At 73.7% G+C, this 56,599-nt stretch carries 51 protein-coding genes and 1 pseudogene (1 of these 52 running past the window's edge); 23 read left to right on the forward strand and 29 right to left on the reverse strand.

All coding sequences use genetic code 11. The features are described from left to right. The 11 genes and pseudogenes from AB0G16_RS01985 to AB0G16_RS02035 all read left to right on the forward strand — a co-directional run. On the forward strand, positions 1-645 hold a 645-nt coding region (locus AB0G16_RS01985), incomplete at its 5' end, for a hypothetical protein (RefSeq protein WP_362797347.1). Between the two features lie 7 nt (positions 646-652). Next, positions 653-1,855: a hypothetical protein gene (locus tag AB0G16_RS01990; RefSeq protein ID WP_362797349.1), complete on the forward strand. Its 1,203-nt coding sequence runs from the start codon at positions 653-655 to the stop codon at positions 1,853-1,855. A gap of 4 nt (positions 1,856-1,859) precedes the next feature. After that, entirely contained in the window at positions 1,860-4,403 is a 2,544-nt protein-coding gene (locus AB0G16_RS01995; RefSeq protein ID WP_362797351.1) for a GTPase-associated protein 1-related protein, read from the forward strand. Positions 4,404-4,532: 129 nt separating this feature from the next. Next, a complete protein-coding gene (locus AB0G16_RS02000) occupies positions 4,533-6,050 on the forward strand; it encodes a hypothetical protein (protein ID WP_362797353.1) in 1,518 nt (505 codons plus the stop codon). Positions 6,051-6,073: 23 nt separating this feature from the next. Beyond that, positions 6,074-6,202, forward strand: coding sequence for a hypothetical protein (locus AB0G16_RS02005; RefSeq protein ID WP_362797355.1), 129 nt, complete (start codon positions 6,074-6,076; stop codon positions 6,200-6,202). Further along, a complete protein-coding gene (locus AB0G16_RS02010) occupies positions 6,199-10,695 on the forward strand; it encodes a CHAT domain-containing protein (RefSeq protein ID WP_362797357.1) in 4,497 nt (1,498 codons plus the stop codon). Before AB0G16_RS02005 ends, AB0G16_RS02010 begins: the two co-directional genes overlap by 4 nt. 11 nt (positions 10,696-10,706) lie before the next feature. Beyond that, entirely contained in the window at positions 10,707-12,305 is a 1,599-nt protein-coding gene (locus tag AB0G16_RS02015) for an Hsp70 family protein (protein WP_362797359.1), read from the forward strand. Between the two features lie 45 nt (positions 12,306-12,350). Continuing rightward, a complete protein-coding gene (locus AB0G16_RS02020) occupies positions 12,351-12,995 on the forward strand; it encodes a hypothetical protein (RefSeq protein ID WP_362797361.1) in 645 nt (214 codons plus the stop codon). Between the two features lie 3 nt (positions 12,996-12,998). Next, the gene (locus tag AB0G16_RS02025) at positions 12,999-13,661 is read left to right on the forward strand and encodes an RES family NAD+ phosphorylase (RefSeq protein ID WP_362797363.1); all 663 of its coding nucleotides are present in this window, start codon (positions 12,999-13,001) and stop codon (positions 13,659-13,661) included. Positions 13,662-13,881: 220 nt separating this feature from the next. Beyond that, positions 13,882-14,552, forward strand: a pseudogene (locus AB0G16_RS02030) (sulfite exporter TauE/SafE family protein). Between the two features lie 366 nt (positions 14,553-14,918). Continuing rightward, on the forward strand, positions 14,919-15,632 hold the full coding sequence (locus AB0G16_RS02035) for a hypothetical protein (RefSeq protein WP_362797365.1): 714 nt from the start codon (positions 14,919-14,921) through the stop codon (positions 15,630-15,632). A 236-nt stretch (positions 15,633-15,868) separates the two neighbouring features. Here AB0G16_RS02035 and AB0G16_RS02040 read toward each other — a convergent pair whose 3' ends face one another. From AB0G16_RS02040 to sigJ, 4 genes are all read right to left on the reverse strand, one after another. Next, positions 15,869-16,630 (reverse strand): SDR family oxidoreductase, encoded by a 762-nt coding sequence (locus tag AB0G16_RS02040; protein WP_362797367.1) that lies wholly within the window; start codon positions 16,628-16,630, stop codon positions 15,869-15,871. 62 nt (positions 16,631-16,692) lie between these two features. After that, positions 16,693-17,703, reverse strand: a complete 1,011-nt coding sequence (locus AB0G16_RS02045; protein WP_362797369.1) for a sigma-70 family RNA polymerase sigma factor — start codon at positions 17,701-17,703, stop codon at positions 16,693-16,695. A 96-nt stretch (positions 17,704-17,799) separates the two neighbouring features. Next, a complete protein-coding gene (locus AB0G16_RS02050; RefSeq protein ID WP_362797371.1) occupies positions 17,800-18,897 on the reverse strand; it encodes a phosphotransferase in 1,098 nt (365 codons plus the stop codon). 107 nt (positions 18,898-19,004) lie between these two features. Beyond that, the gene (gene sigJ, locus AB0G16_RS02055; RefSeq protein ID WP_362797373.1) at positions 19,005-19,958 is read right to left on the reverse strand and encodes an RNA polymerase sigma factor SigJ; all 954 of its coding nucleotides are present in this window, start codon (positions 19,956-19,958) and stop codon (positions 19,005-19,007) included. A 267-nt stretch (positions 19,959-20,225) separates the two neighbouring features. On the opposite strand from sigJ, the gene AB0G16_RS02060 reads away from it, so the two are divergent. Next, positions 20,226-20,732 (forward strand): carboxymuconolactone decarboxylase family protein, encoded by a 507-nt coding sequence (locus AB0G16_RS02060; RefSeq protein ID WP_362797375.1) that lies wholly within the window; start codon positions 20,226-20,228, stop codon positions 20,730-20,732. Positions 20,733-21,076: 344 nt separating this feature from the next. Here the strand turns inward: AB0G16_RS02060 and AB0G16_RS02065 are convergent, their stop codons facing one another. Continuing rightward, positions 21,077-22,114 carry an AraC family transcriptional regulator gene (locus AB0G16_RS02065; RefSeq protein ID WP_362797377.1) on the reverse strand — a complete coding sequence of 346 codons (1,038 nt, stop codon included), beginning with the start codon at positions 22,112-22,114 and terminating at the stop codon, positions 21,077-21,079. A gap of 129 nt (positions 22,115-22,243) precedes the next feature. Here AB0G16_RS02065 and AB0G16_RS02070 point away from each other — a divergent pair, with 129 nt between their 5' ends. After that, positions 22,244-23,113 (forward strand): NAD(P)H-binding protein, encoded by an 870-nt coding sequence (locus AB0G16_RS02070; protein ID WP_362797379.1) that lies wholly within the window; start codon positions 22,244-22,246, stop codon positions 23,111-23,113. Here the strand turns inward: AB0G16_RS02070 and AB0G16_RS02075 are convergent. Next, positions 23,100-23,462, reverse strand: coding sequence for a DoxX family protein (locus AB0G16_RS02075; RefSeq protein ID WP_362797381.1), 363 nt, complete (start codon positions 23,460-23,462; stop codon positions 23,100-23,102). The two genes, AB0G16_RS02070 and AB0G16_RS02075, sit on opposite strands and share 14 nt — an antisense overlap. A gap of 234 nt (positions 23,463-23,696) precedes the next feature. On the opposite strand from AB0G16_RS02075, the gene AB0G16_RS02080 reads away from it, so the two are divergent. Together AB0G16_RS02080 and AB0G16_RS02085 are read left to right on the forward strand one after the other, a co-directional pair. Next, entirely contained in the window at positions 23,697-24,638 is a 942-nt protein-coding gene (locus tag AB0G16_RS02080; RefSeq protein WP_362797383.1) for a LysR family transcriptional regulator, read from the forward strand. Continuing rightward, positions 24,635-25,180: a GNAT family N-acetyltransferase gene (locus AB0G16_RS02085; protein ID WP_362797385.1), complete on the forward strand. Its 546-nt coding sequence runs from the start codon at positions 24,635-24,637 to the stop codon at positions 25,178-25,180. The genes AB0G16_RS02080 and AB0G16_RS02085 overlap by 4 nt, the downstream gene beginning before the upstream one ends. A 60-nt stretch (positions 25,181-25,240) precedes the next feature. Here the strand turns inward: AB0G16_RS02085 and AB0G16_RS02090 are convergent, their stop codons facing one another. From AB0G16_RS02090 to AB0G16_RS02100, 3 genes are read right to left on the reverse strand one after another with little or no spacing between them, the layout of a single operon-like run. Then, complete coding sequence (locus AB0G16_RS02090) at positions 25,241-27,703, reverse strand: DUF4132 domain-containing protein (RefSeq protein ID WP_362797387.1); 2,463 nt, start codon at positions 27,701-27,703, stop codon at positions 25,241-25,243. Between the two features lie 2 nt (positions 27,704-27,705). Beyond that, entirely contained in the window at positions 27,706-28,098 is a 393-nt protein-coding gene (locus AB0G16_RS02095; RefSeq protein WP_362797389.1) for a hypothetical protein, read from the reverse strand. Positions 28,099-28,110: 12 nt separating this feature from the next. Next, positions 28,111-28,614, reverse strand: a complete 504-nt coding sequence (locus AB0G16_RS02100) for an NAD(P)H-dependent oxidoreductase (RefSeq protein ID WP_362797391.1) — start codon at positions 28,612-28,614, stop codon at positions 28,111-28,113. A gap of 86 nt (positions 28,615-28,700) precedes the next feature. Between AB0G16_RS02100 and AB0G16_RS02105 the strand changes: the two genes are divergently transcribed. Beyond that, positions 28,701-29,261 carry a helix-turn-helix domain-containing protein gene (locus tag AB0G16_RS02105; RefSeq protein WP_362797393.1) on the forward strand — a complete coding sequence of 187 codons (561 nt, stop codon included), beginning with the start codon at positions 28,701-28,703 and terminating at the stop codon, positions 29,259-29,261. Positions 29,262-29,388: 127 nt separating this feature from the next. Here the strand turns inward: AB0G16_RS02105 and AB0G16_RS02110 are convergent, their stop codons facing one another. Continuing rightward, positions 29,389-29,955 (reverse strand): NADAR family protein, encoded by a 567-nt coding sequence (locus AB0G16_RS02110; protein ID WP_362797395.1) that lies wholly within the window; start codon positions 29,953-29,955, stop codon positions 29,389-29,391. Positions 29,956-30,128: 173 nt separating this feature from the next. On the opposite strand from AB0G16_RS02110, the gene AB0G16_RS02115 reads away from it, so the two are divergent. Further along, positions 30,129-31,016, forward strand: coding sequence for an NAD(P)-dependent oxidoreductase (locus AB0G16_RS02115; RefSeq protein ID WP_362797397.1), 888 nt, complete (start codon positions 30,129-30,131; stop codon positions 31,014-31,016). Positions 31,017-31,083: 67 nt separating this feature from the next. Here AB0G16_RS02115 and AB0G16_RS02120 read toward each other — a convergent pair whose 3' ends face one another. The 10 genes from AB0G16_RS02120 to AB0G16_RS02165 form a co-directional block, all read right to left on the reverse strand. Further along, positions 31,084-31,911 carry an AraC family transcriptional regulator gene (locus AB0G16_RS02120; RefSeq protein WP_362797399.1) on the reverse strand — a complete coding sequence of 276 codons (828 nt, stop codon included), beginning with the start codon at positions 31,909-31,911 and terminating at the stop codon, positions 31,084-31,086. 158 nt (positions 31,912-32,069) lie between these two features. Next, a complete protein-coding gene (locus AB0G16_RS02125; RefSeq protein WP_362797401.1) occupies positions 32,070-32,999 on the reverse strand; it encodes a TauD/TfdA family dioxygenase in 930 nt (309 codons plus the stop codon). Positions 33,000-33,027: 28 nt separating this feature from the next. Then, entirely contained in the window at positions 33,028-33,855 is an 828-nt protein-coding gene (locus AB0G16_RS02130; protein ID WP_362797403.1) for an ABC transporter ATP-binding protein, read from the reverse strand. Next, entirely contained in the window at positions 33,839-34,900 is a 1,062-nt protein-coding gene (locus AB0G16_RS02135) for an ABC transporter substrate-binding protein (protein ID WP_362797405.1), read from the reverse strand. The genes AB0G16_RS02130 and AB0G16_RS02135 overlap by 17 nt, the downstream gene beginning before the upstream one ends. A gap of 80 nt (positions 34,901-34,980) precedes the next feature. Continuing rightward, positions 34,981-35,739, reverse strand: a complete 759-nt coding sequence (locus AB0G16_RS02140; RefSeq protein WP_362797407.1) for an ABC transporter permease — start codon at positions 35,737-35,739, stop codon at positions 34,981-34,983. Between the two features lie 267 nt (positions 35,740-36,006). Then, complete coding sequence (locus tag AB0G16_RS02145) at positions 36,007-36,084, reverse strand: putative leader peptide (protein ID WP_362797720.1); 78 nt, start codon at positions 36,082-36,084, stop codon at positions 36,007-36,009. Between the two features lie 64 nt (positions 36,085-36,148). Continuing rightward, a complete protein-coding gene (locus AB0G16_RS02150; protein ID WP_362797409.1) occupies positions 36,149-36,817 on the reverse strand; it encodes a response regulator transcription factor in 669 nt (222 codons plus the stop codon). Positions 36,818-36,878: 61 nt separating this feature from the next. Further along, positions 36,879-38,072: a sensor histidine kinase gene (locus tag AB0G16_RS02155; RefSeq protein WP_362797411.1), complete on the reverse strand. Its 1,194-nt coding sequence runs from the start codon at positions 38,070-38,072 to the stop codon at positions 36,879-36,881. Between the two features lie 96 nt (positions 38,073-38,168). Then, positions 38,169-39,542 carry a lipase gene (locus tag AB0G16_RS02160; RefSeq protein ID WP_362797413.1) on the reverse strand — a complete coding sequence of 458 codons (1,374 nt, stop codon included), beginning with the start codon at positions 39,540-39,542 and terminating at the stop codon, positions 38,169-38,171. Positions 39,543-39,716: 174 nt separating this feature from the next. Further along, positions 39,717-40,508, reverse strand: a complete 792-nt coding sequence (locus AB0G16_RS02165; RefSeq protein WP_362797415.1) for a siderophore-interacting protein — start codon at positions 40,506-40,508, stop codon at positions 39,717-39,719. A gap of 183 nt (positions 40,509-40,691) precedes the next feature. Here AB0G16_RS02165 and AB0G16_RS02170 point away from each other — a divergent pair, with 183 nt between their 5' ends. After that, entirely contained in the window at positions 40,692-41,423 is a 732-nt protein-coding gene (locus tag AB0G16_RS02170; RefSeq protein WP_362797417.1) for a TetR/AcrR family transcriptional regulator, read from the forward strand. 82 nt (positions 41,424-41,505) lie between these two features. Further along, positions 41,506-42,780, forward strand: coding sequence for a YhjD/YihY/BrkB family envelope integrity protein (locus AB0G16_RS02175; RefSeq protein ID WP_362797419.1), 1,275 nt, complete (start codon positions 41,506-41,508; stop codon positions 42,778-42,780). 108 nt (positions 42,781-42,888) lie between these two features. Here the strand turns inward: AB0G16_RS02175 and AB0G16_RS02180 are convergent, their stop codons facing one another. From AB0G16_RS02180 to AB0G16_RS02190, 3 genes are all read right to left on the reverse strand, one after another. Beyond that, a complete protein-coding gene (locus tag AB0G16_RS02180; protein WP_362797421.1) occupies positions 42,889-44,778 on the reverse strand; it encodes an RICIN domain-containing protein in 1,890 nt (629 codons plus the stop codon). Between the two features lie 564 nt (positions 44,779-45,342). Further along, entirely contained in the window at positions 45,343-47,592 is a 2,250-nt protein-coding gene (locus tag AB0G16_RS02185) for a family 2 encapsulin nanocompartment cargo protein terpene cyclase (protein WP_362797423.1), read from the reverse strand. Between the two features lie 216 nt (positions 47,593-47,808). Then, the gene (locus AB0G16_RS02190; protein WP_362797425.1) at positions 47,809-48,450 is read right to left on the reverse strand and encodes a TetR/AcrR family transcriptional regulator; all 642 of its coding nucleotides are present in this window, start codon (positions 48,448-48,450) and stop codon (positions 47,809-47,811) included. Positions 48,451-48,583: 133 nt separating this feature from the next. Between AB0G16_RS02190 and AB0G16_RS02195 the strand changes: the two genes are divergently transcribed. Further along, positions 48,584-49,795, forward strand: coding sequence for an NAD(P)/FAD-dependent oxidoreductase (locus tag AB0G16_RS02195; RefSeq protein ID WP_362797427.1), 1,212 nt, complete (start codon positions 48,584-48,586; stop codon positions 49,793-49,795). On the opposite strand, the gene AB0G16_RS02200 is transcribed toward AB0G16_RS02195, so the two are convergent. The 5 genes from AB0G16_RS02200 to AB0G16_RS02220 form a co-directional block, all read right to left on the reverse strand. Continuing rightward, positions 49,732-50,988, reverse strand: a complete 1,257-nt coding sequence (locus AB0G16_RS02200) for an SMI1/KNR4 family protein (RefSeq protein ID WP_362797430.1) — start codon at positions 50,986-50,988, stop codon at positions 49,732-49,734. The genes AB0G16_RS02195 and AB0G16_RS02200 overlap by 64 nt on opposite strands. Positions 50,989-51,116: 128 nt before the next feature. Continuing rightward, a complete protein-coding gene (locus AB0G16_RS02205) occupies positions 51,117-51,341 on the reverse strand; it encodes a hypothetical protein (RefSeq protein WP_362797432.1) in 225 nt (74 codons plus the stop codon). Positions 51,342-51,555: 214 nt separating this feature from the next. Then, positions 51,556-52,014, reverse strand: a complete 459-nt coding sequence (locus AB0G16_RS02210; protein WP_362797434.1) for a hypothetical protein — start codon at positions 52,012-52,014, stop codon at positions 51,556-51,558. Positions 52,015-52,106: 92 nt separating this feature from the next. Then, complete coding sequence (locus tag AB0G16_RS02215; RefSeq protein ID WP_362797436.1) at positions 52,107-53,084, reverse strand: helix-turn-helix transcriptional regulator; 978 nt, start codon at positions 53,082-53,084, stop codon at positions 52,107-52,109. A 161-nt stretch (positions 53,085-53,245) separates the two neighbouring features. Beyond that, positions 53,246-54,013, reverse strand: a complete 768-nt coding sequence (locus AB0G16_RS02220; protein ID WP_362797438.1) for a hypothetical protein — start codon at positions 54,011-54,013, stop codon at positions 53,246-53,248. A gap of 299 nt (positions 54,014-54,312) precedes the next feature. Here AB0G16_RS02220 and AB0G16_RS02225 point away from each other — a divergent pair, with 299 nt between their 5' ends. The 3 genes from AB0G16_RS02225 to AB0G16_RS02235 all read left to right on the forward strand — a co-directional run bounded on the left by AB0G16_RS02225 (position 54,313) and on the right by AB0G16_RS02235 (position 55,863). Next, on the forward strand, positions 54,313-54,825 hold the full coding sequence (locus AB0G16_RS02225; RefSeq protein WP_362797440.1) for a PepSY domain-containing protein: 513 nt from the start codon (positions 54,313-54,315) through the stop codon (positions 54,823-54,825). A 419-nt stretch (positions 54,826-55,244) separates the two neighbouring features. Further along, positions 55,245-55,457 carry a hypothetical protein gene (locus AB0G16_RS02230; protein ID WP_362797442.1) on the forward strand — a complete coding sequence of 71 codons (213 nt, stop codon included), beginning with the start codon at positions 55,245-55,247 and terminating at the stop codon, positions 55,455-55,457. Between the two features lie 121 nt (positions 55,458-55,578). Next, entirely contained in the window at positions 55,579-55,863 is a 285-nt protein-coding gene (locus AB0G16_RS02235) for a hypothetical protein (RefSeq protein WP_362797444.1), read from the forward strand. 153 nt (positions 55,864-56,016) lie between these two features. Here AB0G16_RS02235 and AB0G16_RS02240 read toward each other — a convergent pair whose 3' ends face one another. Beyond that, positions 56,017-56,599, reverse strand: partial view of a uridine kinase gene (locus AB0G16_RS02240; RefSeq protein WP_362797445.1) — the 3' portion only. 50 nt of this gene lie beyond the right edge of the window; 583 of the gene's 633 nt are visible here — the last part of the coding sequence; the start codon falls outside the window, past its right edge; it ends in the stop codon at positions 56,017-56,019.

A 56,599-nucleotide genomic window follows, 5' to 3' on the forward strand; every position in this document is an offset into this window, starting at 1 on the left:
GGCACGGGCGGCACGGCGAGCACCGGGGGCACGGACGGCACGGGCGGCACGGGCGGCACGGCGAGCACCGGGGGCACGGACGGCACGGGCGGCACGGGCGGGGTCCGCGGAGACGACGGGACCCTCGGAACCGGCGGGGACGGCGCCGCCGGCGGGAGCGACGGGACCGATCCCGGCCGGCGGCCCGGCGCGGCCGTCGTGGAGTGCCGGCGGCGCGGCTACGAGGACAACGGGTTCCGCCTGAGGGTCGGGCCTGGCGCGGTGGTGGCGAGCGTGCGCACCGTGGCCGGCCGGCTGCGTTCCCGCCCGGTGACGGCGGCGATCCCCGCGATCGGCCCGGAGGTGCGCTACGAGTTCCGCAAGCCCCGGCTGTCGCGCCGTTCGGCCGTCCTGGTGCTGAGCGCGGACCGGCGCTGCCGGGTGCCGCCGCTGCTCGTGGTGCACCGCGCGGGCGGTGTGATCCCGCTGCACCCCGAGCAGGGCACGGTGCTCTGCGAGGTGCCGGCGCACGACCTCGACCCGGACCACCCGTTCACGCTGCGGATCGACGTCCCCTCGCCGCCCGGCTCGTCCCGGCTGGCCTGCTTCCCCGCGCCCGGCGCCACGGACGACGTGACCCTCGTACGACTTCCCGGAATCTGGTGACACGACGATGACGTCCCCCATGTCCACCCTGGTCTGCCCGTACTGCTACCAGCGCTTCCAGCAGCGGAAGATCATGTTTCGCTGCACCTCGCTGCTCGGGCCGAAGGGGACGCGGTGCGTCCCCGCCCGCGACGCGGCGTTGTCGGAGCGGTTCGGGATGAACGAGGCCCTGCCCCCGGTGTTCGCCGGAAGCCCCCTGGTCAGCGGGTGGCGCGGCGGCGCCCGCTGCCCCGACTGCGGGGGCGAGTCGACCCAGCGGATCTGCCCGCACTGCCACAGCCAGTTGCCGGTGCACTTCGGCAAGGTCACCAGCCGCCTGATCGCGCTGATCGGAGCCAAGAACACCGGCAAGACCGTCTACATGACGGTCCTGCTGCACGAGCTGATGCACTCGGTCGGGCGGCGCTTCGACGCCGCCGTGGTCGGCTCCGACGACCACACGCGCAGCGAGTTCTCCAGGAAGTACGAGGACCTGCTCTACCGGCGGAACACGCTGCCGGGGACCACCAGGCCGGGCCAGGCGGAGCTGCGGCGCCCGCTGGTGTTCAAGGTCACCCTGGACCGGCCCGGGCTGTTCGGCGCGCGGAACCGGCACACGATCACCTCGTTCTTCGACACGGCGGGCGAGGACCTGATCAGCAAGCGGAGCGTGGACCTGAACGTGCGCTACCTGCGCGGCGCGGACGGGATCATCCTCCTCCTCGACCCGCTGCAGATGCGCGGCGCGCGGGCGGCCGCCCGGCCCGGCGTCCGGCTGCCCGACATCGACGACGGGACCGACAGCCCGGTCAACGTGCTGACCCGGGTGACCGAGGTGCTCTACGAGGCGCACGGCCGCGACGCCAGGCGGCGGCTCGACATCCCGGTCGCGGTCGCCCTGTCCAAGATCGACGCGCTGCGGCACGGATTCGCGCCCGGCAGCCCCCTGCTGCGCGAGCCGCCCACGACCGAACCGGTCTTCGACGAGGGCGACAGCCTGGCCGTGCACGACCACGTACGGGCGCTGCTGCACGAGTGGGACGGCGAGCAGATCGACCAGGTCATGCGCAAGAACTACACGTCCTACCGCTACTTCGGCCTGTCGTCGCTGGGTGACAGCCCCACGGCCGACAACCGGGTGGACCCCCGGGGAATCCACCCCTACCGGGCGGCCGACCCGTTCCTGTGGCTGCTGAGCCGGCTGGACGTCCTGCCGTCGACGAAGGGGTGATGACATGGATTTCCATCAGCTCTACTACACGTCGTGCCGGACGGGGCTGTCGGGCTACGCCGGCTACCAGTTCAACGCGGTCACGCCGGGGGTGCCGGCGGAGGTCATGGGCGAGGTGGAGGCGCTCAGCTCCTACGAGCCGCCCGGCACGCTCGGCCACTCGCCGACGCCCGAGCAGGTCGCGCGCTGCCCGGTCAACCTGTGCTTCGTGCCGGGCCCCCGGCCGATCGTGACCAACGTGACCTTCACCGGGACGGACTACTCCGGCAGGTTCGGCAACTACTTCGCGCACGCGCTCGTGCCCGTCCCGGACGGGCCGTGGGGCGGGCCCGCGCCCATCGAGCTGTGGCGGGCGCCCCTGTGGACGCGGGAGCCGGTGGCCGGCACCGTGCTGCCGCCGATGCGCGGGCCGCTGCCCCGCGGGCCGCTGCGGCGGGACGTGATCGACGACTTCCTGGACCGGGGCGCGGGGCGGTCGCTGCTGCCCGCCCTGCTGGCCGCCGTGGAGCGGGCCGTGCTCGACCAGGACCGGTCCGTGGTGATCTTCGCCGCGGACTCCGACGAGGTGGCGCGGTGGATCGCCGCGGTGTCCTTCCTGCTGCCGCCGGGGCTGGTCGCCCGGATGTCGTTCGCCACGTACCGGTTCCGGCCGTCCTACAGCCGCCACCACGTGACAGGCGCGTCGCCCGGTGCCGAGATCGCCGCCGACGAGCGGTCGTTCCAGGCGTTCTACCTGTTCGACTTCACGACGGGGGCCGCCTCCGAGATCGAGGTGGGGCCGCTGCCGCACCTGCTCGCGGCGGCCGGGACGGTGGCCGCCGAGTCGCTGTGGCGGCGGGCGTCCGCGCTGGGCGGGGGCGGCGAGACGCGGCTGGAGGACTGGTACGCCCCCGCCGTGGCGGCGGCGCTGCTGGGGCGGGGCGTGGGGCTCGGGCCGGCGGATCTCGACGTGGCCTGTGCCTGGCTGAAGGAGCACGCGGCGCGCCTGGGCCAGGACACGGTCGGCCGGATCGGCGCCGCCCTGCTCGACCACGACGCGGTCTCCCCCGCCCACCTGGCCGGGCTCGCCGACGGAGCCGCGGCCGTCGGGACCGGCGAGCTGCTCGCCCTGGTGGAGGAACGCCTGGTCGCCGCCCAGCTCGCCCGGCTCACCCGGCCCGCCCTGCCCGCCCGGTCTCCCGGGGGGCCCGGGGGGCCCGGGGGGCCCGGGGCGAACGCGGTGGACGCGGTGGACGCGGCGAACGCGGTGGACGCGGTGGATGCGGTCCGCCCGTTGCGGTCGCCGCGGGCACGCGAGCACGCGCGGCGGGAGTACGCGCGGCTGCTGGCGGCAGCCGACGCCGGCGCCGTCGTGCGGGTGCTGGGCACGGCGGTCGCGCACGACGTCTCCCCCGACGCGGAGACGCTGCGCGAGTGCGGCCTGCGGGCCATCGGTCCCGAGCTGCTGCGGCCCCCGCCCCCCGCCGGGGTGTACGAGGCCGTGCGGCGGTGGCCGGACCTGCGGGCGGGCGCGCTGGCCCACCTCGACCGGTCGGCGGCGGCCGGGGAGTCGCTGCGCGCCGCGTTCGAGGGGGAGCTCGCGGCCGCCGTCACCGACACGGAACTGACCGCGCTGCCCGCCCTGCGCGAGGCCGTGCTGGTCGCCCGCGCCCGCGACCGTCCGGAGCGGCGCGTGGACACCGCGCTGGCCCTGCTGTCCGGCCGGACCCCGGCGGCCGGAGGGGTCGACGGCACCCTGCTGGACGCGCTGTGGCCGGACGGCTGGCCGCTGGACGACGCGCGCGCCGTGCTGACGCGCCTGCCCCGGGAGGTCCTCGGCGACCGGGTGCTCGCCGACCGGGTGGCACCGCTGCTGGAGAGGCCGTCGCCGGACGGCGACCTTCTCCGCGCGGAGGCCTACGGTGCCCTCTGCGACCTGCTGGAATCGCTGCCGCTGGCCGGCGCCCTCCCGGAGGGGCCCCGGGAACTGCTGGCGGTCATGGCGCGCGTCCGGCAGACCGAGCGGCGCCTGACCGGGGGCGGCGGTGCCATCGGCGGCCGGCGGCCGGCGGCCGGGGACGGGCGGGAACGCCTCTCGGCCGGACAGGAGCGGGAACGGCTCGAGGCCGGGGAGTCGCTGGCGGCCGTCTACAACCGGACCCGCGTACCGGCGATCAGGAGCTACCTGCGCCTGCGGCTGCCGGTCCTGCTGGCGTCACTGCCGTGCGAGACGCTGGCCGAACTGCTCTCCCGGGTTCCCGGCACGGTCCGGGACCTGTACCTGGCCGAGGTGGAGCGCGGACTCGGCGAGGAGCGGGCGGTGGCCGTCGCCGCCGCCGCGTTCGCCACGTTCCGCGCCGCCCTGCGCCACGAGCGGACCGCCCAGGTCGCCGAGGACGTCGAGGACGTGCTGCTGCGCGCCCTGCCGGAGTGGCGCAGGCGCGATCTCAACGCGGTCGAGGGGGAGGTGCGTCGCGGATCGAACCGGGCGGGCGACGAGTTCAAGCGCTGGCGTGCGCAGGTCCGGCCACGCCGGGGCTGGCTCCCGGGACGGCTCTTCCATGGCTGAGGGGCACCGCGCGAGAGGGGCCGGATGATGTCAGGGAATTACGGCTACGGCGGGTATCCTCCCCCGCGGTACCGGCGCGCCCCCGTCCGGCCCGCCGGTGGCGGGGCCGGTACCGCCGGGTGTCTTTTCATGCTGTGCGCGTGGCCGCTGCTGTGGCTCATCCCGCCGGGCGCCCTGGTGTACGCCGGGTACTCGGTGTACGCCTACCTCGCGCGGCTGGCGTCGGCCATGGGGCTCGGCTCCGCCCCGTACCCGCCCCGGCTCGCGCCGCCCCCCGACAGGGCCACGGGGTCGGAGGAACCGGCGTACACCCACTACCTCTTCGGACCGGCGCTGGCCGACCTGCGGCACGCGGCGCGGACGGCGCTGCCCGCCCCGTGGCAGGCCTGCCGGCACCACCGGTTCCGTGTGCTCGACGGCACCGGGACCGGGAACGCGGTGTGGCTGACGGCACCGGCCGGGCGGATGATCGTGATGGCCATGTTCGTCGGCGTCATCGGCGGATACCTCGCCGTCGTGGCGTTGTACGCCGTGCAGGTGGCGGTGGTGGCCGCGCTGACGGTGGTCGTGGCCGCGACGGGGCTCGTCCTGCGCGCCGCCGACTCGGCCCTGCGACGGGTCAAGGGCATCCGGACGAGCTGTCCCTCCTGCCACCTGCGCGTCCAGCGCCCCTCCTACGAGTGCGCGGCGCCGGGATGCGGACGGCGGCACCGCGACGTACGGCCGGGGCGCTACGGGGTGGTCAGGCGCCGCTGCGGGTGCGGGGCGCTGCTGCCGACCCTCGTGCTCATGGGGGGCGGGGGACGGATGCGGGCGCACTGCCCGCACTGCGCGGAGCCCATGTCCAGGGGGGTCGGAACCGTGCCGGAGATCGTGGTCCCGGTGCTCGGCGCCGCCACGACGGGCAAGACACGGCTGATGACGGCACTGGTCATGGGCCTGGTGGAGGGGCCCGCCGGGCACGGCGCCAGGTCGGAGTTCGCCGACGAGCAGTCCGAGAACGCCTACCGCGGCCTGGCCGACAAGCTGCAGGCCGGCGTGCACACGTGGAAGACGATCCGGGTCAAGGACGCGCCGCTGCGGGCGTACACGCTGCGCGTCCTCCCGCCCAGGGGCTCGCCCCGGCTGCTGCACATCTTCGACGCGCCCGGCGAGCTCGTCGGCGCGTCCGAGCTGCTGCGGGAGCTGCGCTACATCAAGTCCGCGCGGACGTTCCTGTTCACCCTCGACCTGCTCTCCGTCGACGTGGTCTGGGACTCGCTCCCGGCCGCCGACCGGGCCGGGTACGCGCGGCTGCGCTCGGACATGGCGACGGACTTCGTGTTCGGCCAGCTCCTGCAGAACATCGAGGGTCTCGGCGTGCCGACCGAGAAGGCGCGGCTGGCGGTGGCACTGACCAAGGACGACCTGGTCCGGCACTGCGACGCCCTGGCGGGGGTGGGCAGGGACAGCGACGACATCCGCCGCTGGCTGGAGGGTCCGGCCGGGCTCGACGGGGTGGTGCGGGCGATGCGCCGGCACTTCGCCGAGGTCCGCTTCTTCCGCACCTCGTCCTGGCTGACCTCCGGGGAGATCGACGCCGGTGTGCTCGACCTGTCCGGCTGGCTCCTCGTCAGGGAGGGCCTGCAGGTCCACCACTCCCCCTGACATCCGAACCGAAGGGAACACCCGTGCAGACCGATCCGTACCGCCCGTGGCGACTGGCCGTCTTCCTGGTGGTCGTCGCGGTCGCCGTCCTGTGCGCCGTCCCCATAGGGCTGTCGTTCCTGAGGTACCTGGCCTCCCTGGGGGCCCGATGACGGCCGCCGGGCGGACCGGCGAGCCCGGCGAGGGCGCCGCGCCCGCCGAGGCCGACGGACTCGGCGGACTCGGCGGACTCGGCGGACTCGGCGGACTCGGCGCGTCTGCCAGGCCCGGCGCGTCTGCCGGGCCCGGCGGGCCGCGGGAGCTCCCCGGTCCGGACGGGCACGACGAGCACGACGACCTCCGGGGGCTTCACGAGCGGATCGACGAGCTGCGTGAACTCCTCGAACGGTGCCCGCCCGGCGAGGAGCGTTTCCCGGTCCTCGCCGAGCTGGGCCTCCTGCTGACGGACCGCTACGGCGTCACCCGTGACGAGGCGGACCTCGACGAGGCCGTCGCGACGTTGCGCCTGGCCGACGAGACGCCCCATCCCCCGGACGACCCGGACGACCCGGACACCCTGGCCGCCTGGATCCCGCTGGTGCTGGCCGAGCTGCTGCTCGACCGCCCGGGACAGGACGCGATCGAGGCGGCCGTCGCGTACGGTCGTCGCGGCCTGGCCGAGGCGGTGTCGCGGATCGACGACCCCGACCTCGCCGTCGCGTCCCACAACCTCGGCGTGGCCCTCTGCCTGCGGGCACAGTGGGTCCCCGAGAGCGCGAGGGACGACCTGGGCGAGGCGGCCGTGGCGTTCCGGCGGTCGCTGGAGCTGATGCCCGGCGGCCATCCGGCCCTCGGCCGTGTGACCGGCACGCTCGGGGTCGCACTGGCGAGGGCGGCCCTGCACGACGTCGTGGAGACGGACGCCGCCCCGCCGGACGGGGGCCGGCGGAACGCGACGGGCGAGGGACGGCCGGACGCGCAGGGCGGGGAACGGCCGGGCGCACAGGGCGGGCAGGACACGCCGGACGAGGGGGTGGCCGCCGCGCTCCGCACGCTCGACGCCGGGTGGCGGGACATGCCCGCCGACGACCCCTACCGGCTGATCGTCCTGTACTGGCGGGCGCTGACGCGCGCGATGCGCTTCACCCGCCTCGGCGGGGATGTCGAGGACTGCGACGCGGCACTGCGGGATTTCGAGACGCTCCTCGGGCTGCCCGGATGCGACGGGACCATGGCCGACGCCTGCCACGCCCTCATGGGCCTGCTGCGGCTCGACCGCTCGGTGCCGGAGAACCTCCGCCGGGGAGGGCAGGCGCTGGGCCTGCGTGACTTCGCCCACGTCATGGCGTCGCGGACCGTCCACGACCCCGAGGACGCCCGGCTCGCGCTCGGCCACCTGGACCGGATGACCGGGCCGGACGCCGCTGACGCCGCTGACGCCGCGGATCCGGCGGGCTCGGGGAGCTCGGGGAGCTCGCGGAGCTCGCGGAGCTCGGCGTTGGCCGGGGTGGTGTCGTCGCTCCGGACGGTGGCGAGGATCGCGGCCTCCGGCACGAGACCCACGGGCGAGGTCTCCGAGGAGCTCATCGCCGGCATGGGGGCGCTCCTCGAGGGCGAGGAGGGGAGCGACGCCGAGGGGCTGCGCGGGTTCCGCGACGCCCTGCGCGCCTTCCAGGCGGTCCGGAACGGCCGGGCCGAGGAGGCCGACACGGCGTTCGGGTCGCTCGACCGCACCATCGCCGGGCTCGGCCCGGGCAGCGCCGTGGGCGAGGTGCTGCGCGGGATGATCGGCCAGTACCGCGACATGACCGCGAAGGGCCATGCCACGTCCCAGGAGGCCACGCCGGAGGAGCGGGAGGCCGCGCTCGCGCTCCTGGAGCTCGTCCTGGAGGAGCTCCCGGACGACCACCCGGATCGCGTCCCCACCCTGAAGCGGCTGATCCAGACCCTGCTGCGGACGATGTGGTACAGACACGCCCCGGAGCGGCTGGACAGGATCCGGGAGCTGGTCCTGGGCGCGATGGCGCGTCCCGCCGCGACCCCGGGGAACGACGCGCTCAACCGGCTCCTGCTCGTCTTCGTGGACTGTTTCCAGGACGTGCTCGGCGAGGGCCCGGCGCGGCCGGACGACGTGGTCGAGCGGATCAAGCGGATCGTCGCGCTCGTCCCCGCGGACCACGAGATCCGCGCCACCGGGTCGGCGCTGCTGTCCTCGGTGCTGGCCCTGCGCTACATGCGCGGCGGCGGCCTGGAGAACCTGGACGCCGCGGGTTACTACGCGCGTCTGCAGCCCGAGGGGGCCGGCGGCAGGCTGACGGACATCACCGGGGACTGGCTCCTCGCGGTCACGCCGCTGCTGCGGAACCCGAGCTCGCTGGACGCGAGCGCGATCGACGCGGTGATCGCGGCGCTCAGGGCGGTGGCCGGGCCGCTGTCCGAGGACCACCTGCTGCGTCCCCAGATCGAGAGCGACATCCACCTGGCCGAGTTCCTCCGCGGCGCCTTCGGCCCGGACGGCCCCGACCCGAGCGCCCTGCTGGCCGATCCCGGGCGCGTGGCGGCGGCGGCCGACTCCATCGAGGGCAGGGGGCGTGAGCTGGGCCGGGAGAGCCCGTACTACTCCATCGAGCTGGGCTCGGCCGGTCTCATCAGGGCCCACTCGGGATTCGCCCGGCGGGACCTGAGGGTTCTCGACGAGGGGATCGAGACGCTGGCCGACGCCTACGCCGCCGCCCCCGTCGGGCTGCCGTTCCGCCCGTGGCTGCTCGGGACGCTCGGGCAGAGCCTGGTGATGCGGTACGAGGTCAGCGGGGACCGCGCCGACCTGAGCAACGCGATCACGCGGCTGGAGGAGGCGCGCCGGGTCCAGGAGGCCGACCCGTTCGGCAACCTGACGGCGGCGACCCTGAACATGCTGGCCACCGCCTACGGCATGAGGGGCGACGCGCGCCTGGACGACCGGCGCCGCGCGGCCGAGGCGTGGCTCGCCTCCCTGCGGGTGCGGGCCCGGGGCGTACTGCTCCAGAACGACACCGGGCGGGCCTTCGAGGCGGCCGTCGCCGCCGCGGGCGAGGCGGCGGACGCGGCGATGCGCTGCGTCGCCGACGGCATGACCGGCGCCGCGGTCGAGGCTCTCGAACAGGGCCGGGCGATGGTCCTGCACGCCGCGATCACCGACACGACCCTGCCGTCGCTGCTGCGCGAGGGCGGCCACCACGACCTGGCCGCCGAATGGGAGGCGGCCTCGGCGGAGATCGGCCCCGCCCCGTGGGACGACCCCGCCGGGCCGCCCGGGTACGCCGACGTCCTGGAGAGCCTGCCGGAGGCGCGTCTCCCCAGCGACCTGCGCGAGCGCGTCATGACCGCGGTCGAGGGCACCGAGATCGAGCGCAGGCTGTTCGCGGTGCCGTCCGTCGACGAGGTCGCCGCGGCGCTGCGCGAGGCGGGCGCGGCGGCGCTGGCCTACCTGGTGGTCCGGGAGGGCGGGCGCGGCGGCTCGGCCCTGGTGGTCGGCGCCGACGGCCGGACCGACGAGATCCCGCTGCCGCGGCTGGACACGGGGCCGCGCAGCCGGGTGGCGGCGTTCCAGAGGGCCCACCGCGACCACGAGAGGGCCGAGGCGGACACCGCCGAGAGGCGGCGCGCGTTCCGCCGGTGGAGGCACGCGCTCGGCGACCTGTGCGACTGGGCGTGGGGGGCCGCCATGGAGCCGCTCCTGGAGCGGACCGCCCGGGGCCGGCTGGTGCTGGTCCCCGTCGGGGAACTCGGCGCCGTCCCCTGGCACGCCGCCCGCCGCGAGGTCGGGAGCGGCGTCAGGCGCTACGCCGTCCAGGACAGGGTGATCTCCTACGCCGCCTCCGCCCGCCAGTTCGTCGACGCGCGCCGCCACGGCCATCGCCCCTGGGCCGAGGACGCCGCGCTGGTCCGGGTCGGCGGCAGCCACCTCTACTGGTCCTCCAAGGAGATCGAGCACATCCACGGCCGCCACTACCCGGACGGGAGGCTGCTCGGCGGGCGCCGCCCCAGGACCGGCGGCCGTACCGGGCGCGGGCACGTGCCGCCGCCCCAGGCCGGTCCGCCCGCCGCCGAGAACGTGACCGGGCACGCGCCGCCCCACGCCGGTCCTTCCGCCACCACCGAGAACGTGATCGGCCTGCTGCCCGGCCCGCACTCGGGCGGCGCGACCCTGCTGCACCTGGGGTGTCACGCCCACCCCGCGCGCCGCCCGGTGGACTCCCACCTGCTGCTGGCCGGTGGCCAGACGCTCGGCATGACGCGCATCCTGCGCCGGGCCAGGGCCAGGCCGCCCGGCGCGTCCGGTGGCCTGGTCGTGCTGGCCGCCTGCGGGAGCGACCTGACCAGCCGCGACCACGACGAGGCGCTGACGCTGGCCACCGCCTTTCTCGCCGCCGGCGCCGTGGGCGTGGTCGGCACCCGCTGGCCCGTGGACGACCTGCCGACCATGCTGTTCACGATGATGTTCCACCACTACCTGAACGCCGGGTACGACGATCCGGCGGTCGCGCTGCGCGCGGCCCAGCTGTGGATGCTCGACCCTCACCGGGCCCGGCCCGCCGGGCTCGGTGAGGACCTGGCCGGATACGTCGGCGAGGCGCCGCTCCACGAACCCGAGTCGTGGGCGGCGTTCACCTACCAGGGCCGTTGAGAGGACCTTCGATGGCGTTCGGAATCGATCTCGGCACGACCAACTCGTGCATCGCCTACGTCGACGACGCCGGACGGCCGGTGGTCGTGCGGAACGCGCTCGGGGAGTACACCACCCCCTCGGCCGTCTACTTCGAGGGCAGGGACAGCGTCCTGGTCGGCGCCGCCGCCAGGAACGCCGCGCTGCTGGCCCCGGACCTGGCGGTCCAGCTCGTCAAGCGGCAGATGGGCCGCAAGGACGTCGAGTACACCTTCCACGGCAGGAAGTACACCCCCGAGGCGATCTCCGCGCTCATCCTCAAGGAGCTGGCCGCCGCGACCGAACGGCGGCTCGGCCGCCCGGTCCGCGACGTGGTGATCACGGTGCCCGCCTACTTCGGGGTGGCCGAGCGGCAGGCCACCCGCCAGGCGGGCGAGATCGCCGGGCTGAACGTCCTGGACGTGCTCGCCGAGCCGGTCGCCGCCGCCCTCTCCGGCCAGGACCGCCAGGCCGCGCGGGGCGTACGGCACCTGCTCGTCTACGACCTGGGCGGCGGCACGTTCGACACCACGGTGATCCGGATGGACGGCGACGACGCCCACGTGGTCTGCACCGACGGCGACCAGCGGCTGGGGGGCGCCGACTGGGACGCCAGGATCAGGACGTTCCTGCTGGAGGCGTTCACCGAGCAGCACCCCCGGCTCGACCCGACCGCCGACGAGAGGTTCGCGCAGGACCTGTGGATCAAGGCCGAGCAGCTCAAGGAGGAGCTGAGCAGTTCCCTGACCCGCCACAAGAACCTGCGCTTCGCCGGAAAGGCCGTCCGGGTGGAGCTGACCCGGCAGCGGCTGGAGGACCTGACCGCCGACCTGCTCGACCGCACCATGGAGATCACCGAGGAGACGGCGGAGAGGGCCCGGGGTCAGGGGGTCACCGCGTTCGACGAGGTGGTCATGGTCGGCGGCATGACCCGGATGCCCGCCGTCGCGGCCCGCCTGGAGAAGCTGCTGGGCACGACGCCCCGCCATCACGAGCCCGACCTGGCGGTGGCCCGGGGGGCGGCCCTGCTCGCGCTGGTCAGGCAGGCCCAGCAGGGCGACGCCGAGGACGTCGCCGACCGCCTGGGCATCACCAGGGCGCAGGCCGAGAGCATGCGCTCGCGGCGGGTGACCACCGTGGTGCCGCGGGGCTTCGGGGTCAAGGTGCTCGACCACAACGACCCGCTGGCGCACACCGATCCGCTGCGGGCGCGCGCGTACGTCGTCCACCTCCTGCCGGCCGGCACCGCGCTGCCCGCCGACACCGGGCCGGTGCCCTTCGCCACGGCCATGGACAACCAGCCCGCCATCGACGTCGAGGTGTGGGAGCAGAACGGGCGGGAGAGCTCGGAGGAGGTCGCCGACAACACGCTCGTCGGCCGCGGCAGGCTCCGTGACCTGCCGCCCAGGCTGCCGAGGGGGACGCCGATCCACATCACCTTCCACATGGGCGAGACCGGGTTCCTCACCGTGCACGCGGTGGAGCCCGCCTCGGCGCGGGAGGTCCGCTTCGACCTGCAGATCGGCGGCCTGGACCGGGCGGACGTCGAGCGGGCCAGGACGGCGGTGGCACGCCATGACATCGGCTCCTGAAGCGGGACGGCGGCACACCATGACATCGGCTCCCGAAGGAGGACCGTGGGACTGCGGCACGCGTTGACGGCACTGGCCGAGCGGTGGGACGACGTCCGTTCGGCGCTCTCGCCCGAGGACTTCGGCGAACTGACGGCCCTGGTGGAGGAGCTGCTGGCCCGGGAGGGCGACCCCGCGGCGGCCGAGGAGATCGCCGAGGAGGTCGTCGACCTGCTGCGCGGGCGGCTGCGGGCGGACCACCCCGTCCTGGTGGCCCTGCGCGAACGCGACGAGCGGCGCGCCGGGGCGGCCCTGCTCCCCCCGCCCGTGCTGCGGACCCGGCTGGGGCTCGGCCCGCCGCCCTCCGAGGTGGAGCGGGAGGCGCTCTCCCGGCTGCTGGACGCCCCGGCGCTGACCGCCGACGAGCTGCGCGCGGCCGGCCACGACCCCGGCGATCCCGGGCTGATCAGGCTGGAGCACCCCGGCGGGGCCGCCCGCTGGCCGGCCTTCCAGTTCGCCGCCGACGGCAGGCCCCTGCCGCTCGTACGGACGATCAACCGGATCCTGGAGGCGGCCGACGACCCCTTCGGCGCGGCGGACTGGTGGCTCGGTGACAACGGCTGGCTCGGGGGCTCCCCGGTCCGGCTCATGGGCCGCGTCCCGGACGAACGGCTGATCTCCGCGGCCCGCGCCGAGACCACGGAGGTGTGAGAGATGCCCCTCGCGCCTCCCCCGGCCCGTCACCACGCCACCCCTCACCTGCGGGAACTGCCGGCGGGCACCCGGCTGTGGCGGGTGCACGACCGGCGTTTCAAGGCCACCGACTTCAACCCGCGCCCGGCCGACGCCAACTTCGGCGGCGGACGCTTCGACGGGACCGGGAACGACCCGTACCCCTACTACTACGCCGGGCTGGAGGCCGAGACCGCGCTGGCCGAGGCGCTGCTGCGCGACATCCCCTTCGACGACCGCGGGGTCCGGCTGGTGCGGCGGGCCAAGGTGCGCGGGCGGCGCGCGAGCGTCGTCATCACGACCGAGGACCTGGTCCTGGTCGACCTGTGCTCGGGAGAGGCGCTGGCCGCGGTGGCCCAGGACTCCTGGCTCGTCCACGCCGACCCCGTCGACTACCACGCCACCCGCCGCTGGGGGAGCTGGATCAGGGAGCGGGCCCCGGCGGCGCACGGACTGATCTGGCCGTCCAAGCGGGAGGGCGGGCAGCCGGCGCTCGTGCTGTTCGGCGACCGCTGCTCCCCCGCCTCCCTGATCGCCGATCCGTTCGCGGGCACGGACCTCGACGACCGGGAGGGGGCCGCCTGGCTGAACGGGCACCTGGCCCGCTACCGGGCCTGCGTCCTCATGCCCCGCCGCCCGGGGTGAGGGGAACGCCCCGGACACGAGCCGGCTCGTGTCCGGGCCGGAGCGTCCGGCTCATGCCGGGACGGTTGTGACCGCGACGGGGAAAAGCCGTTGATCACGCTCGCCCCGCGGGTGGAGGCTGTACGGACCGTTCCGGCGAAGAGCACGCGAGGAGCCGTTCGTGGCGGATGGCTGGGGTTTCGTCGTCGTGCTGGGCGTCATCGTGGTGGTGGGGGCGTCGGTGCAGCGGTTGGCGGGGATCGGGTTCGCGCTCGTGGCGGTGCCCGCCCTGGTGCTGCTGCTCGGCCCGTCCGAGGGCGTGATGCTCGCCAACTGCGCGGCCGGCGCCGTCAGCGCGGTCGGCCTCGCCGGCACCTGGCGCCGGGTGCGCCCGGCCTCGATGGTCCCGTTGGTCGCCGCGGCCGCCTGCACGGTGCCGGCCGGGGCGTGGTGGCCGCGCGTCTGCCCGAGCCGGCGCTGCTGGCCGGTACGGGGGCGCTGGTGAGCGCGGCCGCGCTGCTGGTGATGCGCGGTGCCCGGGTGTCCGCCCTGCGTGGCGTCAAGGGTGCGGTGGCCGCCGGTGCGGCGAGCGGGTTCATGAACTCCTCGGCCGGCGTGGGCGGCCCGGTGGTCTCCCTGTACGCGGTCAACGCGGGCTGGACGGTGCGGGAGTTCGTACCGAACGCGCAGTTCTACGGGATCGTGGTGAACGCGTTCTCCGTCGCGGCCAAAGGGCCGCCCCGGCTCACCGTGCCGCTCTGGCTGCTGGTCGCGGCCGCGATCGCCGCGGGTTCTGTGATCGGCGCGGCGCTGGCGCGGCGGGTGCCGGAGGGACCGGCCCGGCTGACGGTGCTCCTGCTCGCGCTGATCGGCGGGCTCACCACGCTGGGGAAGGGACTGTCGAGCCTGTGACCGGAAGGGAAAGGCCCGGCGTTCGTCGATCCTCGCGTCGCGTCCACCGGTGAACGCCCGTCGCAGATGTGTTCACGAATCCGTGGGGGGAATGCTTCGTTCCGCCCATGGAAAGTACCGTGCGACTGGAAACACCGCAGGACCGTCAAAAACATGGGATAAAAGACGAATGAGTGGTATGACGTCTTCCGGGTGCCTCTCATCGCACGAACGACGAGAGGTGCCGCCGATCGGACAGAAGAGCCCCTCCGCGGTGCTGCCGCCTCCGGCCTCCACGGGACGAGAAGAACGGGGATCGTCCGGCGGACGGCCTGCTGATGACCGACCTGGAGGAATCATCACCGTCCACCGTTCCACGACCGATTCATGAGTCGCTTGGAGCGCTACAGCGAGAAGTTCTGCGCGGCTTCGCGGGAGCATCTCCAAGAAGAACTACAGGAATACGGCGCCTCCCTGCTGACCCTTTCCGTTTCGGAGGGAGAGAAGGGGATATGGGCGACCTCGGTAGTGTCCTTGCCGGGGCTGGAGGAGCCATGGACGTTCCATGGCCTTGTCGTCGAGCAAGCGGAGGCCGAGGGTCTCGACATCGCCGATCGCGCGATCGACGACGCGGTGATCCTCACGACGCACCTGAACGAGCTCCTGGCCACCCGACCTTGGCCCCCGCCGGAGGGTTGGCCCGTGGTGGCGGAGCCGATGGAGGAGAGGACTCCCGGCGACGTAGAGGCATGGCCGGGAGGCCCACATGTCAGGGACGTCGACCCCCGGAGCCTTCGCGCGGGGAACCCCGAATACCTGAAAGGCGTGTATCGCGCCACCTGGAGACCACTGTTCGAAGCCATCTGCAAAGATCCATGGCGCGCTCTGCGGCCGGAGTTCACCGAGGACGCAACAGGTATATGGCTGGAGGTCTCCATGAGATGCAAGGCCGGTGGGGACGAACGGCGATGGAGCCACAGAGGCTTGATCCTCGACGCCGCCGGTCGACGTGAATCACCGGAGGCCGTCGGCAGGCGTTTCGTGACACAGACCATCAAGGATTTCGAGCGCGAATCCAGACGCGGGCCCTTGACGGGCTGATCGGCATCTACCCGTACCGGCCTCCACCGTCGGTCGCAGGCGAAATCGACGGTGTTCGAGTGTTGTCGTCGGTGCTCGCGACGGGGTTCGGGCCGAGTCGTGGATTTCCGCCTTCGGTCCGGCCGCGCCGTCGGTCCGGGGCTTCCGGTGACAGGCCGAGTCCGCGTGAGAGACGGTGCCCTTTTCCGCGGCCCGGAGTCCCGACGTCCGGGCAGGGCCGCCGGGCGGCGCAGCCGTCAGTCCAGGACCGCGCCGCAGGTCATGTTGATCGCCGCGCCCGTCACGGTGCGGGCCCAGTCGGAGGCGGCGAAGACGGCCACGTTGCCGACGTCCTCCAGGGACGCCGCCCGCCCGGTCAGGGTCTTCCCTGCGATGTCCCGCTCGATGGCCTCGCGCCCGTCGTGGCCCGCCGGGATCGTCTCGGGCACGCCGCCGGTCCGCAGGGTGACGACACGGATCCCGTACGGTGCGAGCTCGGCGGCGAGCTGGCGCCGCATGGACTCCACCGCGTCGAACGCGGTCTGCAGGCCGCCCAGGTCGTAGCGGCGCGCCGAGTCCCGGTCGCCCGCCCCGCCGAACGCCATGATCACGCCCGACCGCCGCGCGGCCATGTGCCGGGCGGCCGCGCGTGAGGTGAGGAACTTCGAGCGCACGGAGGTCACGACCGGGCTCAGGTAGTCCTCGGGTGACATTTCGATCATCGGTGTCCCCTGGACGTCCCTGTCGGCGATCACGTTGAGGGACACGTCGATGCCTCCGGCCCCGGCCACGACGGCGGCCGCGTGCTCGTCGACCGACCTCTCGTCCAGCGCGTCGACCTCGGCGGTCTCGGCCGCGCCTCCCGCGGCGCGGATCCGGGCGGCGACCTCCTCCAGGGTCGTCCGGGTCCGCCCGGCGAGGAAGACGTGTGCCCCCTCACGGGCGAACGCGCGGGCGACGGCGCCTCCCACCGAACCGCCCCCGCCGTAGATGATCGCGTTCTTGCCTTTGAGCAGCATGGTCGGCCTCCTGCGCGTCGATCGGTCGTGTCACCGCGTACAACCCGCAGAGGGCGCCGAACTCATCGCCCGGCGGCGGATCGGCCCGCGATCTCGTCGGGGAGGCCGAAGGCGGCGAAGAGGTCCGGCATCAGGAACGAGACGACCTCCGAGACCCCCGTGCCGCGCACCTCGAGCAGGTCGAGCCCGGCCGCCACGTAGGCCCTCCTGTCCGCGTTCCAGGCGTAGGTGCCGAACGCGAATCGCCCGTTCGCGCGGGCCGGGAGGAAGCGCCACCGGTGGTCGAGCGGCCCCGCGACCAGGAAGGCCCTGATCGCCTCGCGTCCCTCGTACCACTCCGTCAGCGGCGGCATGGAGTACCTGGCGTCGTCGGTCAGCATCGCCACGATGGCCTCGACGTCCCCGGCCTCCCACGCGGCGGCGTACCGGTCCGCGAGTCTGCGCAGCCCCTCCTCGTCGGGGGAGGGCGGGCCGGGGGCGGGGAGCCGGGAGGCGAGGACCCCGCGGGCGCGCTGCAGCGCGCTGTTGACCGACGCGGTCGTGGTGTCGAGCAGGTCCGCGACCTCGCGCGCCGAGAATCCGAGGACCTCACGCAGGATCAGGACGGCCCGCCGGCGGGCCGGCAGGTGCTGGAGCGCGGCGACGAAGGCCAGCTCCATGCCCTCACGCGCCACGTAGCGGTCCTCGGGTCCCGTTCTGTCGTCGGGGTACGGCTCGATCCACGAGTTCTCGGCGGGCGGCGCGGCCCCCGGGCTGAGGTCGGCGGGAAGCTCCCTGCGGCTCCGGCGCTCGATCAGCGTCAGGCACCTGTTGGTCGCGATCCTGTACAGCCACGGCCGGATCGAGCCGCGGTCCTCGAACCGCCCCAGGCTCCGCCAGGCGCGCACCAGCGTCTCCTGCACGGCGTCCTCGGCGTCGTGGACCGAGCCGAGCATCCGGTAGCAGTGCGCGTGCAGTTCGCCGCGGAACGGGTCGACCAGGCGTCCGAAGGCGTCGGCGTCGCCCCCTCTCGCGGCCTCCAGCAGCCGCGTTCCCGGCGTCTCGTTCCCGGATTCCCGCTCGTGCTCGCTCATCTCGCCGCACCCTACCCGCGCGTCCCGGTGGCCCGGCGGGGGCGCCGGGCCACCGGCGACGTCACCGCGGTCCCTCCCGCGGGGCGGCCGGGGAGGTCAGGCACCCAGCGCCGTCCACGAGTCCTCCGGCAGGGACGCGAAGGAGCGCAGCGGCGCCCTCGCGAACTCGCCCGCGTGCGCGTGGCCCTGGGCCCGGATCGACCGCTCCCAGACGAGGGTACGGGCGATCCTGGCGACCCGGCAGGCCACCTCCAGCTCCTCGACGAGTTCCGCGCGCGGGGCGAGGTCGCCGAACACCTCCAGGTAGGCGTCCCTGGGACGCAGGACGGCCGGGTCGTCGGGGGCGACCTCCAGGTGCCGGCGCAGGAATCCCAGGGCGACCAGCATGCTCGCGAACGGGTGGGCCACGACGCCGTCGCCCCAGTCGTAGAAGCGCACGTCGCGGACCGGCGCGGTCCCGGCCACCAGGACGTTCCAGGGGTGCAGGTCGTTGTGGTCAAGGCTCGGCGGCACGGACGCGGCGGCCAGCCGTCCGCTCCAGGAGACGAAGGTGCCGCGCATGGCGGCCACGCGCCGGTGGGTCTCCCGGTCGGACGCGTCGCCGTACCGCTCCACGTACTCCCCGACCGCGTGCGCCGCCTCGTCGAACCGCCGCGGCATGACGGCGGCGCGCATGTCGGTCAGGCCGAGCGACAGCAGGTCCTCGGTGTGCGGCGTGAGGTCGCGCTGGAGCCGGCCGTACTCGGGCAGGACCGTCACCAGGGCGTCGGCCAGGGCGGCGCCCGCCACGCGCTCGCCCAGGGGCGTCCCGCCGTCGGGGAGCAGGACCCACCCCCGCGCGACGTCGACGGCGACCGGGAGGGGGATCCGGTCCGGCGCGACCCGCGACAGGAGCCGGTAGAGCCCCACCTCGAACGCGGTGTCCGGCCCGGGGGCCTTCAGCCACACCGGGCCGCGGGCGGTGGGCGCCCTGAGCACCGTGCCCCAGGGCCGCAGGTGCGGCTGGGTGACCTCTCCGGTCCGCTCCGTCCCGGCCGCGGCGAGCCGCTCGTCCAGCCACGCCACCGCGCCGCGCCGCCAGGCCTCCGACGCCCAGAGCGCGGTTCCGTGCCCGGCGTCCGCCTCGCGACCCTGTACGGCCTCCGCCTCGCCTCCCTGCCCGAGGTCCCTCCCACGGCTCTTCGTGTTCGACATGTCCGCCTCCTGCGAGTCGATGAGGTCCGTCACCGCCTACAACCCGCGGACGTCCGGGAAATCATCGCTCGGGGCCCGGACGGCGGCCGATCGCCGGACCGGCCCCGTCACCCGGGGGTCCCCGGCGCCCACGGCCGGAGCTTCTCGGGGTTGCGTACCGCCCAGATGCGCGTGATGCGGTCGTCCGCCACCTCGAACGCCATCACCGCCACGGTGACGCCGCCCTGCTGGGCCACCAGGCCGGGCTGGCCGCTGACCGTCCGCTCCAGGATCGTCATGCCGGGCACCATGCCGGCGATGGTCAGGGCGTGGCGCGCGATCCGCTCGCCGCCCTCGATCGGGCGGAGCACGGCGCTGACGAGTCCGCCTCCGTCGGAGGTCATCGTGGCCTCGGGGGCGAGCAGGCCGACGAGGGCGCCGATGTCCTTGGCCTCCCACGCCCGCCGGAAGTCCCTGATGACGTCGGCGCGCCGGGCCGCCGGAGCCGGGAGGGTCCGTGACGCGCGGATGCGGCGCCGGGCCGAGGAGGCGAGCTGGCGGCACGCCGCCGGCGTACGGCCGACGATCTCTGCCACCTCGGCGAAGGGGTAGCGGAAGACGTCGTGCAGGACGAACGCGACACGCTCGGCCGGGGTCATCGACTCCAGTACGACGAGGAAGGCCATGTTGACCGACTCGTCGAGGGTGACGCGGTCCGCCGGATCGGCGGGGTCTCCCGGGGCGTCGCCCGGCCGCCCGTCGACCCACTCCGCACGGTCGGGCAGCGGCTCGGGGATCCATTCGCCCACGTAGCTCTCCCGCCGGACCCGCGCCGAGCCGAGCAGGTCCAGGCAGATCCGGCCGGCGACCGTCGTCAGCCAGGCCCCGGGGGAACGGACGGCCTCCCGCTGCTCCCTGGACATGGCGTACCAGCGGACGTAGGTCTCCTGGACGACGTCCTCGGCGTCGGCCAGGGTGCCGAGGAGCCGGTAGGCGAGATTGATCAGGTGACGCCGCTCGCCGGCGATCGCGCTCAGGCGCGGATCGGGCCCGGCGTCTCCCTGCTCGGACGGGGCGGTCATGGTGCGGTCATGGTGTCGTCGGCTCCTCGGTGCGGTCGCGCTCACCCGATCGACGAGACAGCGCACCGGAACGTGAGGTGGGCGCGTCGCCTCACATTCCCGGCGGTCGTGTCGTCGGACTCCTGAGACACGATCCGGCACGCGGGAGGGTCCCACGTCCCGGCCCGTGCGCGGGGGCCGCGATCCGGCCGGGACGCGGGAGGGTTCCGCGTCCCGGCCGGGACGCGAGCCTCGCGAACACCGCCACGATCGAGAGGAAGAACCACGATGTCCACATCCACGACGAACGAGCAGGACGGTCTCCGGTCACGCCTGCCCGACCCCGCCCGCTTCTTCCCGGAGATGGCCACGCTCGCCGGGGCCATGACCGCGGCCGTCCACAACGGCGCGATCCCGAAGACCACCGTCGGCCTGATGCACCTGCGCGCCGGGCAGATCGTCGGCAGCACGTACCACACCGTCCGGCAGGCCGGGATCCTCCGCAAGGCCGGGGAGACCGAGGAACGCGTCACCGCCGTGGCCTCGTGGCGGGACGCCCCCTTCTTCACCGGCGCCGAACGGGTCGCGCTGGAGCTCGTGGAGGCCGTCCTCGTCCCGAACCCGGCCGGGGAGCGCGTCCCCGACGAGCTGTACGCCAGGGCGGCGGCCCACTACGACGACAAGGCGCTCTGGACGCTCACCCTGGCGATCGGCCAGATCTGCTTCTTCGTCCCCGTCGCCCTCGTCGCCAGGCCGATCCCGGGCAGGCCCCTCGGGCACAACTACACCGGGTGAGGCCCGGCCGCGCCCGGGGCGAGGGAGGGCGACCGCGTCCCGTCCCGGACGCGGCCGGTTGCCCGCGGCGCGGGACGAGACCACGCTCCGGCGGGTGCCGGCCGCTTCGGGGCGAAGTACGACTGGGAGCTGACGGTACGCGACGACTCCGTGTACGAGGATCACCTTCCCGGCTCGCCCGGGTACGGCTCTTCTACCGGATCACGCCCGTCCGCGCCTTCGGCTACGGCGCGGACGGCCTGACGGCGACACGATGGCGGTTCGCATGACGCGGAGCGCCTCCGCTGCGGGTGGCGGCGTCGTCCTGGCGCGCGCCGCCGACGTGGACACCCGCGCCTCACCGGTCATCGGCGACGGCCGGCTCCGGCGACCTCGGCCCGGTTCTGCCGCCGGTAGGCACCCGGCGCGATGCCGTACTCCCGTTTGAAGGCGGCGGCGAAGGCGAACTCCGAGCCGTACCCGACCCGGCCGGCCACCTGACCGAGCACGGCGTCGGTCTCGCGCAGCAGCCGGGCCGCGACGGTCATGCGCCACCAGGTCAGGTAGGACAGGGGCGGCCGGCCGATCAGGGCGGTGAAGCGCCGGGAGAAGGCCGCCCTGGACAGCCCGGCCAGCGCCCCGAGCGCCTGGACCGTCCAGGGGCGGGCGAGGTCGCGGTGCAGTGCGTGCAACGCGCCGCCGATCGCCGGGTCACCCAGGGCGGCGGCCCAGCCGGTGGCCGTGCCGCGTCCGGCCTGCTCGTCGAACCAGGCGCGCAGGATGTAGAGCAGCAGCATGTCGAGCAGGGCGGGAACGACGGTGTCCACGCCGAGGCGCGGCTCGTCCAGCTCGCCCCCGAGGAGGTCGACGGCGGCGCGCAGCTCGGGACGTCGCCCGAGGCGGGCCGGCAGGTGGACGATCTCCGGCAGGTCGGCCAGGAGCGGGTGGGCGCGGCGGGCGTCGAGCCGGTACCCGCCGCAGAGGGTCACGGTGACCGCCTGCGACCCGTCCCGTCCGGTCCTCCCGACGCTCGCCGAGGCGTAGCGATCCTCGGACCGGGAGTCGCTCAGCGGATCGCAGGCGGGTTCGGTCAGCGGGGTGGCGGGGTCGTCGGCCAGCGCGTAGCCGCTCCCGTGGGGCAGGAACACCACGTCGCCCACGTTCAGCACGACGGGGGCGGCGCCGCCGGGGCCGCCGCCGGGGTCAGGGTCGCCGGGGGCGGCGGGAGCTCCGCCGGGGTCAGGGTCGGGGAGCAGCAGGCACGATCCCTGCAGGACCACGTGGAAGCCGGCGGAACCGCGCACCGTGGGGAAGCGCTGCCCCCAGGGGGCGTGCCAGCGGATGCACGCCGAGCGAGGCTCCCCGGCCCGTGTCGCGGCGACCACGTCACTGAGCACGTCCATGGCGGGAGTCTAGTGAGGCGTCGGCGCGAGACGATCACATATGAAACCGATACTCAGCGGCATTGGTCGTCTTACGGCACCCCCGTACGGTTGGGCCCACGCGAAACGATCGAGCGTCGGGAGCCCTTCATGACACGGCAACGCAGGACCCTGGTTCTCGGAGCGACCGGCCTGGTCGGCCGTCAGGTCGTGGCCCGGCTCCTGGAGGAGGGCGCCGAGGTCGGCGCCCTGGCCCGTGATCCCGCGACGGCCCGCCTGCCGGACGACGTCGAGGTGACGCGCGGCGACCTGGGCGCCCTGAGCGGCCCGGGCGGTGCGGACGCCCCGGGTGGCACGGACGCCCTGCGCTCGTCCCTGGACGGGGTCGAGGCCGTGTTCCTGCTGTGGCCGTTCGCCACGGCCGAGGGGATGCCAGCGCTCCTGGACGCCGTCGCCGCGCGTGCCCGCCGCGTCGTCTACCTGTCCTCGGCGGCCGTACGCGAGCACGAGCGGCGCGTCGAGCGGATGATCGAGCGCTCCGGGCTGGAGTGGACGATCCTGCGGCCGCACGCCTTCGCGGCCAACGCCCTGCGCTGGGCCGAGCAGATCCGCGCCGAGGCGGTCGTGCGCGAGCCGTACGGCGAGGCCGCCATGCCCCCGCTGCACGAGCGCGACCTCGCGGCGGTCGCGGCGCACGCCCTCCTCGGCGACGGGCACGGCGGCGCGACCTACGAGCCGACCGGGCCCGAGACCATGACCCAGGCCGAGCAGGCGCGCGTCATCGGGGAGGTGACCGGCCGCCCGGTGCGCTGGGAGGAGGTCTCACCGCCGGTCGCGCGGCGGCGCATGCTCGACCTGGGGTGGCCGCCCCCGGTCGCGGACGGCGTCCTGGCGGCACAGGCCGCGCTGGTGACCGGGCCGAGAGCCGCCACCGACACGGTGGAGAAGATCACCGGCGCCCCGGCGCGCACGTTCCGCACCTGGGTGACCGACCACGCGGACGCCTTCACGACGCCGTGAGAGCGGCCACCGCCAGGACGAGAGAGGCGACGGCCAGCGCGAGGTAGACCCCCGGGAAGGCGATGTTGTGGAGGACACGGGCGCGGACGTGGACGACGACGGCGCCGACGAAGAACAGGCAGAGCCCGGCGGCGGCCGCGACGCCGACGGGCCGGACTCCCACGAGCCCGAGGAGGAGCCCGGCCGCCCCGGCGGCCTTCAGCGCGGCGAGCGCCGGGAGCCTGGACGACGGGACCCCCACCTCGGCCGCGTTGGCCAGGACGAACCCGATCCGTGCCAGGTCGGCCACGGCGCTCCCGGCGTTGGCCACGATCGTGACGACGGTGACGACCGCGTAGGCGGTGGACATTCGCGCGGCCCCGGTTCAGCCGATGACCCGATGGTCACCGAGGACGTCGAACGGCAGGGCCGCCCCCACCTCGGCGAAGACCACCCGGACCGCGTCGGCGACCTGGTGGTGAAGCATCGGAACGGGCATGGCGTCTCCTCGCCGATCGTGGACGGCGGCGGGCCGTCGCCCGCCGCGTCAAGCCTCACCGAGGGCCGGGAACGCGTCCAATATCCGTGTCCATAACCTGGAGGCATGGACGTCGACACGCGGTTGCTGCGGTACTTCCTCGCCGTGGCGGAGGAGGGGAACCTCACCAACGCCGCCGGGCGGCTGTTCGTGTCGCAACCGGCGCTGACCAAGCAGATCCGGCAGCTCGAGACGCGGCTCGGGACCCGGTTGTTCACCCGGTCGCGGGCCGGCATGGCCCTCACCGAACCCGGCCGGACCCTGGCCGGACGGGTGCCCGGCCTGCTGGCCGACTGGGACCGGGCACTGCGGGAGACCAAGGGCACGGCCACCCGGGCGGCCCGGGTGCTGCGGGTCGGTTTCCTGGCCAGTGCCGCCAACGAGGCCACCCAGCACATCGTCGCGGCGTTCGCCCGCCGCAGGCCGGGGTGGAGGGCCGACATGCGGCAGGCCGCGTGGTCGAACCCGACCGCCGGGCTCGCCTTCGGGGGCGTCGACGTCGCCCTGCTGCGGCTGCCCTTCCCCGGCCAGGGGGGCCTGCGGGTGGAGGTGCTGTTCAGCGAGCCCCGCTGGATCGCGCTCCCCGCGGCGCACCCGCTCGCCGCGCGCGACCTGATCTCCTTCGAGGAACTGTGGGACGAGCCGTTCGTGGCGGCACCGGCCGAGTCGGGCTGGTGGCGGGACCACTGGCTGGCGGCCGACGAGCGCGGCGGCCGTCCGGTCCGTGTCGGCGCCGTCACCGACCGGCCCGACGAGTGGCTCAGCGCGATCGCCAACGGGTACGGCGTCGCCCTGGCCCCCGAGTCCGCCGCCCGCTTCTACGCGCGTCCCGGCGTCGTCTACCGGCCCCTCGACGGGGTCGGCCCCAGCCGGGTGGGCGTGGCCTGGGCGCCCGCCGACGACGCCGACCCCGTCGTCCGGGACTTCGTCCACTGCTGCCTGGCCGTCGTGCCGCCCGGTCGCGACGGGACCGGGGGCGGGGCTGCGCGGGGAGGAGATCGATCGTGACCGAGGTGGTGACCGAGCGGCTGGTGCTGCGCCGCTGGCGTGCGGAGGATCTGGGACCGGTGGCGGCGATGGACGGGGACCCGGAGGTCATGCGCTTCATCGGCGACGGCTCGGTCCGCACCGGGGAGCAGACCGCGGCCACGCTCGCGTTCATGGAACGCGACTGGGACGAGCGCGGTTTCGGCCTGTTCGCCGTGGAACTGCGTGAGACGGGGGAACTGGCCGGCTGGACGGGGCTGACGGTCCCGGCCTACCTGCCCGAGGTGCTGCCGGCCGTGGAGATCGGCTGGCGGCTGGGACGGCGTTTCTGGGGGCGGGGCATCGCCACCGAGGCGGCCCGGGAGGCTCTGCGCTTCGGATTCGCCGACGCGGGCCTGGACCGGATCATCAGCGTCTGCCACGTCGACCACCACGCGTCGGCCCGGGTGATGACGAAGCTGGGCATGCGCCAGGAGCGGGAGACGGTCGTCCCCGGCCCGGGCCGTCCGGTGCGGGTCATGGCGATCACCCGCGAGGAGTACGCCGCCGCCCAGGGCGGCTGACGGCCGCCGCCCACGAGGGGCCCGTGCCGGCACGGTGCCGCACCGGACCGTCGCGGCGTGTCAGCCGTCGAGCTGGCGAGTGATCGAGGGGTCGGTGATCGCGGTGTCGTCGGCGAGCAGGAACGCCTTGGAGAGGATGACCGACAGCATGCCGCCGTCCTCCTCGAAGGGCAGGAAGAGGGGTTCGGGGTCGCGGCCGTGGCCGGGGACGACGCACAGGTAGGCGTCGTTGGGCTCCATCAGGATGTTGCCCGACCCCAGGTGGATGCGGTAGGTCCGCCGGTCGCCCCGCACCCGCAGGAACCGGTCGGTCAGTTCCGCCCGGCCGGCGATCCTCAGCCGGGGCAGCAACCGGGCCAGCACGTCGCGACGGGTCCGGGCGGTCTCGGCGAGCTCACCGAAGCCGTAGGAGTGCCAGTAGTCCTCGTGCCCGCCCGTCGCCCGCGGGTCGAGGCCGACCGAGGCGACGCCCACGGCCAGGTCGGCGTCGCGCAGCGCCTCCGACAGCACCAGCGGCGGCACCTCGGTCAGGGGCGCGGCGTCGTAGGGCCACCGGCCGTCGGGCCGGCCGTCCTCGTGGTCGTCCCCGGACGGTTCCGCGCGGTGGAAGCGGATCCGGTCGCTGACGCAGAACGACGCGGTACCGCCCCCGTCGGTCTCCCAGGACTCCCAGGGCAGGCGCATGTCCCACTCGATCCGCCAGCCGGACAGCTCCTTGACCGCCACGCCCTGCTCGGAACCGCCCGCCGCGTCCCAGTGCCCCATGGACAGGCCGGTCCAGCCGCGCTGGTTCAGCAGCGCCTTGGCCTGCCCGTAACGCAGGGTGTGCCCGGCGAACCGGCCGGAGTGGGTGCCGGTGCCCTCCTCGGCGGGGGTCAGCAGGTAGATCTCACGGAACACCTGCTTGTACGGCTGGCGGACGCCGCGCTCCAGCAGGTGGTCGCGCCAGGCGCGCACGTCGTCGGCGCTCTCGCGGATCGGGTGCCACAGCATGACCGGGGTGTCGGGGTCCGGCCGGACACGACGGCCCGGCGGGTCGGTGAGCTCCCAGCCGGTGCCGGTCCGGACGGGGATCCCGGCCGGGCCCTGGAGGATCTGCCAGACGAGGTCGCGGGCGTACGTGCCGGTGAGGGGGTGGTCGAGGAAGAACTCGCTCACCTGGTGCCAGCGCCACATCCGCTCCTCGACCAGCGCCCGCTCCAGCCGGAACCGCTCGGCCGGCAGCGCCTGCCTGAGCTCCTTCAGCGTGGCCTTGAGCTCGGCGAGGGCGGGGTCCCTGCGGATGGCCTGGGGCGCCGACCTCACGGTCCTCCCCGCGGCGTTGACGAACTCCAGCGCGGGGCCGTCGGCGCGCAGCCGTACCAGGCAGTCGCCGATCCTCTCCTCGCGCACCCCGTCGGGGCCGAGACCGAAGGACGGCACGGTGCGGTCCAGCAGTTGCTCGCGGCTCAGCCCCGCTCCGGCGGCCACCGCGTCCAGGGTGCGCGCCACGCCCGCCAGCACGCTCTTCCTGCGGACCTTGGCCTGGAGGCGGGCCAGCGGCGCGACCGTGTCCGGGCCGCCCCGGCGCGCCAGGACGCCGACGGCGGCGTTGGCGAGCTTCTCGCTGCGGCAGTCGGCGCCGGAACCGCCGATCCCGGTGCCGCAGGTCAGCGCGACGTCGCCGAGGAGCGCCACCACCCACGGCTCGTCGAGCAGCGCGCACGTCCACACCATGCCGCGCAGGGGGACGGCGGTACGCCAGTCCAGGAAGACGGTCGTCGTCCACTCGTGGCCGTCGTCGGCCCGGTGCGCGACGCGCTTCTCCCGGTGGGCCGCGACCCGGGTGAGGATCTCGCGGACGAGGGCGGCGGCCTCGGGGGTCAGCAGCTTCCCGGTGGTCGCCAGCCATCGGTCGCTGGGCCTGGAGGAGCGGGCGGTGTTCCAGTGCCGCAGCAGCGGCAGGACCTCGGGGGCGGCCAGGCGGTGGCCGTACTCGTCGGCCAGCAGGCGGGCGACGTCGTCGCAGTCCCAGATCACGTTGCGGACCGCGCCGGCCGGGCCGTGCTCGGGAGGTTCGGTCAGCAGCTCCTCCAGTTGCCCGTGCACGGCCTCCCAGAGCGGCCGCAGGTGACGGCGGAACTCCTCCGGCGTCCTGCCCAGGACGCTTCGCCGGTCGGTGTGGTTCAGCCGCCGGATCGCGGCGAACGGGATCCGGCACAGCTCCGCGTGATCGGTGCGCCGCCAGGCGTTCAGCCCGCTCGCCCACCAGAGAAGACGGGCGTCGTGGACCGTCCAGGGGATGTCGGCCGCGGCGACGAGCCCGGTCAGGCGCAGGACGCGCTCGTCGTGGCCGTCCTCCGGGCTCAGACCGAGCAGGAGCTGCGCCCAGTGGCCGAACGTCCGCGGGTCCTCCTCCGTGCCCGGCAGGTCCCGCCCCTCGGCGAAGGCCGCGTCGAGCCGGGCGAAGGCGTCCTCGGACGAGGGGCCGAGGGCGCGCAGGGTGAAGTCGTAGGAGGACGACAGGCCGGCGAGGACACCCACGGTCACCCTCCGACCAGCGGGACGAGCTTGATGAACGAGACCACCGGGTCGGCGGTCAGGTCGATCACCTCGGACAGGTCGTCGACCTGCCGCTCCCCGACCAGCAGCACGAACCCGTTGCGCCGGAAGGCCCGCTCGGCGATGTCCGCCTGCTTCTCCCAGTCGATCCGCCGCTTCGCGCCCGTCCGATAGCCGTTCAGCTCGGTCTCGGCCTCCACCGGGCGGACCAGGCCGGTGAACCGCGTGGAGGGGGCGGCGTTGAACCGCGCGACCTCCTCACGGACGCGTAACCGCACGAGCTCCCGCGCCGTGATGCTCTCCGGCAGGCCGGGGAGCGTGAACTCCTCCGTCGTCCTGCCCGTCGCCGTCTCGTCCCTGAAGGTGACCGTCGCCATCTCGCCTCCCCGTCAATCACTGGAAAACCCTGCAGGGAGAGTGATAGCAGGGGGCGCCGACAGGAACGCCCGTCCCGCCGCGACGGTGTCCGGTGGGCCGTGACGGGGGGCGGCGGCCACCGGGACGGCGCGGGTCGGGTGAGGCCGGCGGCCACCGGGAGCGGCCGGCTCATCGCCTCGCCTCCTCCAGGACGCGCAGCTCGGCCGCGGCCCGTGACCCGGCCTGCCGGTCGCGCAGGTGGGACAGAGCCGGGTCGCCGCCCACGCCTCCCGCTGCGCGGGGGTCCGCACGGCCTCCCGGTAGCGGCCGATGTCGGTGATGCCGTGCGCCAGCACGTGGTCGCACAGCTCGGTCCACGCCTCACCGATGTGCGGTACGGGGTCGGCCGCCAGGTCCCGGTAGGTGTGGCACCCGCCCGGGTGCGCCGCGCGCCAGGCCTCGGCGAACCTCCGCGAGAGGTCCCGGGAGATCGAGTTCCGGCGGGCGCTGGCGTCCAGGTGCAGCAGATGAGTCATGGTTGTCCTCCGACTAAGCGGACACCGTGTCCACTTGAAGGACCATACGCGATAAACGGACACAGCGTCCAGATATGCTCCGGGGCATGGAGAGAGCCGACGCCGCTCGCAACCGCGCCCGCGTCCTGGAGGCGGCCGAGCGCCTGTTCGCGGCCGAAGGGGCGCCGAACGTCACCATGGAGGACATCGCGCGCGCCGCCGGGGTGGGCCGCGGCACCCTCTACCGGCGCTACCCGGACCGCGCGGCGATCGCCCTGGCCCTGCTCGACGAGCACGAGCGGGCCCTGCAGGAGAAGCTGCTCCGCGGCGCTCCTCCCCTGGGTCCCGGCGCGCCGCCCGCGGCCCGGCTGTCGGCCTTCTACGCCGCCATGGTGCGCCTCCTCGAGGACCACGCCCACCTTGTCCTCGGCGCCGAGACCGGCCGCTCCCGGTTCGCGACCGGCGCGTACGGCTTCTGGCGGGCGCACGTGCGGTCCCTGCTCGTCGCCGCCGGCCTGCCGGACCCCGACGCGCTGACGGACTCCCTGCTCGCCCCGCTCGCCCCCGAGGTGTACGGCTTCCAGCGCGCCGAACGCGGGCTGAGCCCCGAGCGGATCACGGCGGCCCTGGCGCGGCTGGCGAACGGCGTCCTCGGCGGGCACGAGTGACCCGTCCCGCGCCCGGCGACCGGCATCCGGCGACCGGCGGACGCGCGTGACCTCGGTGAACGTCAGGCGGCGCGAGGACCGGCCGTCACGGCGTGGAGAGCGACCCTCACGGCAGGGGGACCGCCCGTCACCCCCGCCTCAGCGTCCGCCGTACCTCCATCAGCGCGAACCCCAGCAGGTTCGGCCCCCGCCACAGCTCGGGCCGCCCGGCCCGCTCGTCGTCGGCCGCCAGCCCGATCCCCCAGATCCGGTCCACGGGGCTCGCCTCGACCAGCACCCGGTCCCCCGTCCCCAGCAGGAACTCCCGCAGGTCCGGGTGGCCGCCGAACTTGGCGAGGTTGGCCCGGACCACCAGGTCGAAACGGGCCTCCTCCCAGACCCGCTCGTCGAAGCCGCGTACCCTCCGCCCCAGGTCCTTGGCCCGCTTCGGATGCTCCGCCGCCACGATCTCCGCGGCGGTCCCCTCGTCGCCGAACAGCCGCGCCTTGCCCGCCATCATGAAGTGCTCGGCGGTGCGGTAGAGCACCCCGTCCACGGTGAAGTCCGCCGGCCACCACTGCGACAGGCACCCGGCTCCGACGCCGCCGGAGCGCGGCGGCCGGTGGCCCCAGAACATCAGGTACCTGACGCGCTCGCCACGTTCCACCGCCGCGATCAGAGTCGCCACGTCCCGCACGTCCGCCACCTCGCTCATGCGCGCCACCCTCGCAGACGACGGCCACCGGCGGCCAGCCGATTTCCCGCCTCCGCGCCCCGCCCCCGTCCCCCGGCCCCGTCCCCCGACCCCACGGCCACGCCGGCCGCACAACCGTTCAAGACCGCCACGGGCCGCCCGGGGTAGAACGGTGCCCCGACCGGGAGGGGAACATGGACATCGGCTTCGTCGGTCTCGGCCTCATGGGACGACCCATGGCGCTCAACCTGGCACGCGCGGGGACGCCGCTCGTCGTGTGGAACCGCACCGTCGAACGAGCCGAGCCCCTGCGTGAGGCGGGGGCGACGGTGGCGGCGAGCGCGGCCGAGGTGTTCGAGCGGGCGCGCCTGATCTTCCTGATGCTGGCCGACGAGGCCGCGATCGACTCCGTCCTCGGGCGCGGCGCCCCCGGGTTCGCCGCGACCGTGGCCGGGCGCACGATCGTCCACATGGGCACCACCACGCCCGTCTTCTCCGCGGGCCTGGAGGCCGGCCTCCTGGCCGCCGGGGGCCGCTACGTCGAGGCGCCCGTCTCGGGCTCGCGCGCGGCCGCGGAGGCCGGCCGGCTCGTGGCGATGCCGGCGGGCGAGCCCGCGGCCGTCGAGGAGGTCCGCCCCCTGCTGGGGCCGATGTGCCACCAGACGGTGGACTGCGGCCCGGTGCCCAACGGGCTGCTGATGAAGCTCGCGGTGAACGTGTTCCTGATCACGACGGTGACCGGGCTCGCCGAGTCCTTCCACTTCGCCGACCGGCACGGTCTCGACCTCGAACGGCTCCGGGAGGTGCTGGACTCCGGCCAGATGGCCAGCGACATCTCCCGTATCAAGCTCCGCAAGCTGATCGGGCAGGACTTCGCCCCCCAGGCGGCGATCGCCGACGTGCTGAAGAACAACCGGTTCATCGCCGAGGCGGCGCGGAAGGCCGGGGTGGCCTCGCCGCTGCTGGACGTCTGCCACGCCCTGTTCGGGGAGACGCTCGCGCTGGGCCACGCCGGCGACGACATGGCGGCCGTCGTCCGCGCCATCGAGGACAGGACGCGCCGCGCGCGGGAACGCCCCTGACCTCGATCGTGCGCCGCACCGCCCGGCCGCGGGAGCGACCGTCACCGCCCGGCCGCGGGAACGACCCTCACCGCCCGGCCACGAGGGCGGCCGTCCAGCGGCCGGGTGTCAGGCCGTAGGCGCCTTTGAACATCCTGGTCAGGTGGCTCTGGTCGGCGAACCCCGCGGCCTGCGCGGCGTCGCCCGGCGGCGTCCCGCCCGCCAGCAGCCGCCGCGCCCGGTCGAGCTGCCGCATGGTGCGGAAACGGGTCGGGCTGGTGCCGTACGCGGCGCGGAACTGGCGCGCGATCGTCCACCGGTCCAGCCCCGAGGCGGCCTCGAACTCGGCGAGCGAGTGCCTGACCGCCGGATCGGCCACGATCAGCTCCCGTACCCGGGAGAGCGCCTCCAGCGCGAGGGGCGCCCGCCTCGCGGGCCCGGCCCCGGCGGTCCCGGAGTGCCGCTCCAGCGCGTCCGCGAACAACAGCGCGAACTCCAGGCGTTCGGCCTCCTCCAGCGGCCGGTCGATGTCGGCCAGGCACGCGGCCAGCGACGCGGGCATCCCGCCGGGCCTGACCACGGGGTCGGCGACGAACGGCAGCGGCCCGCCTCCCAGCGCCTCCCGTACGAGGGACGGGTCGAGGTAGACGATCCGGTAGCCGAACCCCTCGTCGGTGCCGGCCGCGCCGTCGTGGACCTCGTCGGGATGCAGCACGTGCCACTCCCCGGGCAGGCAGTGACGCCGCTCGCCGCGGTAGCGGAAGGTCTGCACGCCCCTGAGCGTGATGCCGATCGCGTACGTGTCGTGGCGGTGCGGCTCGAACGCCGCGCCGACCAGGGAGGCCTCCAGCCGCTCCATCCCGGCCGCGTCCGGGCCGAACCGCAGCCGGTATCCGGGTCCGTCCACCCGTTCCATGTCCCGGACGCTACTACGCGCGCGGCCGGCCGGCACCACCGCGCGGGCCGGGAGAGAAGGCGGACGGACCGGCGCCGGGACGCCGTCGGACGGGGAGACCGTCAGGCGGGGACGGCGTCAGACGGGGACGGCCGGTCGGACAGCGCGGCGGACGCCGGTCACGCGCCCTCCGCGGCCCCCGGCGGGCCGGCGGGGCCGAAGGGCCGGTCGCCGCGCAGGGTGACGCGGTGCATCACGCGGCGGGCCGTGCCGTAGTCGCGGTTGGCGTAGTGGGAGGTGGAGCGGTTGTCCCACATGGCGACGTCGCCGACGCTCCAGCGGTGGCGGACGATGTGCTCGGGCTTGGTCAGGTGGGCGTGGAGCAGGTCCAGGATCGCCCGGCTCTCGGCCTCGGACACCCCCACGATGTGCGAGGTGAACCCGGGATTGACGAAGATCCCCCTGCGGCCGGTCTCGGGGTGGACGCGGACCACGGGGTGTTCCACCGGCTCCAGCCGGGTGACGGCCTCGTCCTCCCAGACGTTGCCCCTGCCGCCGCGCCGCTGCGCGAGGTGGTAGCCGAACTCCCGGGTGCCGTCGTGCACCGCGGTGAGCCGGTCCGCCAGGTCCCGCACCGGGGCGGAGAGGGAGTCGTAGGCGAGCTGGGAGTCCGCCCAGCTCGTGTCGCCCCCGGCGGGCGGCAGGACGACGGCCCGCAGGATCGACCCGAGCGGCGGGCGGGGCATGAACGTGACGTCGGTGTGCCAGACGTCGGCGAAGCCGTTGTCGGCGCTGTCGAGGGCGTAGATCTCGGGGTGGGCCTCGTCCACGCCCTCGATGACGGGGTGGGAGACGGTCAGCTCGCCGATGCGGCGGCCGAGCGCCACCTGGGCGTCCTCGTCGAGGTCCTGGCCGGCGAAGAACAGCACCTTGCGGTCGACCAGGGCGGCGCGGACCGCGAGCAGTTCCCCGTCGGTGGCCGTGGCCAGGTCCAGCCCCTCGACCCGGGCTCCGAAGTGCGGCCCGAGCGGGTCCAGGGTCAGTGCGGCGGCGGTGGAAGGGGTGGCGGGGGTGCCGGCGGGCGGCGCGGCGACGGTCCGGGTGGTCATCGGGTTCTCTCCTCGCGGGTGGGCGTTCTCACGCGGCGGCGGCGCGTACGGCCTGGCCGACCGTGGCGCGGAACGCGGCGTACTCGGGAAGGGCACGCAGTTCGTCGGGGCCGAGCCCGGCGCGCGGCAGGGTGATGTCGAGGTCGAGCGCGATCCGGCCCGGACGGCGGGTGAGCACCACGACGCGGCTGCCCAGGAACACCGCCTCCTCGACGCCGTGGGTGACGAACACGCAGGTACGGCCGGTCTCCTCGCTCACCCGGCGCAGGTCCTCCTGGAGCCGTTCGCGGGTGAGCGCGTCCAGGGCGGCGAACGGCTCGTCGAGCAGCAGCAGCGGATCGTCGCCCGCCAGCGCCCTGGCGATGGCGACGCGCTGCTGCTGGCCGCCGGAGATCTGCCAGATCCGGCGGTCCGCCACGTCGTGCAGGCCGACCCGCTCCAGTAGTTCCGGCACCCGGCGGGCGCGCTCCGCGCGGGGCACGCCCGCGTACCGCAGGGCGAGCTCGACGTTGCCGCCCACGCTCTTCCAGGGGAAGAGCCGGGGCTGCTGGAACACGACCCCGGCGCCCCTGCCGGGGACCGGTTCGGCGCCGCCGCTGCGCACGGTCCCCGAGGTGGGCCGTTCGAAGCCGGCGACGAGCCGCAGCAGGGTGCTCTTGCCGCAGCCGGAGGCGCCGACGATCACGAGGAACGTCCCGCGGGGGACGGTCAGCGAGATCGGCCCCAGGGCGGTCACGGCGCCGCCCGCGGTGCCGTAGACGTGTTCGACGTCGCTCACCCGCACGGCGGCCCCGCCGGCGTCCTCCCCGGTCCCGGGGAGGTGGCCGGCGGTCGCGAGGTCAGGAGCCGAGGACACCGGGAAGCCCCTTGTTGTAGATGGCGCGCTCGACCGTCGCCAGGTCGGGCACGGAGTCGATCTTCCGCTGGTCCTTGAGGAACTGGGCCGCGCTGACCAGGTTCTTCGCCAGGCCGCCGACCTTGCCCGGCGTGCCGAGCCACTCGGGCGAGGCCAGGTCGGACGGCTTCAGGAAGACCCCCTGGCTGAGCTGGGACCTGGCGTCCTCCTTGCTCAGGTTCAGCTCCGCGCCCACCGCCTGTGCCGCTGCGTCGGGGTCCTCGGCGATCAGGTCGAGCGCCCGGGCCTCGGCCTTGCGCCAGGCGTCGACCGCGTCGGGGTGCGCGCCGACGAACGCGGTGGACACCACGCCGAGGTCCAGGGTGGGCCTGCCCGCGGTCGCCAGCTCCCGGCTGGCGATCAGCACCTTGCCGGTCTTCTTGAGCTCCTCCAGGGTGGGCAGCCAGGTGTAGGCCGCGTCGATGTCGCCCCGCGTCCACGACGCCAGGATGTCCTGAGGCTCCAGGTCCACGATCGTCACCTCGGACTCGGCCACTCCCGCCCGGTCCAGGGCGGCGAGCAGGCTGTAGTGGGCGGTGGAGGCGAAGGAGGTGGCCACCTTCTTGCCCCGCAGGCCGGCGACGTCCGGGACGCCGGCGTCGTTCCTGACGACCAGCGCCTCGTTGTCACCGGCCACGTCCAGTACGAACGCCACCCGGTAGGGGATGTTCAGCGGCGCCGACAGCCCGCGCGCGACCGGGCTCGACCCGATGGCCGCGATGTCGACGCTCCCGGCGACGAAGGCGGTGTTGATGCCGGCCCCGGAGTCGAACTTCGTCCAGGTGATGGCGTAGCCGGGCAGCGCCTTCTCCAGCCAGCCCTTGTTCTTCACGATGAGGTCCCCGCTGGGGAACGCCTGGTAGGCGATGCGGATGGTCTTGGCCGCCCTGTCACCACCGCCGCCGCTTCCGGCGGAGGCCGCGCCGTCGCCGCATCCGGTCAGGGCGAGGGCCGTGGTGACGGTCAGGACGATCGAGAGCAGGTGGGACGGACGCGGCCGTGACATGATCGGCTTCTTTCTGGGCTGGACGGTGGTACGGAGACCGTCGGGAGCGGGAGGAGAAGGGAGCGGCGGGGCGGGACGGCTCAGACGCGGCCCCTCCACGGGATGAGCCGGTTCTCGGCGACGCGCAGCAGGCCGTCGAGGAGCAGCCCGGAGATCCCGATGGCGAACAGACCGAGTACCACGACGTCGGTCTGCAGGTAGCGCTGGGCGTCGCGGACCATGCCGCCGATGCCCGGCACGCCGTTCACGGTCTCGGCGGCGACCACCGAGGAGTAGGCGATGCCGACGGCCAGCCGGACGCCGGTGAAGATCTCCGGCAGGGCGCTGGGCAGCACCACGTCCTTGATCGTGCTCCATCGGGACGCGCCCAGCGCGCGGGCCGCCTCCACCAGTCCGGCCGGGGCGCCGTGCACCGCCGCGGCCGTGGCCACCGCGACCGGGGGCAGTGCCGCGATGGCGAGCAGCCACAGCTTGGGGGTCTCGTCGATGCCGAACCAGATGATCAGCAGGCTGAAGTACGCGAGCGGGGGAAGGGCGCGCACGAAGGTCACCACGGGTTCGGCCACGAAGCGGATCCACGGCACGACCCCGAGCACGACGCCCACCACGAGCCCGCCCGCCACCCCGAGCGCCGAGCCGACGAGGATGCGGCGCAGGCTGATCCCCAGATGCTCGGCGAGAAGGTGGCCGCTGTAGCCGCGTACCCCGTCGTGGGTGCTGGACAGCAGGACGAGCTGGTCCCACACGGCGCCCGGCGCGGGCACGAAGGACGGGTTGTCCGCCGCGGCCGCGGCGAGCTGCCAGAGCCCCAGCAGGACGAGCAGCGACAGCGCCCGCACGCCGAACCGCCGGCTCGTCCGGGCGAGGCGGGCCGGTCGCGAGGCGGGGCGCGCCCTTTCCCGGGGCCGCGGCCCCTCGGGACGTACGGAACCGGCGCCGGGATCCGGCGAGAGGGGTGCCGGGGAGCCCGCGGGGTCCGGGGAGAGGGAGGTGGGGGCGGAAGAGGTCACGGCTGTCACTCCGGGAGGTCATCGGTCCGAGCCGCCGGAGGCGGGGCACGGCATGACGCGGAAAGGAAGGCGGGCGCCGCGGCCGGAAGGACGCGGTCAGAAGCGACAGGTGGAGCCGGTCACCCGGCACAGGTCGAGGTGCAGGCGCCGGACCAGGCGCACGGTCACGAACATACCTATTTCCTACCAACAAATAGTGAATTAGGCAATCGCGGGTCCTGGGCGCGTCACCGGGGCTTCAGTCGACGGGCCGGTCCGGGGTGACGAGGCCGCTCTCGTAGGCGTAGACCACGGCCTGGGCGCGACCGCGCAGGTCCAGTTTGGCGAGGATCCGGTTGAGGTGCGTCTTCACCGTCGCCTCGGCCAGCCGCAGCCGTTCGGCGATCTCGGTGTTCGACAGGCCGCGCGCCACGTGCAGGAGCACCTCCCGCTCGCGCGCGGTGAGCCCGTGGGCCTCCCTCCTCGGCGTGTCGTCCGGCAGGTGGACGGCGAAGCGCTCCAGCAGGCGGCGGGTCGTGCTCGGCGCGACCACCGCGTCCCCCGAGTGCACCGACCTGATCGCGCTGAACAGATCGCCCGGGGGCACGTCCTTGAGCAGGAAGCCCGACGCTCCCGCCCTGATCGCGGCGAAGGCGTACTCGTCCAGGTCGAACGTGGTGAGGATGAGCACCTTCGGCGTCGCGGCCGTGGCGCCGGCGCGGATGAGACCGGTCGCCTCGACGCCCCCCATCCGCGGCATCCGCGCGTCCATGAGCACCACGTCGGCCTCGGTCGCGCGCAGCACCTCGATCGCCGCCGCGCCGTCCGCCGCCTCGCCGACCAGCTCGATGTCCGGCTGCGAGCGCAGGACCAGCCGGAATCCGGCCCGTACGAGCTCCTGGTCGTCGACCAGCACGACTCGGATCATGATCTCCCACCTCGCTCCGGAGACGTCCGCCCCCTGTCGTCCGCTCCCGCGACGCCCGCGCTCATCGCGTGGGCTCCGGCTCGTCCCGGCGCACGGGGATGCGGGCGAGCACCCGGAAGCCGCCGCCGGGCCGGGGGGCCGCGCTGACCGTTCCGCCGTACACCGCCGCCCTCTCGCGCATGCCGACCAGGCCGTGACCACCCGCGATCCCGGGCACGGCCGCCCCCCGGCCGTCGTCGGCGATCTCCAGCTCCACCTCTTCCCGGCCGAACGCGACCTCGACGGTGGCCCGCGTGCCCGGCCCCCCGTGCTTGAGGCTGTTCGTCAGCGCCTCCTGGACGATCCGGTAGATCACCAGCTGTTCCCCCTCGGGCAGCTCCCGGGGAGTCCCGCGCACGGCGAGCCCGGTCGGCAGGCCGGAGGTCCGGGACCGCTCGACGAGCTCGTCCAGCCGCGCCAGGCCCGGCTGGGGGGCGTGCGGTTCCGCGGTGCCCGTGTCGTCGCGCAGCACGCCCACCAGGCGGCGCATCTCGGCGAGCCCCCGGCGGCCCGTCGCCGAGATGGTCCGCAGCGCCTCGCGGGCCAGTTCGGGATCGCTGTCGAGGGCGTATCCGGCGCCGTCCGCGTGGATGACGATCACGCTCATGTCGTGCGCGACCACGTCGTGGAGCTCGCGGGCGATGCGCACCCGCTCGGCCGCGGCCGTGATGATGGCCTGCTGGTCGCGCTCCCGCTCGGCCTGCTCCGCCCGTTCCACCAGGCTCTCCACGTACCTGCGACGGGTGTTGGCACCGATCCCGGCGATCCAGATCGCGACGACGAACACGGAGAACGCGGCGTACTCCCTGATCAGGACCGGCACCGCGCCGTCCGGCCGGAGCACCACCAGCAGGATGCCGAACTCGGCGACCGCCCCGGCGGCGATCGCCCAGCGCAGCCGGCGGCGGGAGGCCACACCGTACATGGCGACCAGCACCGCGATGTTCGCGGCGATCATGTCGAGGCCCGCCGCCCACTGGACGAAGCTCACCGACGCCGTGAGCGCGAAGACCGTGAGCGGGTACCGCCGCCGCCACGGCAGCGGGGCCATCAGGGCGGCGACCAGCACCAGACCGCCCCACAGGCCGCCCGTGCGCACCCCCTGCCCGTCCTGCTGGATCACCTGGATCAGGCAGAGCAGCGTCGTCGGCGCGATGACGAGGACGTCCCTGATGGGACCGGGGAGCGCCACCCGGGCGCGCGGTCTGCTGAGCACGAACCCAACGATATGTATCATCCGTTTTGTCGGGTTCCCTCTCAGGGCGGAGATCCCGGTACACCCCAGGTTGCACCCGGCGGGGCCGGCACCGGACTACGGGATCGGCCTCACCTCGGGGTAGGTCCTCGACGGGCCGTCGAAGAGGCGGGTCTGCCGTCCCCGGAGGTGCAGGTCGAAGAAGGCGGTGAGGTGGGCGCGCTGGGCCGCGACCGAGCGCGCCGGGTCGATCGTCCCGATGGTCTCGGCGACGGGCACGTCCTTCAGCTTCCCGGCGAGCTGCGGGAACATCGCCTGGAGGTCGAAGAACGAGAAGTGCCGCGCCCCGGCGAACCGGATCTCGCGCTTCCAGCCGGTGGAACGCTCCCAGAAGGACTTCCAGGTGGGCTCGGTCCGCCGGGTGGTGGTCTCCCCCGCCACCTGCAGGAACGGCTTGCTCACCCCGCTCCCGGCGACCGGGCCCAGCAGGACGCCGTCGAGGTTGGCTCCCGCGTCGACGCGCCGGTCCTCGTGGACGAGCCGGGCGGCCGTGGCCCCGCCCATGGAGTGGCCGAAGACGCCGACGCGGGACAGGTCCGGGGCGCCGCGCAGCCCGGCCGGCAGCCTCACGCGCGCCGCGTCGGGGTTCTGCCCGCGGTCCAGGCGGGCGAGCCGGTCCAGGACGAAGCGCATGTCCGCCACCCGGGTCGGCATCAGCACGCCGAAGAGCCCGGCCTGCTCCTGCTCGGTCCGCACCGGCGGGAGCCTGGACCTCTCGACCCGGCCGCCGGGGAACTCCACCTGGTCGAGCTGGTGGGTGTGGTCGACCGTGACGACGAGGTAGCCACGGGAGGCCAGTTCCTCGACCAGGACGGTGCTGAGCGTGCGCGGGGCCTCGTACCCCGGCGAGAACAGCACGACCGGCAGGCCGCCGGCCCTCCGGTCCACCGGGGCGCCGGCGCGGGCGTGCGTCCTGGTCGCCGCCCAGTTCACCTCGCCGGGCTTGATGCCAAGGTCGGCGGCCGTGTCCCGGTCGAAGTCGGCCGCGGCCAGCGGCGGCATCTGCGGCGCCAGGGGGTGCTTCCCCGACCGGCGGGCGGGATACCAGAGGCTCACCATGAGCTCGCGGTAGGGCTGGGACGGCACCAGGGAGTCCGGGCGCGACCGGTCCACCAGGTGCAGCGAGACCGTGCCGATCGGGTGCCGGCCGGTGGGCGCCGGCAGCGACAGCGTGAGGCCCTTCGCGGACGCGCCGGGCGAGGCGGACGCACTGGGCGCGCCGGACGTGCCGGACGTTCGCGGCGTGCCGGCGAGGGCGGGCGCGAATGGTCGCGGCGGGGACGATCCCGGCGTGGCCGGCCCCGTCCCGTACGGCGCGGGGCCGGCCGCCGCCGGGGTGGCGCCCTGCGCCACCAGGGCCGCGGCGATCCCCAGCCCGGCGATCGCCCGTCCCGTACGGCGGGTCGTGGTGGCTCGCGTGGAAGCCGTCATCGGTCGTCTCCTCACAGGTGGTCCGACGTGCTCCCTCGAGCCTGCCTGTGACATCCGGCCCGTCCTTCGTCCTCGGGGACGAACCGGAGATGACGCGGCGGGTGGACCGAGAAGGATCATCATCCGCCGGGATGACGTGAGGAGACGGGCCGCGGAGTGGTCCCTCGCGGCGGCTCAGTGGTGCAGGCCGCGCTTGTCCGGCGTCCAGAACGGCTTGATCTTGATCGACTGACGGGGCCAGTTGTGCTCGCGGACCAGGTGGTCACGGACGAGTCTGCACGTCCGGGCCTCCCCGGCGACGTACGCCGTCCCGGCGTTGCCGGGGAGTTCCAGCTTCGCCATCCCGGCCAGCATCCTCTCGGAGGACACGGCCGAGGCGCCGTTGCGGTGGACGCGGTGAATGCGGTGCGACGCGTTGGGCTCGCCGGGCAACGGGACCTCGTCCTCCTCGGTCTCGCTCTCCAGCACCGCGAACACCTGCGCGTCCGGCCCGAGGGCACGGATCATCGGGCCGAACGCCACCGTCGCGGTCTCCTCACCGACGAACAGGTGGTAGGGCGCGGGCTGCGTCGTGAAGTCCCCCATCGGCCCCCAGAACTTCACCGGGTCGCCGGCCTTCACGTCGCGCGCCCATTTCAGGCCGATGCCGTCACCCTCGTAGAGGTGGGCGCGGAGCTCGAACTCCTCCGATGCGGGCGAGTGCTCCCAGATCGTGTAGGTCCGGAGCGTCTCGATCGGGCGGAGGATCCCGTACAGGGAGAGCGGGTCGTTGATCTCGACCCTGACGTGCTGTCCCGGCTCGTGGGGACGCTCGTTCAGCTCCGGGCAGTGGATGCGGATGCTCTTCATCGTGGGGGTGACCAGGCTCGTCCGCGTCACCGTCCCCTTGGCGATGTGCTTGGCGAAGACGCGCTCCAGCGGATTGCGGGACGGGCGGCGCCCGGGAACCGCTCGGTCAACGTTCACTCGACACTCCTTGGCGTGATTCGGCGTGCACTCGGCACCCATCGCGGAACCGGTACGACCGAAGGCCCAGCGGAGCATCCGGCCATGCGGGTGATGTGTATACGTTACTACCAATAACTTTGTTATTGCTAGTAACAGTTCTGTCATCTATGATGACAGCGAGATCCGGGTGAGGAGGAGGCGATGACGACACGGAGCGCCACGAGCCGCAGGGAGAAACTACGGCAGGCCACCCTGCAGGAGATACATTCGGTCGCACGGCACCTGCTGGTCACACGGGGGACCTCGGCCGTGACGATCAACGCTGTCGCCCGCGAGATGGGCCTGAGCGGTCCCGCGCTGTATCGCTACTACTCCAGCTACGACGAGCTGGTCGCGGCCGTGACCACAGGTTTCTACGTCGAGCTCGCCTGCGCCATCGAGGAGGCGCGCGACACCTGGATCCAGGCGCCCTCCAACCGGCGGCTGCTCGCCATGTGCCGCACCCTGCGCGGCTGGGCGATCGCCCATCGCGCCGAGTTCGGCTGGATGTTCGCCAGCCCGGCCCCCTCCCCCAAGGACTCCGACTTCGACTCCTCCCGCTACAAGGCCGGGAACGAGTTCGAGAGGATCTTCCTGGAAGAGATCGTGAAGATGTGGGAGGCCGAGGGGTTCCCGGTCCCGCGCTTCGAGGACCTGGCCCCCTCGCTCCGCGACCAGCTCGACGAGTACGCGGCCAGGATCGGCGAACCGTTGCCACCCGCGGCGCTGTACGTCTTCCTCTCCGCCTGGACGAAGCTGTACGGCCTGCTGTGCATGGAGGTCATGAACCAGCTCGCCTTCGCCTACAGCGATTTCGAACCGGTCTTCGAGGAGTGCCTGCGCGATCTCTGTGAGATGTTCGCCATGCCCTACGAGCCCCCGCAGGCCACCTGACCCCGTCCCGCGGGGACCGTAAGGCCGCCTTCGCGGTGGTCAGCGGCGGTGAAACGCGTTCCTGTGGGTAGGGTCTGGCCTCATGACGGCCACCGCGAGGGCAAGCCGGTGGACCGACCGGTTCACCAGGGGTTGGAACGACCTGCGGCACCGGTACGACTGGCTCGACCATCTCGTCCGTGCCGGGATCCACTACGACCGCACCGACGCGGGCCGCCTGTCCGCGGGCATGACCTATCACGCGTTCTACGCCACCTTCGCGCTGGCCCTGCTGGGCTTCGTGATCATCGGTCATGTGATGGACACGCCGGCCGTGATCTCCCAGGTGGAGAACTACCTGAGCGAGACGCTGCCGCGTCTGGACGTGCAGGCGCTGCGCGACGCGCGGGACACGGCCGGGTTGATCGCCTTCTTCGGCCTGCCGCTGACCGGTCTGTTCTGGATCGACTCCATGCGCTCCTCGATCCGGGCGGTCTGGGGGCTGGTGCAGTACCCGGGCAACTTCTTCCTGCGCTGGCTGATCGACCTGGTCGTGATGGTCATGCTCGGGTTGCTGCTGTCGCTCTCGCTGACCCTCTCCTTCGGCGCCCAGACCGCGCTGACCTGGTTGATCGGGGCGACGGTCGGCACCGAGGCGACTCCGGCACGCTGGACGCTCCAGGCGGTGGCCTTCACGCTCGGCATCGGCGTGAACCTGCTGCTGTCGACGGCGCTGCTGACGCTCACCCCCCGGCTGCGCCTCTCACCGCGCCGGGTCATCGGCCCGGCCCTGATCATCACGATCGGGCTGGAACTGATCAAGAACCTCGGGCAGGCCTACTTCAACGCGAGCTCGGCGAACCCGGCGTACCAGGTCGTCGCGGGCGCGGTGGGCATGCTGCTGTTCCTGAAGCTGGTCAACGTGCTCATCCTGTTCGCCGCCTCGCACGCCGCGACCAGCCACCACGGCAGGGCCGTCGACCTGTCCACCGGACAGCCGGTCCACGAGCCCCGCACGGAGGTCGTCACCGCCCCGGTGATCCCCGAGGTCGCCGAGCCGGGCGCGGCGGAACAGGGGGCCGAGCAGGACCCGGCGCGTACGGGTGACCGGGAACCGGCCCCAGGAACCGGAACGGGGCCGGAAACGGGGCCGGGGGCGGAGGCGGAGGCGGGATCGGGCTCCGGGACGCAACCCGGGCCGGCCCCGGAGCCCGCCTCCGGGACGGACCCGGAGCCGGTGGCGGGGCCCGCACCGGCCTTCCAGCCGCGATCGGAGACGGAGACAGCGGCGGGGACGGGAGCGGGGCGGGGGACGGAGCGACCGGCGCCGCGGCTCAGACGGCGCCGGTACGACCTCCGGTCACGCCGGACGCGCTGACGACGGCCCCCGGCCGGGGACGGCTTCCGGAGGAACGACTCCCAGGGCAGGAGAGCCGACGGGCGGGGCGCCCGGCCCGCGGGGACCGGGCGCCCGGAGGCCGGCCGCTCAGGTGGCCCTGATGGCGAACCGCTGGCAGATGTTGTCCAGCCAGGCCCACTGCGCGATCTCGGCACCGGCCGCCAGCCCGCAGGAGGCGAGGTCGAGGGCCTTGCCGCTGTGCCGGGCCGTGAACCGGACCGACCCGTCGGCGAGCACCTCCAGCCGCCACTGGGAGTTGTTGCCGGAGCAGGCCCCCTGCACGACGTCGGCGCCGTCGGCGGTGGAGGCGGCGTTCACGATCAGGCAGCTCCCGGTGCTGTGGGCGGGACGGATCCGGTAGTGGCCGTTGTCGGTGTGGCTGAAGGTCCACTTCTGGCAGTCGGTGTTGAGCCAGGGCCACTGGCGGACGTTCGCGCCGTCGCCGGTCGAGCAGTCGGCGACGTCGAGCACCTTGCCGCTCTGCAGGCTGATGATCGCGACGTTCCCGACCGGCTGCAGCCGCCACTGCTGGCAGGTGGTGTTCGACCAGGTCCGCTGCCGGACGTCGGTGCCGTCGGCGGTGCCGCAGTCGGTCGCGTCGAGCACCTTGCCGCTGCTGCGGCTCTGCAGCCGCAGCCAGCCGTCGGAGGTGGTGATCGGCTGCCACTGCTGGCAGGTGTTGTCCAGCCAGGCCCACTGCCGGACGTCGGCGCCGTCGGCGGTGCCGCAGTCGGCCAGGTCGAGGACCTTGTTGGTCTGCTTGTTGACCAGGCGGTGGTAGCCGTCGGCGGTGGAGTCCACCACCCACTGGGCGGCCGTACCGGAGCAGGAGTGCTGGGCGACGTTGGCGCCGTCGGCGGCCGATCCGCCGGTGGTGGCCAGGCACAGGCCGCTGTTGCGGTTGACGAGCGTGTACGCGGCCCCCTCCACCGCCGTGGTGATCGGGCCGAGCTCGCCGGAGGGCACCGGCACGTCGGTGCTCGTGGAGACGGGCGCGCCGAAGTTCGGGGTGCCGTCGGAGTTCCAGGTGAACTTCTGCGCCCGGGTGGACCGGGTGTTGCCGCAGCCCTCGCCGGTGGAGGCGTTGCCGTGGTAGACGATCCAGTTCTCGGTGCCGTCCGGGGAGGTGAAGAAGCCGTGGTGGGCGGGGCCGTAAACGCCGTTGCCGCGCTGGAAGACCGGGTTGGGGGCCTTGGTCCAGGAGGAGGCGCTGAGGGGGTCGCTGCCGGTCAGCGTGAGCATGCCGAGCTTGTAGTCCGGCGTGTTGCAGGAGCTGGCCGAGTACACGATGAAGGTCTTCCCGTTGCGCTGCAGCACCTCCGGGGCCTCGTTGACGCGTCCGCCCACGGTCTCCCAGGAGTGGGTGGGCCTGGAGATGAGGACCCTGGAGCCGGTGATCGTCCAGGGGTTGGTCATCCGGGCGATCCACAGGCTCTGGTCGGCCCCCTGCCACTCCGACCACAGCAGGTAGAGCTGACCGTTGAGCTGGAGGTAGGAGCCGTCGATGTTCCAGGTGGACGGCATCGGCGAGCCCTTGAGGGTGTACGGGCCCATCGGGTCGTCACCGGCGCTCTCCAGCACCGTGAGGTGCTGGCGGTCGAGGTTGGCGCTCACGCCGGAGGTGTACATCATGTACCAGCGGGTGCCGCTGGGGCCGTTGAGCCGGTGGAACTCGAAGGCCCAGAAGTTGCAGCAGCTGTCGGCGGCGGTCTCCGACCAGACGTACTGCGGGGTGGCGGTGCGCAGCCCGGCCAGGGTCGGTGACTTGCGCATCACGAGCTGGGAGTTCCACGTGGTGGTCGCCAGGTAGTAGTTGCCGTCGTGGTACTGCAGCCACGGGTCGGCGCCGTTGGGCAGCAGCGGGTTGCGGAAGGTGGTCTCACCCACCGCCTGGGCGGGCGTCGTGATCGCGACCAGGCAGCCGAGACCGAGGAGAAGGGCGCAGATCGCGCCGATGATTCCTTTTCTTCGGGACATGAGAGGTGCTCCTGGGGGAGGGAGAGAGGGGCAGGACTCCGTTGATCCGTCAGCGGCACGGGAGGGGTGAGCGGTGGCTCGTCCGAGGTCTCCCGGCCGGTGTTAGCGTTAACAGAACGTCGCGGCGGTGGCCGAGGTAACGGTTATGTCAACGGCTCCGGGCAATTGTTAACGTGAACATCACTACCGTCAAGGATGCGCGCGTCCCCGGCAGACCGACCGAACTCCGCGAGGGCCGCCCACCTCGTCGCCCGCCCCGCCGGGACGTGCCACGCGGAGCCGGCTCCCGTGTACGTTTCATTCCCCCGCGGGCCACTCCGGGCGCTGTCGCACCCCTCTCCCCCTCGTTCGCGGGGGTCGTTCGCAAGGGCCCTCGCACGATGCCGCTCGCGCGCGGGCGAACGTCGCATCGTTCCTGGTCGCGGCGACCGGGGGCCGGACGCCGGACGGGCTCGCGCCGGGCGGGCTCATCCTGCCGGTGAGCCCGCCGCGCCGCCGTCGTGTCCCGCCGCGCCGCCGCCGCGCCGCCGCCGTGTCCCGCCGGGGGCCCGAACCCGTCCGGCGTCAGGGGAGCCGGACCGGCACCGCCCCGGCGCGGGACCGTGATCCCGGGCGGGCGAGCTCGGTGCCCAGGCCGGTGGGGCCGGTGACCGGCCTGACCCGCGCGGGCGGGTGGTGCAGCTCGGAGTCGTCGTAGCGGCGGGTCCGCATGTGCCAGAGCAGAACGCCGGCCATCCAGTCCTGCAACTCCCGCACGTAACCGTCGAGCGTCGCGCGGGCGTCGGCGTCGAGGTCGTGCTCGTCGTACAGGACCGGCAGCTCGGTCGCCACGATGTGCTCGAACTGCCGCATCCGGGAGGTCATGAGGTCGTTGACGATGTGGACGGCCCGCCACTGGTCGCAGCCGAGGAAGTCCTGCACGACCAGCACGCAGTTGTGCAGCTCGCCCTCGAACTCGATCTCCTTGCGGTAGGAGCACAGGTCGTTGACCAGGCAGGCGTAGTCGGCGGCCGAGTCGTCCAGGGCGCGCATCGTCCGGGTGCGGTAGATCTCGGGCGGCACCGCCCGGCCGTGCGCCAGCCGCGACAGGCTCATCGTGAGGTCGGAGCCGAACGTCCTGCGGCGCATCTCGATGTAGTCGACCGGGTCGGGGACCCGGTTCTGGGCCTGGTTGGCCAGCTCCCACAGCCAGCTCTCCGTCATGTCCCGCACGGCCCGGCGGAACGTGACGCGCGCGTCCCGCGACATGGGGGCGGCGGTGCGGGCCCACAGGTCGGCCAGGCCGCGCTCGACCGGGTTGGCGGGCGGCGGGACGGGGGACAGGTCGAGCGGCGTGAACGCCGCCAGCCGCGCGTCGAACAGCTTCGCCCCGGCCAGGTCGCGGCGCGAGCCGAAGACCACCGGGACGTAGTCGTCGGCGTAGGTGCCCCAGGTGAGCCAGAACGTCGACACGTCCAGCTCGGGACCGGTCGCGTCCGGGGCGATCGCCCCGGCGCAGATCGCGAAGTCGTAGGAGACGAGCTTGTGCTCGGTCCACACGGCCAGCCCGGGAAAGCCGGGAAGCTGCTCGAACATCCCCATCTCGCGGGCCCACTCGACGGCGTTGCGGCGCGAGCGGTCCATGTGGGGGTTCATCCGGGCGGTGTACGGCATGTAGATCTGCGGCAGCGGCACCGGCCCGACCTTCCGCAACGGGACGTGCGTGTGACTCCTGATCCCGCCCGGCCCGGTGACGCCCGGCGCCAGCCTGATGCGCGACGCCGCCACGCCCAGGCCGGTCGGGCCGCCGAGCAGCGCCGGGGCGGCGACCGGGGAGTTCCGCGAGGCGCCGTTCATGTAGCGGCTGGAGCGCAGGTGCCACTCGTGGCCGCCCGACTGCCAGTCCTGCAGCCCCTTGACGTAGGCCAGGACGTCCAGGCGTGATCTCAGGTCCAGGCCGTGCTCCTCGAACAGGACGGGCAGCTCGGTCAGCGCGGTGTTCTCGAACTGGTGCAGCCGGGAGGTGATCAGGTCGTTGACGGCGTCGGCGGCCTTCTGGGTGTCGTAGCCCAGGAAGCGCTCGAAGACCAGCACGCCGTTGCTGAGCTCGCCCTCGTCGCCGACCTCCCGCTCGTAGGAGAAGAGGTCGTTGCGCAGGTGAACCGCGTCGGAGAACGTGTCGCGCAGCACGCGCATCGGCCGGCTCGCGGCGACGGCGTCCGGGACCTCGGCGCCGGCGGCGTGCTCGACCAGATTGGCCGACCAGGGCGCGCCGCCGACCTTGCGCCGCATCTCGACGTACTCGATCGGGTTGGCGACCCGGCCCTCGTTGATGTTGGCCAGCTCCCACAGCGACTCGTCGAGCAGGTTCCTCGTGCTCTCGGCGAACCGGGCGCGCCAGCCGTCGGACCTCGCCGGGACGGTGCGGGCCCACAGGTCGGCCAGGCCGCGCTCCACGGGGTTGCGCGGCTCACCGGGCGTGCCCGTGGGGTTCACGGGCATGAAGGCGGCCAGCCGGTCGAGGTACTCCCGGGCCCCGGCCAGGTCACCGCTGCGCTTGAAGGTCTCCAGGAAGTGGTCGTCGAAGAAGAACACCCAGACGTACCAGTCGGTGACGAGGTCGAGCTCGGCGGACGGGGCGTCGGGATGGGTGTAGGCGCAGAGCAGGCCGTAGTCCATGGCCTCCAGCCTGGCCTCGTCCCAGATCCCCAGGTCGTCGTCGAGGATGCCCATGTCGCGGGCCCAGGCGCGGGTGTGGTCGCGCGCCGTCTGCACGTGCGGGTTGAGCCTGGCCGGGTACGGCAGGTAGAAGTCGGGGAGCTCGAAGGGGGGCACGCGCTGTCCTTCCGGTCTGCCCCGGCCCGCTCGCGGACGACCGGGGCGACGCACCGGGACACGCGGCGGAGCGGGAGGTGGTCACGCTCGGCGGATCGACGAGTCGGCCGCCCCGGGGCCCTCGGGGGGCGCCGACACGCAGAACGTTACGCAATGACCACGGACAGTGAAAGGGTTCTTCACGAATACCCCGTGTCACTCTCGGGCGGCCCGCCCCTACCGCTCCCGCGGGGCGGCGGGCCCGGCGAGGCCGTGGAGCAGCAGGGAGGTCAGGGTCTCGACGATCTCGTCGTCGGCGAGGCCCGGGCCGTGCTCGCCGGCGGTGAGCATCGCGTACCCGAACATGGAGATCATCGCGCCCATGGCGGCGGCGACGATCGCGGGGTCGCCGGGCAGGTCGCGGCCCTGTTCCCGCGCGTACTCCAGGTGGTCGCGCAGGACGCCGGTCTCGGTCACCAGGTTCCGCCAGGCGCGGCCGGTGCCGGGCGCCTCGGCCATCGCCGACTGCATGAGCGCGAGCACGACCGGCAGGTGGTCGCGCATCACCGTCCAGGTGACGCCGAGGTGGTCGCGGAGCTGGTCGCGGTCGGTCAGGTCGTGTTCGCGCGGGTGGGCGCGTGCCTCGATCTCGATGTCGGCCTGGTCGTCCATGTCCCGCACCAGCGCCTGGAGCAGTTCCTCCTTGCCGGAGAAGTGGTCGTAGAAGGAGCCGGTGGCGCGTCCCGCCTCCCGGGTGATGTCGGTGATCTTGGTGTTCAGGTAGCCGTTGTCGGCGAACAGGCGGCGGGCGGCCTGTTTGAGCGCCTGCTCCGTCTCGGCCGCCTTGATCTTCCGTACGCCCGCCTTCTGGGTGACCACGACCGGTTCGCTCCTCGTCCGCCTGTTCGCCTGCGGGCCGCCCGTTCCTTGACGTCCCACTTGGTGCCCAGCATACTGAACCCGAATTCGCCGAATATAGATTCGGTGAAAGCTGATTCACCGAGGAGGGTTCATGCGCGTCATCGTGGTGGGCGGCGGGGTGGCCGGGACCGTGAGCGCCATCGCGCTCCGGCGGATCGGCGCCGAGGTCACCGTGTACGAGGCCTACGCCGACCCCGGCGGGCAGGTCGGCTCGTTCGTGAGCCTTGCGGTCAACGGCCTGCGCGCGCTGGAGTCGCTGGGCTGCCTGGAGGCGGTGCGGCGGGCCGGGTTCGACGTCGCGCGGCAGCGCCTGTGGTCCGCCTCCGGCAGGCTCCTCGGCGACGTGCCCCGGGGCCGCCTGTCCGGCGACCGGATGCGGTCGATCACGCTGATGCGCGGCGACCTCGTCGCGACGCTGCGCGAGCACGCGCTGCGGGCGGGCGCGACCGTCGTCACCGGCGAGCGGCTCGTCGACGCCGCGCGCGCCGGGGAGGGGGTGCGCGCCGTGTTCGGCACCGGCCGTACGGACACCGCCGACCTGCTCGTGGGCGCCGACGGCCTGTGGTCGGCGACCCGCGCCGCGCTGGACTCCGGAGCGCCCTCCCCCGCCTACGCCGGGCTCTACAGCGTCTCGGGGATCGCCGGGAACGTCCCCCCCGGCCCCGCGACGGAGGCGGGCACGTTCAACATGGTCTTCGCCCGCAACGGGGCGTTCGTCTACCTACCGGCCCCCGACGGCTCGGTGTGGTGGTCGGCCCAGGTCGCCGACCCCGAGGAGCCGGACCTCTCCGACGTGGACGAGGACCGGTGGCTCCGGCGCCTGGGAGAGCTCTACCGCTTCGAGGAGGTGCCCTCGACGCTCCTGCGGGCCACGACCCGGCTGCACCGCCCGACCCCGATGCACACGCTGGCGGAGGTGCCGACCTGGCACGACGAGCGCGTCGTCCTCCTCGGGGACGCGGCGCACCCGGTCGGCGCGGGCCAGGGCGCGTCCATGGCGATCGAGGACGCCGTGGTGCTCGCCCGCCACCTCGCCGTCGCGCCCGGCGTTCCCGGCATCCCGGACGCGCTGGCCGGCTACGACCGCGCCCGCCGCGCCCGCGTGGGGAAGATGGCCGGGGCCGCGAGCGCCAACCGCGACGCCAAGACGGCGGGACCGATCGGCCGCCGCGTCAACGACCTGATCATGCCGATCTTCTTCCGCCACTTCCACGAGAGGTCCACCGCCTGGCTCTACGCCTACGAGCCGGACTCGTCGACCTCCCACTCGAGCTCGCCGCCGACCGCCCGGGGCCTCATGTAGCCGATGGAACCGCCGGTCTCCAGGGCGTCCGCGGTGGCCTTCAGCAGGGCGTGGTAGGAGCGGATCCTCATGCCCCCGACGGTGAAGCCCATGCCCCCCTCGTGGTCGGTCTGCCCCAGGTCGCGCCTCACCGAGTCGATCACGAGATGGTCGCCCGACCCACTGGCGCCGATGGGGATCATCCGCCCGTCCCACCGCTCCGACCGCGGATCGGGACGGCCGGCCTCGATGTCGTCGTGGGAGTCGGTCCGGCACAGCGTTCGCCACCTGTCCCGGATCTCCCGGACGCTCAGGTTCACATCCCCCTGGAAGCCGAACGCCCAGGTGTCCCGCGAGGAGACGGACCCGTCGTGTCTCAGCAGCGAGGCCCGCAGTGAGTCGGGGAACCGCAGACCCGTCTGCGCCTCCGCCACCGCGATCGTACCGGCCCTCCCGGGCTTGCCGAGCGTGCGGTGGGTGGCGGGGGCGTTGGCCTTCAGCCACGTCTCGATCCGCCGCCACTGCCGGTTCACCGCCCGCGTCACCCCCGGATGGATCGGCCGCACGCGAGGGGTGGCGGGGGCGGGCCGGCAGTCCGCGTCGACGGGCGGCCGGGGGTCCGGCCGGGGCGGATCCGGCCAGGTCAGCTCGGGCGTCTCCGGGGACGCGTCCGGCGTCCCGGGATCCGGCGCCGGAAGGGAGTCGACCGACGCGTTGAACTCCGACTCGCCGTACACACAGCCGTTGACGACGAAGGGTTCATCCTGCAGGCCCTGGGGACATGATCCGTCCCCGTGCCGGCGGGACGTCTCGATCGGCGTCCCTTGGGAGAAGACCGTGACCTCGAGGGCCTGCGCGCCGCCCAGCAGGAGGAGGAGCGCGAGCCCGGCGGCACCCCAGCGGCGCACACGGCGCGGGGTGGCCTCGTCCAGCGGCTCTCGCGGCGGGCGGGCGAAGAAGCGCTCGGCACCGGAGCGCAGGGGGGAGGGCCGGACGCCGTGGCGCCCGAGGTCCCCGGCGGTGGGAAAACCGAGGATCGGGACCGGGGGCCGGGGCGGGGCGGCGTCGCTCCCGGCCCGAGCCGGAAGCGGGGGCGGCGTCTCGGCGCGGGCCGGGCTCCGGCGGAGGCGCGTGACGATCACGACGATCACCATCGCCGCCGCGCCGACCGCGAACGTGAGCCGTACTCCTCGGGAAGTGATCAGTCGCCGCACGTCCGGCAGAGTATCTCGAATCGGTCATGCCGGATCGGCGTTCCGCGCCTCCCCCGTGCGGCGGCCGTCCGGGCCGGCGCCCTTCCGCACGCCACCGGCCCGGCACCCGGCACGACCGGCGCCCACCCTCACTCGTCCTCGACGCGCTCCCTGATCCACTCCAGGCCGTCCTCCCATGAGGCGAAGGCCTGCAGGTAGCGGCCGTCCCGGGCGTGGAAGGCGTGATAGCGGAAGTCCCCGTCGCTGCCCGTGCGGATCAGGTCGTAGAGGTCGCCCTTGGAGCGGTACCACACGCACTCGGCGTCGGAGGGACGCGAGGGCGTGGCATAGGCGAACTCACGTGTGATGGACATGGGACGGATGCTACGGATCGCCGAATCACCAGGCAATGCCGTATCCATTTCATTAAGGGATATTCCGCCCCGCCCGAGAACCCGGGAGGGCGGAGGGTCCCGTCGGGGGATCCCTGGAGGGGTGCCGGGCGAAGCGACCCGGGCGAAGCGGGTCCGGCGGGGGGGGCGGACCGGTCTCCCGCCCGTCACCCGGTGGACGGCCCCTGGAACCGGCTCACCCCGTGGGTGGCGTCGGGGTCGAGCTCACCCGGTGGTCGGTCAGGTGCAGGTCGCCTCCGAGCTCCGTCCGCAGCTCGTCCAGGACCTTCCGCGCGCCGAGCACGGTCCACAGGTCCCCGACGAGATGCGGGTTGTACTCCGGCGCCTGGTCCATCCACTGGTCCTTACCGGACTGGGTGACGAAGGTGCTGATGAAGAACCTGCCCGCGGAGGTCTTGCAGGCCCCCGTCCGGATGTCGACCGCGTCGACCTGGATCTCGGGCTTGCAGCCCACCTTCTCGGCGAGCTGCTCCACGGTGAGCGACGGCCCCGCGGGGGCGGCGTTGCCGGCCGCGACGGGAGCGGGAGCGGGCTGTCCCGCACTGCAGGCGAGGGAGAACGAGAGGGCGAGGACCACGGTGGCGACCACGCGGATGTTCCTGGCGACACCGGTCCGGCACGAATGTGTCAACATCCTTCAGATACGCTCACCGGCCCCGCCGGGTTCACCCTCCCGCCAGGGTTCACCGGGCCGCCGGTCGCGGGGCGGCACGGTCGCGGGGCGCGTCAGCCCGCGGGCTCCGCGGGCTCCGCGGACTCCGCGGGCTCCGTGGACTCCGCGAGCTCGTCGCGGAGCTCGCGCAGGAACCGCTTGCTGTCGGAGAGGGAGTACGCCTGCACGCACAGGCGGTCCATGACCCGCATGTAGTGGTCGGTCTCCTCGACCTTGTCCAGGTAGAGGGCGCTGGTGAGCTGCTCCATGTAGACCACGTCCGGCAGGTCCTGCTCGGGGAAGCGCAGGATGGAGAAGGGGCCGCCGGCCGCGGCGTGGCCGCCGTGCTCGAACGGCATGATCTGCAGCTTGACGTTGGGCAGCTCGACGACCCTGAGCAGGTGGTCGATCTGCGCGCGCAGCACCTCGATCCCTCCGATGGGCCGCCGCAGCACGGCCTCGTCCATCACGGCCCACAGTGTCGGCGCGCCCGGCCTGGTCAGGCGCTTCTGGCGGGCCAGCCGGAGCGAGACGCGACGGTCGACCTCCTCCGTCGAGGCGCTGCCGTGCACGAGCATGATGACGGCCCGCGCGTACTCCGGGCTCTGCAGCAGGCCGGGGATGAACTGCACCTCGTACGTGCGCACGATCGAGGCGGCCTCTTCGAGGCCCACGTAGACCTCGAACCAGTTCGGGAGCAGGTCGCCGTACTTGTGCCACCAGCCGGGGGCGTTGGCCTGGCGGGCCAGCGCGAGCAGCGGGTTCCTCTCCTCGGGGTCGGTCACCCCGTACATCGTCAGCAGGTCGGCGACGTCGCGTTCCTTGAAGCCGACCCGCCCGAGCTCCAGACGGCTGATCTTGGCGTGGGAGGCGCGGATGGCGTAGCCGGCCTGCTCACGGGTGATGTTCCTGGCGACGCGCAGCCTGCGCAACTGGGAGCCGAGTAGAATGCGCAGGATGGTGGGGCCACCACCGCCCGAGGCGGTGAGAAACCCGCTCCGCGTGCCACTGTCCTCGGCGGTACGCCCGGCCATCTCGGCTCCCTGCTTCACTTTTCTACAATGTCATACCTTTCCATACTAATAGAGTAAATGCCCAGCTATACATGCCCGAATGTACTTCTGGACTTGCAAAGGCTGGCGCAGATCTCGTCGAATTATCGTTCTGGGGCACATTCCCCTTCGGCGAAGCGGCATTTGGCAAGTCCTGCGGGCTACTGCCCCGACGCGAGACCGTACGCGTCCCAGGCATCGCCGGCCCTTCCGCTCCCCCCGGCCCTCCCGCACTCGCCGTGCTCGCCGTTGTCCCCGGCCCCTCCCGGCCGGTCGGCCCCGCCGGTCCCGCCGCTCTCGTCCAGGAGGGTGCCCCGGCCCGTGGCGGTACGCCGGGAGAGCATGCCGCGCACGATGTCGCAGAGCTCGCTCGTCTCCCGCGGCGAGAGCACCCGGCTGAGACGGCGCTCGACCATTCCCCCGTTCGGCGGTCCCGGGCCCCTCGTCACGTTGAGGTAGCCGGACAGGAACGCGATCCGGAAGAGCTTCTCCTGCGAGGGCGATTCGGCCCGGCCGCGCCCGCGTCTCCTCGCCGCCGCCCCCTCGCCCTGCCCGCTCACCTTCAGGCCGGGAACCAGCAGGTGTGCGGCGGCCCGCTGAAGGGCCCGCCCGTAGGCGCGCATGGGCCCCTCGGGAGAGAAGGCCGTGATCGACCTGCCGACGGCCTCGGCCGACTCCGCCGACAGGTCGGAGATGTCGGTCTCCTCTCCGCGGCAGGTGTAGACCCGCACGACCCGTTCCCCCACGTACCCCGGCTGGACGTGCTGGGAGAGCGTGACCACGACCGTCGATCCGTCGGGGTCGTACACCTCCGCGATGTCGGCCGCGTGGGTGATGTAGGTGGTGGAGTGCTCGCGCTCGCACCACGACGGGCACGAGACCTCACCTCGGAGCCGAGGAGTGCCGGCGGAGGCCGTGACGTCGTCCATCCCAATCCTTCCAGCGCGCGGGTCCGCGTCGTCGGCGGCGTGAGGGCACGCCGGCGGTCCGCACCCGGCACGGGCCGGAGACCGCCGCCCCGGTCCGGCTCGCGCCGCCGATCCCAGGGTCGCCTTCACCGGCAGGTACGCAGAACCGGCACGCCGGGTTCACCTCACGTCCGTACCGGCCCCGAACTGGCCGCGCGCACCGGGCCGCACGGCCGGGCGTCACGACGGCGGACGACCTTAACCTGCCTTTAGGGTTGCCGCAGCGTGACGCTAACGGGAGTCCCGGCACAGTGGTGGACATGCGAAACACGACGAAAATCACCATTGCCAGCGCCGGACTCCTCGCCGTCGTCGCCGGAGGCGGCGCGGTGGCCTTCGCCGGAACCGCGACGCCCACCCCGGCTCCGAGCGTTACGGCGACCTCCCCCGCCCCGGTGAACACGACCCCCGGCGCCGAGACCGCCCCCACCACCCCGCAGCCCGGCGAGGCCGAGGCCAAGATCAAGCGGGATGCCGCCGTCAAGATCGCCCAGGACAAGGTGCCCGGCGCCAAGCTCGTCAAGGCCGAGTTCGACGGCGGGGAGACCCCGACCACCTGGGAGGTCGAACTTCTCCAGGGGGACGTCGAGCACGAGTTCGAGATCGACGCCACCAGCGGCGCCGTCCTGGAGCAGGGCCAGGAGACCAGCACCGCGGCCGAGCGGGCGGCCGACCAGGCCGAGGACCAGGCCGAGCAGGCCGAGGACCAGGCCGAGCAGGCCGGCGGCCAGGACGACGACCTGAACGAGCAGAACGACCAGGACGACGACTGACGTCACGGGAACACCCCGCACGGCGGGAGCGCGGGCGGGCCGGAAGCACGGTGACCGGCCACGCCCCGCCCCCGGCGCGAACGGCCCCCGGGTCCATGTGACCACGGGGGCCGTTCCCGTTCCCGTTCCCGGGTCCGTTCCCGTTCCCGGGTCCGTGGACCGCGAGGGCCGCTCCCGGGTCCATGAAACCGCGAGGGCCGTTCCGTGTCCCCGTGTCCCCGTGTCCCCGTGTCCCCGTGTCCCCATGAGCACGGGGGCTCTTCCGCGCTTCCGGGTTCACGTGAGTCCCGGGGACCGTTCGGCGCTCCCGCCCCCCTTCCGTGGACGACCGGCCCGCCCTCCCCGCGCTGTCCTCCGGGGAGGACATCACCGGGGGCGGCGGCGTGAGTCGAGACCGAAAGCAGGGGTATGGGGAGCGGATGAGCCTTCAGGAAGAACTGCGACAGGTCGAAGAGGACCTGGAGAGAATGCGTACCGAGGTCGCCGAGATGCGCCGTCAGGTCGGGGACGTCGGCCCCACCGACCCCACCGAGCGATCGATGATGATCAATCAGGCGGACGAACAGGAGAACCTCATCGCCTCACTCGACGCCAGGCGCGAGGACCTGCTCAAACGCCTCAACGAGGAGTGAGCCCGGCTGCGGCGTCCCATCTCCGTGAAGCGCTCACCTGCGGTTCGTGACATTCGGTTATCCCTCATTTCTCGGGGTAACGATAAGAACGAACCATCATCGGGGGGACAAAATGATCAAAATGCTTCACAAGATGGGCGTGAAGTCCGGCGCGATGTACGTCGCCGGTATCGCCTCGATCGGCGTGTCGATCGCGGTCTGGGCGACGTCGCATTCGTCGGAGAAGGCGGGGATCGACCGCGCGGACCGATGGGGGATCTTCATCGGCGAGTGGGCGCCCACCTTCTTCGCGATGGGCGTCGCGCTGCGCATGGAGGAGGTCCGCGATGAGGCGCACCCCTCCGAGCCGGAGCAGCTCCGCAGTTCCTACTCGGAGGGCAGGATGCCCTCGCGGGCAGGTGTCTAGCGGTACCACCGGGTGATCGGGCGGCGGGGCGTGTCGGAGGACGCGCCCCGCCGTCGCGTTCCGTGCCGTCGGACGGCGGTCCAGGCCGAGGCGGCCGAGGCGGCCGGACGTCGGGTCGGGCCGATGTGGTGACCGAGGCCGTCGGACGGCGGGTCAGGCAGGGGTCACCAGGGCGGGATGCCGTGGATCGTCGACCCGGACGACCACGTCGGCGATCTCCGCCGGTGCGACCTCCTCCTCGTAGCGGGCGTAGGCGGGCAGCGTCCACCGCTGGTCCTCGGGGGTGCGGCGGGTGAGAGCGGCCGGTGAGAGCCGCAGGTGCACGGACAGTTCGAACGGCAGCCCCCGGCCCAGCAGCAGAGGGCCGTCCAGCAGCAGCACCCCGCCTCTCGGCACGGTGACGTAGGGCGCGCGGGTGGCGCGGTCGGTGACGCTGTCCCAGAGCGTGGGCAGCACCTTCCCCGGCCGGTCGGGCTCCAGCGGACCCAGGACCTCGCGGACCAGCCCTCCGTAGTCGAACCAGTCGGTGTAGAAGGAGTCGGGGTCGGTGCGGCCGTACTCGAGACGCAGCGAGGCCGGGCGCAGGAAGTCGGCGGTGGAGACGCGGAGCACCTCCCGGCCGCGAATCCTGAGCGGGTCGGTGAGCGCGTCGGCGAGGTCCCCGGGCCGCGCCGCCGGGGCCCCGTCGAGCGCGACGCGCACCCGGGACCCGCGCGGCTGGGCGGCCACCCGGTCG

It is taken from the genome of Streptosporangium sp. NPDC023615 (genome assembly GCF_040640155.1).
GTDB lineage: Bacteria > Actinomycetota > Actinomycetes > Streptosporangiales > Streptosporangiaceae > Streptosporangium.

Coding starts and splice junctions, on each gene's coding strand:
- AB0G16_RS01990 (WP_362797349.1), top strand. CDS start 653: ATGACGTCCCCCATGTCCACCCTGGTCTGCCCGTACTGCTACCAGCGC.
- AB0G16_RS01995 (WP_362797351.1), top strand. CDS start 1,860: ATGGATTTCCATCAGCTCTACTACACGTCGTGCCGGACGGGGCTGTCG.
- AB0G16_RS02000 (WP_362797353.1), top strand. CDS start 4,533: ATGCTGTGCGCGTGGCCGCTGCTGTGGCTCATCCCGCCGGGCGCCCTG.
- AB0G16_RS02010 (WP_362797357.1), top strand. CDS start 6,199: ATGACGGCCGCCGGGCGGACCGGCGAGCCCGGCGAGGGCGCCGCGCCC.
- AB0G16_RS02015 (WP_362797359.1), top strand. CDS start 10,707: ATGGCGTTCGGAATCGATCTCGGCACGACCAACTCGTGCATCGCCTAC.
- AB0G16_RS02025 (WP_362797363.1), top strand. CDS start 12,999: ATGCCCCTCGCGCCTCCCCCGGCCCGTCACCACGCCACCCCTCACCTG.
- AB0G16_RS02035 (WP_362797365.1), top strand. CDS start 14,919: ATGAGTCGCTTGGAGCGCTACAGCGAGAAGTTCTGCGCGGCTTCGCGG.
- AB0G16_RS02040 (WP_362797367.1), bottom strand. CDS start 16,630: ATGCTGCTCAAAGGCAAGAACGCGATCATCTACGGCGGGGGCGGTTCG.
- AB0G16_RS02045 (WP_362797369.1), bottom strand. CDS start 17,703: ATGAGCGAGCACGAGCGGGAATCCGGGAACGAGACGCCGGGAACGCGG.
- AB0G16_RS02050 (WP_362797371.1), bottom strand. CDS start 18,897: ATGTCGAACACGAAGAGCCGTGGGAGGGACCTCGGGCAGGGAGGCGAG.
- sigJ (WP_362797373.1), bottom strand. CDS start 19,958: ATGACCGCCCCGTCCGAGCAGGGAGACGCCGGGCCCGATCCGCGCCTG.
- AB0G16_RS02060 (WP_362797375.1), top strand. CDS start 20,226: ATGTCCACATCCACGACGAACGAGCAGGACGGTCTCCGGTCACGCCTG.
- AB0G16_RS02065 (WP_362797377.1), bottom strand. CDS start 22,114: ATGGACGTGCTCAGTGACGTGGTCGCCGCGACACGGGCCGGGGAGCCT.
- AB0G16_RS02070 (WP_362797379.1), top strand. CDS start 22,244: ATGACACGGCAACGCAGGACCCTGGTTCTCGGAGCGACCGGCCTGGTC.
- AB0G16_RS02075 (WP_362797381.1), bottom strand. CDS start 23,462: ATGTCCACCGCCTACGCGGTCGTCACCGTCGTCACGATCGTGGCCAAC.
- AB0G16_RS02080 (WP_362797383.1), top strand. CDS start 23,697: ATGGACGTCGACACGCGGTTGCTGCGGTACTTCCTCGCCGTGGCGGAG.
- AB0G16_RS02095 (WP_362797389.1), bottom strand. CDS start 28,098: ATGGCGACGGTCACCTTCAGGGACGAGACGGCGACGGGCAGGACGACG.
- AB0G16_RS02100 (WP_362797391.1), bottom strand. CDS start 28,614: ATGACTCATCTGCTGCACCTGGACGCCAGCGCCCGCCGGAACTCGATC.
- AB0G16_RS02105 (WP_362797393.1), top strand. CDS start 28,701: ATGGAGAGAGCCGACGCCGCTCGCAACCGCGCCCGCGTCCTGGAGGCG.
- AB0G16_RS02110 (WP_362797395.1), bottom strand. CDS start 29,955: ATGAGCGAGGTGGCGGACGTGCGGGACGTGGCGACTCTGATCGCGGCG.
- AB0G16_RS02115 (WP_362797397.1), top strand. CDS start 30,129: ATGGACATCGGCTTCGTCGGTCTCGGCCTCATGGGACGACCCATGGCG.
- AB0G16_RS02120 (WP_362797399.1), bottom strand. CDS start 31,911: ATGGAACGGGTGGACGGACCCGGATACCGGCTGCGGTTCGGCCCGGAC.
- AB0G16_RS02125 (WP_362797401.1), bottom strand. CDS start 32,999: ATGACCACCCGGACCGTCGCCGCGCCGCCCGCCGGCACCCCCGCCACC.
- AB0G16_RS02135 (WP_362797405.1), bottom strand. CDS start 34,900: ATGTCACGGCCGCGTCCGTCCCACCTGCTCTCGATCGTCCTGACCGTC.
- AB0G16_RS02145 (WP_362797720.1), bottom strand. CDS start 36,084: ATGTTCGTGACCGTGCGCCTGGTCCGGCGCCTGCACCTCGACCTGTGC.
- AB0G16_RS02150 (WP_362797409.1), bottom strand. CDS start 36,817: ATGATCCGAGTCGTGCTGGTCGACGACCAGGAGCTCGTACGGGCCGGA.
- AB0G16_RS02160 (WP_362797413.1), bottom strand. CDS start 39,542: ATGACGGCTTCCACGCGAGCCACCACGACCCGCCGTACGGGACGGGCG.
- AB0G16_RS02170 (WP_362797417.1), top strand. CDS start 40,692: ATGACGACACGGAGCGCCACGAGCCGCAGGGAGAAACTACGGCAGGCC.
- AB0G16_RS02175 (WP_362797419.1), top strand. CDS start 41,506: ATGACGGCCACCGCGAGGGCAAGCCGGTGGACCGACCGGTTCACCAGG.
- AB0G16_RS02180 (WP_362797421.1), bottom strand. CDS start 44,778: ATGTCCCGAAGAAAAGGAATCATCGGCGCGATCTGCGCCCTTCTCCTC.
- AB0G16_RS02195 (WP_362797427.1), top strand. CDS start 48,584: ATGCGCGTCATCGTGGTGGGCGGCGGGGTGGCCGGGACCGTGAGCGCC.
- AB0G16_RS02205 (WP_362797432.1), bottom strand. CDS start 51,341: ATGTCCATCACACGTGAGTTCGCCTATGCCACGCCCTCGCGTCCCTCC.
- AB0G16_RS02210 (WP_362797434.1), bottom strand. CDS start 52,014: ATGTTGACACATTCGTGCCGGACCGGTGTCGCCAGGAACATCCGCGTG.
- AB0G16_RS02220 (WP_362797438.1), bottom strand. CDS start 54,013: ATGGACGACGTCACGGCCTCCGCCGGCACTCCTCGGCTCCGAGGTGAG.
- AB0G16_RS02225 (WP_362797440.1), top strand. CDS start 54,313: ATGCGAAACACGACGAAAATCACCATTGCCAGCGCCGGACTCCTCGCC.
- AB0G16_RS02230 (WP_362797442.1), top strand. CDS start 55,245: ATGAGCCTTCAGGAAGAACTGCGACAGGTCGAAGAGGACCTGGAGAGA.
- AB0G16_RS02235 (WP_362797444.1), top strand. CDS start 55,579: ATGCTTCACAAGATGGGCGTGAAGTCCGGCGCGATGTACGTCGCCGGT.